This is a genomic window from Amycolatopsis sp. 505, from assembly GCF_031625235.1.
Taxonomy (GTDB): domain Bacteria; phylum Actinomycetota; class Actinomycetes; order Mycobacteriales; family Pseudonocardiaceae; genus Amycolatopsis.
Window position 1 is genome coordinate 285,502 of sequence record NZ_JACKQP010000006.1, and the last position, 57,671, is coordinate 343,172.

General features: G+C 71.5%; 50 protein-coding genes and 1 pseudogene (2 of these 51 only partly in view). 33 read left to right on the forward strand and 18 right to left on the reverse strand.

Annotated elements, in window-relative coordinates:
* On the reverse strand, window positions 1-965 hold the 5' portion of the coding sequence (locus H5965_RS23250) for an ATP-binding protein (RefSeq protein ID WP_310972266.1). Its footprint begins 571 nt before the window's first position; only the first 965 of its 1,536 coding nucleotides appear in the window; its start codon is at window positions 963-965; the stop codon falls past the left edge of the window.
* Between the two features lie 187 nt (window positions 966-1,152).
* Between H5965_RS23250 and H5965_RS23255 the strand changes: the two genes are divergently transcribed.
* Window positions 1,153-1,695 carry a hypothetical protein gene (locus H5965_RS23255; RefSeq protein ID WP_310972268.1) on the forward strand — a complete coding sequence of 181 codons (543 nt, stop codon included), beginning with the start codon at window positions 1,153-1,155 and terminating at the stop codon, window positions 1,693-1,695.
* A gap of 20 nt (window positions 1,696-1,715) precedes the next feature.
* On the opposite strand, the gene H5965_RS23260 is transcribed toward H5965_RS23255, so the two are convergent.
* On the reverse strand, window positions 1,716-3,809 hold the full coding sequence (locus H5965_RS23260) for a fatty acid desaturase (protein ID WP_310972269.1): 2,094 nt from the start codon (window positions 3,807-3,809) through the stop codon (window positions 1,716-1,718).
* Between the two features lie 138 nt (window positions 3,810-3,947).
* On the opposite strand from H5965_RS23260, the gene H5965_RS23265 reads away from it, so the two are divergent.
* From H5965_RS23265 to H5965_RS23295, 7 genes are all read left to right on the forward strand, one after another.
* Window positions 3,948-4,538, forward strand: coding sequence for a TetR family transcriptional regulator (locus tag H5965_RS23265; protein ID WP_310972270.1), 591 nt, complete (start codon window positions 3,948-3,950; stop codon window positions 4,536-4,538).
* Window positions 4,539-4,666: 128 nt separating this feature from the next.
* Entirely contained in the window at window positions 4,667-6,046 is a 1,380-nt protein-coding gene (gene tig, locus H5965_RS23270) for a trigger factor (protein WP_310972272.1), read from the forward strand.
* Window positions 6,047-6,184: 138 nt separating this feature from the next.
* Window positions 6,185-6,790, forward strand: coding sequence for a ClpP family protease (locus H5965_RS23275; protein ID WP_091320319.1), 606 nt, complete (start codon window positions 6,185-6,187; stop codon window positions 6,788-6,790).
* A 25-nt stretch (window positions 6,791-6,815) separates the two neighbouring features.
* Entirely contained in the window at window positions 6,816-7,469 is a 654-nt protein-coding gene (locus tag H5965_RS23280; RefSeq protein ID WP_310972274.1) for an ATP-dependent Clp protease proteolytic subunit, read from the forward strand.
* 229 nt (window positions 7,470-7,698) lie between these two features.
* Entirely contained in the window at window positions 7,699-8,994 is a 1,296-nt protein-coding gene (clpX, locus tag H5965_RS23285; protein ID WP_004562779.1) for an ATP-dependent Clp protease ATP-binding subunit ClpX, read from the forward strand.
* A gap of 52 nt (window positions 8,995-9,046) precedes the next feature.
* Window positions 9,047-9,457, forward strand: a complete 411-nt coding sequence (locus H5965_RS23290) for a hypothetical protein (RefSeq protein WP_310972279.1) — start codon at window positions 9,047-9,049, stop codon at window positions 9,455-9,457.
* 53 nt (window positions 9,458-9,510) lie between these two features.
* Window positions 9,511-10,431: a sensor histidine kinase gene (locus tag H5965_RS23295; RefSeq protein WP_310972280.1), complete on the forward strand. Its 921-nt coding sequence runs from the start codon at window positions 9,511-9,513 to the stop codon at window positions 10,429-10,431.
* 75 nt (window positions 10,432-10,506) lie between these two features.
* Here H5965_RS23295 and H5965_RS23300 read toward each other — a convergent pair whose 3' ends face one another.
* Both H5965_RS23300 and H5965_RS23305 read right to left on the reverse strand, forming a co-directional pair.
* Entirely contained in the window at window positions 10,507-11,460 is a 954-nt protein-coding gene (locus H5965_RS23300) for an alpha/beta hydrolase-fold protein (RefSeq protein ID WP_310972281.1), read from the reverse strand.
* 77 nt (window positions 11,461-11,537) lie between these two features.
* Window positions 11,538-12,245: a TetR/AcrR family transcriptional regulator gene (locus tag H5965_RS23305; protein ID WP_310972282.1), complete on the reverse strand. Its 708-nt coding sequence runs from the start codon at window positions 12,243-12,245 to the stop codon at window positions 11,538-11,540.
* 63 nt (window positions 12,246-12,308) lie between these two features.
* Here H5965_RS23305 and H5965_RS23310 point away from each other — a divergent pair, with 63 nt between their 5' ends.
* Window positions 12,309-13,748, forward strand: coding sequence for a carotenoid oxygenase family protein (locus H5965_RS23310; RefSeq protein WP_310972283.1), 1,440 nt, complete (start codon window positions 12,309-12,311; stop codon window positions 13,746-13,748).
* A 184-nt stretch (window positions 13,749-13,932) separates the two neighbouring features.
* Here the strand turns inward: H5965_RS23310 and fdhD are convergent, their stop codons facing one another.
* Entirely contained in the window at window positions 13,933-14,757 is an 825-nt protein-coding gene (gene fdhD, locus H5965_RS23315) for a formate dehydrogenase accessory sulfurtransferase FdhD (RefSeq protein ID WP_310972285.1), read from the reverse strand.
* Between the two features lie 102 nt (window positions 14,758-14,859).
* On the opposite strand from fdhD, the gene H5965_RS23320 reads away from it, so the two are divergent.
* From H5965_RS23320 to H5965_RS23340, 5 genes are all read left to right on the forward strand, one after another.
* Window positions 14,860-16,209: an OFA family MFS transporter gene (locus H5965_RS23320; protein ID WP_310972287.1), complete on the forward strand. Its 1,350-nt coding sequence runs from the start codon at window positions 14,860-14,862 to the stop codon at window positions 16,207-16,209.
* A complete protein-coding gene (locus H5965_RS23325) occupies window positions 16,209-16,334 on the forward strand; it encodes a hypothetical protein (protein WP_279629564.1) in 126 nt (41 codons plus the stop codon). The genes H5965_RS23320 and H5965_RS23325 overlap by 1 nt, the downstream gene beginning before the upstream one ends.
* The gene (locus H5965_RS23330) at window positions 16,331-17,083 is read left to right on the forward strand and encodes an SDR family oxidoreductase (protein WP_310972288.1); all 753 of its coding nucleotides are present in this window, start codon (window positions 16,331-16,333) and stop codon (window positions 17,081-17,083) included. Before H5965_RS23325 ends, H5965_RS23330 begins: the two co-directional genes overlap by 4 nt.
* A gap of 50 nt (window positions 17,084-17,133) precedes the next feature.
* Window positions 17,134-18,555: an LCP family protein gene (locus H5965_RS23335; protein ID WP_310972290.1), complete on the forward strand. Its 1,422-nt coding sequence runs from the start codon at window positions 17,134-17,136 to the stop codon at window positions 18,553-18,555.
* A 253-nt stretch (window positions 18,556-18,808) separates the two neighbouring features.
* Window positions 18,809-19,423, forward strand: a complete 615-nt coding sequence (locus H5965_RS23340; protein ID WP_310972291.1) for a hypothetical protein — start codon at window positions 18,809-18,811, stop codon at window positions 19,421-19,423.
* On the opposite strand, the gene H5965_RS23345 is transcribed toward H5965_RS23340, so the two are convergent.
* From H5965_RS23345 to H5965_RS23365, 5 genes are all read right to left on the reverse strand, one after another.
* The gene (locus H5965_RS23345) at window positions 19,424-21,730 is read right to left on the reverse strand and encodes an FdhF/YdeP family oxidoreductase (RefSeq protein WP_310972292.1); all 2,307 of its coding nucleotides are present in this window, start codon (window positions 21,728-21,730) and stop codon (window positions 19,424-19,426) included. It lies immediately after the preceding gene.
* A gap of 42 nt (window positions 21,731-21,772) precedes the next feature.
* Complete coding sequence (locus tag H5965_RS23350; RefSeq protein ID WP_310972293.1) at window positions 21,773-23,074, reverse strand: MFS transporter; 1,302 nt, start codon at window positions 23,072-23,074, stop codon at window positions 21,773-21,775.
* 65 nt (window positions 23,075-23,139) lie between these two features.
* Complete coding sequence (locus H5965_RS23355; RefSeq protein WP_310972295.1) at window positions 23,140-23,577, reverse strand: MarR family transcriptional regulator; 438 nt, start codon at window positions 23,575-23,577, stop codon at window positions 23,140-23,142.
* A 46-nt stretch (window positions 23,578-23,623) separates the two neighbouring features.
* Window positions 23,624-24,622, reverse strand: a complete 999-nt coding sequence (locus tag H5965_RS23360) for a hypothetical protein (protein WP_310972296.1) — start codon at window positions 24,620-24,622, stop codon at window positions 23,624-23,626.
* A gap of 50 nt (window positions 24,623-24,672) precedes the next feature.
* Window positions 24,673-24,966 (reverse strand): hypothetical protein, encoded by a 294-nt coding sequence (locus tag H5965_RS23365; RefSeq protein WP_310972297.1) that lies wholly within the window; start codon window positions 24,964-24,966, stop codon window positions 24,673-24,675.
* A gap of 56 nt (window positions 24,967-25,022) precedes the next feature.
* Between H5965_RS23365 and H5965_RS23370 the strand changes: the two genes are divergently transcribed.
* Window positions 25,023-27,644, forward strand: coding sequence for a valine--tRNA ligase (locus H5965_RS23370; RefSeq protein ID WP_310972299.1), 2,622 nt, complete (start codon window positions 25,023-25,025; stop codon window positions 27,642-27,644).
* 267 nt (window positions 27,645-27,911) lie between these two features.
* Window positions 27,912-29,498 (forward strand): annotated as a pseudogene (locus H5965_RS23375) (DUF6119 family protein).
* An 8-nt stretch (window positions 29,499-29,506) separates the two neighbouring features.
* Here the strand turns inward: H5965_RS23375 and H5965_RS23380 are convergent.
* Complete coding sequence (locus tag H5965_RS23380; RefSeq protein WP_396136929.1) at window positions 29,507-30,406, reverse strand: LysR family transcriptional regulator; 900 nt, start codon at window positions 30,404-30,406, stop codon at window positions 29,507-29,509.
* Between the two features lie 70 nt (window positions 30,407-30,476).
* On the opposite strand from H5965_RS23380, the gene H5965_RS23385 reads away from it, so the two are divergent.
* Window positions 30,477-31,238: an alpha/beta hydrolase gene (locus H5965_RS23385; protein WP_310972301.1), complete on the forward strand. Its 762-nt coding sequence runs from the start codon at window positions 30,477-30,479 to the stop codon at window positions 31,236-31,238.
* Between the two features lie 3 nt (window positions 31,239-31,241).
* Window positions 31,242-32,018 (forward strand): alpha/beta hydrolase, encoded by a 777-nt coding sequence (locus H5965_RS23390; protein WP_310972303.1) that lies wholly within the window; start codon window positions 31,242-31,244, stop codon window positions 32,016-32,018.
* Here H5965_RS23390 and H5965_RS23395 read toward each other — a convergent pair.
* Together H5965_RS23395 and H5965_RS23400 are read right to left on the reverse strand one after the other, a co-directional pair.
* Complete coding sequence (locus tag H5965_RS23395) at window positions 32,002-32,874, reverse strand: SGNH/GDSL hydrolase family protein (RefSeq protein WP_310972304.1); 873 nt, start codon at window positions 32,872-32,874, stop codon at window positions 32,002-32,004. The genes H5965_RS23390 and H5965_RS23395 overlap by 17 nt on opposite strands.
* Before the next feature lie 73 nt (window positions 32,875-32,947).
* Window positions 32,948-33,583: a class I SAM-dependent methyltransferase gene (locus H5965_RS23400; RefSeq protein WP_310972306.1), complete on the reverse strand. Its 636-nt coding sequence runs from the start codon at window positions 33,581-33,583 to the stop codon at window positions 32,948-32,950.
* 73 nt (window positions 33,584-33,656) lie between these two features.
* Between H5965_RS23400 and H5965_RS23405 the strand changes: the two genes are divergently transcribed.
* Together H5965_RS23405 and H5965_RS23410 are read left to right on the forward strand one after the other, a co-directional pair.
* Entirely contained in the window at window positions 33,657-35,312 is a 1,656-nt protein-coding gene (locus tag H5965_RS23405) for a folylpolyglutamate synthase/dihydrofolate synthase family protein (protein WP_310972308.1), read from the forward strand.
* A gap of 50 nt (window positions 35,313-35,362) precedes the next feature.
* A complete protein-coding gene (locus tag H5965_RS23410; RefSeq protein WP_310972671.1) occupies window positions 35,363-35,719 on the forward strand; it encodes a DUF4233 domain-containing protein in 357 nt (118 codons plus the stop codon).
* Window positions 35,720-35,722: 3 nt separating this feature from the next.
* On the opposite strand, the gene H5965_RS23415 is transcribed toward H5965_RS23410, so the two are convergent.
* Genes H5965_RS23415 through H5965_RS23425 form a run of 3 tightly spaced genes read right to left on the reverse strand, consistent with a single transcriptional unit; the run spans window position 35,723 to window position 37,767 of the window.
* Window positions 35,723-36,025: a metalloregulator ArsR/SmtB family transcription factor gene (locus H5965_RS23415; protein ID WP_310972310.1), complete on the reverse strand. Its 303-nt coding sequence runs from the start codon at window positions 36,023-36,025 to the stop codon at window positions 35,723-35,725.
* A complete protein-coding gene (locus H5965_RS23420; RefSeq protein ID WP_310972312.1) occupies window positions 36,022-36,843 on the reverse strand; it encodes a hypothetical protein in 822 nt (273 codons plus the stop codon). The genes H5965_RS23415 and H5965_RS23420 overlap by 4 nt, the downstream gene beginning before the upstream one ends.
* 30 nt (window positions 36,844-36,873) lie before the next feature.
* The gene (locus H5965_RS23425) at window positions 36,874-37,767 is read right to left on the reverse strand and encodes an SDR family oxidoreductase (protein WP_310972314.1); all 894 of its coding nucleotides are present in this window, start codon (window positions 37,765-37,767) and stop codon (window positions 36,874-36,876) included.
* Window positions 37,768-37,855: 88 nt separating this feature from the next.
* On the opposite strand from H5965_RS23425, the gene H5965_RS23430 reads away from it, so the two are divergent.
* Window positions 37,856-38,425 (forward strand): TetR family transcriptional regulator, encoded by a 570-nt coding sequence (locus H5965_RS23430; protein ID WP_310972315.1) that lies wholly within the window; start codon window positions 37,856-37,858, stop codon window positions 38,423-38,425.
* A gap of 21 nt (window positions 38,426-38,446) precedes the next feature.
* Here H5965_RS23430 and H5965_RS23435 read toward each other — a convergent pair whose 3' ends face one another.
* Window positions 38,447-40,804 carry a penicillin acylase family protein gene (locus tag H5965_RS23435; protein ID WP_310972316.1) on the reverse strand — a complete coding sequence of 786 codons (2,358 nt, stop codon included), beginning with the start codon at window positions 40,802-40,804 and terminating at the stop codon, window positions 38,447-38,449.
* A 124-nt stretch (window positions 40,805-40,928) separates the two neighbouring features.
* Between H5965_RS23435 and H5965_RS23440 the strand changes: the two genes are divergently transcribed.
* From H5965_RS23440 to H5965_RS23470, 7 genes are all read left to right on the forward strand, one after another.
* Window positions 40,929-42,476, forward strand: a complete 1,548-nt coding sequence (locus tag H5965_RS23440) for an alkaline phosphatase D family protein (RefSeq protein WP_310972318.1) — start codon at window positions 40,929-40,931, stop codon at window positions 42,474-42,476.
* A 58-nt stretch (window positions 42,477-42,534) separates the two neighbouring features.
* A complete protein-coding gene (gene ndk, locus H5965_RS23445; protein ID WP_310972320.1) occupies window positions 42,535-42,945 on the forward strand; it encodes a nucleoside-diphosphate kinase in 411 nt (136 codons plus the stop codon).
* A 56-nt stretch (window positions 42,946-43,001) separates the two neighbouring features.
* On the forward strand, window positions 43,002-43,715 hold the full coding sequence (locus H5965_RS23450; RefSeq protein WP_310972322.1) for a maleylpyruvate isomerase family mycothiol-dependent enzyme: 714 nt from the start codon (window positions 43,002-43,004) through the stop codon (window positions 43,713-43,715).
* Between the two features lie 105 nt (window positions 43,716-43,820).
* Window positions 43,821-47,114, forward strand: a complete 3,294-nt coding sequence (locus H5965_RS23455; RefSeq protein ID WP_396136930.1) for a phosphodiester glycosidase family protein — start codon at window positions 43,821-43,823, stop codon at window positions 47,112-47,114.
* A 30-nt stretch (window positions 47,115-47,144) separates the two neighbouring features.
* Window positions 47,145-48,101 carry an ABC transporter ATP-binding protein gene (locus tag H5965_RS23460; protein WP_310972323.1) on the forward strand — a complete coding sequence of 319 codons (957 nt, stop codon included), beginning with the start codon at window positions 47,145-47,147 and terminating at the stop codon, window positions 48,099-48,101.
* Window positions 48,101-48,904, forward strand: coding sequence for an ABC transporter permease (locus tag H5965_RS23465; RefSeq protein WP_310972325.1), 804 nt, complete (start codon window positions 48,101-48,103; stop codon window positions 48,902-48,904). The genes H5965_RS23460 and H5965_RS23465 overlap by 1 nt, the downstream gene beginning before the upstream one ends.
* The gene (locus tag H5965_RS23470) at window positions 48,905-49,726 is read left to right on the forward strand and encodes an ABC transporter permease (RefSeq protein WP_310972327.1); all 822 of its coding nucleotides are present in this window, start codon (window positions 48,905-48,907) and stop codon (window positions 49,724-49,726) included. It abuts the gene before it with no gap.
* Between the two features lie 32 nt (window positions 49,727-49,758).
* Here the strand turns inward: H5965_RS23470 and H5965_RS23475 are convergent, their stop codons facing one another.
* Window positions 49,759-51,177, reverse strand: a complete 1,419-nt coding sequence (locus H5965_RS23475; RefSeq protein ID WP_310972328.1) for a S8 family serine peptidase — start codon at window positions 51,175-51,177, stop codon at window positions 49,759-49,761.
* A gap of 539 nt (window positions 51,178-51,716) precedes the next feature.
* On the opposite strand from H5965_RS23475, the gene H5965_RS23480 reads away from it, so the two are divergent.
* From H5965_RS23480 to proB, 5 genes are all read left to right on the forward strand, one after another.
* A complete protein-coding gene (locus H5965_RS23480) occupies window positions 51,717-54,632 on the forward strand; it encodes a translation initiation factor IF-2 N-terminal domain-containing protein (protein ID WP_310972330.1) in 2,916 nt (971 codons plus the stop codon).
* Between the two features lie 165 nt (window positions 54,633-54,797).
* On the forward strand, window positions 54,798-55,112 hold the full coding sequence (rplU, locus tag H5965_RS23485; protein ID WP_086678418.1) for a 50S ribosomal protein L21: 315 nt from the start codon (window positions 54,798-54,800) through the stop codon (window positions 55,110-55,112).
* Window positions 55,113-55,150: 38 nt separating this feature from the next.
* Window positions 55,151-55,408 carry a 50S ribosomal protein L27 gene (gene rpmA / locus H5965_RS23490; protein WP_086846674.1) on the forward strand — a complete coding sequence of 86 codons (258 nt, stop codon included), beginning with the start codon at window positions 55,151-55,153 and terminating at the stop codon, window positions 55,406-55,408.
* Window positions 55,409-55,515: 107 nt separating this feature from the next.
* Window positions 55,516-56,973, forward strand: a complete 1,458-nt coding sequence (gene obgE, locus H5965_RS23495; protein ID WP_310972333.1) for a GTPase ObgE — start codon at window positions 55,516-55,518, stop codon at window positions 56,971-56,973.
* Window positions 56,970-57,671 carry the 5' portion of a glutamate 5-kinase gene (gene proB, locus H5965_RS23500; RefSeq protein ID WP_310972334.1) on the forward strand. The gene runs 408 nt beyond the window's last position, so only the first 702 of its 1,110 coding nucleotides appear in the window; it begins with the start codon at window positions 56,970-56,972; its stop codon lies off the right edge, out of view. Before obgE ends, proB begins: the two co-directional genes overlap by 4 nt.

Below are 57,671 nucleotides of genomic sequence, written 5' to 3' on the forward strand. Positions count from 1 at the left end.
GTCATCCGGACGGCCTCGGACTGGATCCGGCCCATCGAGTGCGCGACGTCCGGTGGCACCAGCGCGCTGCCGCGGGCGGCGAGCTCGGCGTACCCGCGGATCGCGGCCAGCGGCGTGCGCAGCTCGTGGCTGGCGTCCGCGACGAACTGCCGGACGCGGATTTCGCTGTCGTGCCGCGCTTCGAGGGCCTGGGCGACGTGGCCGAGCATCAGGTTCAGCGCCGAGCCGACCTGGCCGACCTCGGTGCGCGGGTCGGTGTCGCCCTCCGGGACGCGGATGGACAGCGCCACCTGGCCGCGGTCGAGCGGCAGTTCGGTGACGCGGCCGGCGGTGGCCGCGACGCGGTCGAGCGGGCGCAGCGTGCGGCGGACCGCGAAGGCGCCGAGGAAGGCGGCGCCGAGCACGCCGGCGGCGGCCACGCCGAAGAGGATCAGCCCGACGGTGAGCAGCGTGTCGTTGACCGGCTTCATCGGCAGGCCGGTCACCACCACCTCGGACGTCCCGGGGACGGGCAGCGCCATCAGGCGGTACTCGCCGAGGTCGTCGAAGGACAGCGTGTGCGGCTTGCCGTCGGCGGGCACCGACCGCATGAGGGCCTGCTGGTCCGCGGTCAGCTGCAGCCGTCCGCCGTGTTCGGAGATGCTGTCGTCGTGGACGAGCTCCGGCCCGTCGAAGGTGCCGCTCACCGTGCCGACGTTCTGCCCCAGCGGGTGCTGGCCCAGGTACTGCGGCGGCGGACCGCCGTCCTGGGGCCGGACGTTGCTCGCGAACACCAGCGAGCGGTTCGCCGCGGCCGAGAGCTGCTGGTCGATCTGGCGGGTGAGGAAGAGGTCGAGCGCGAACTCGCTGACCACGCCGACGATCAGGCACACCACGGTGAGCAGCACGACCATCGAGCCGGTCAGTTTCGCGCGCAGCGAAAGCCGCCCCCGGCGGGGAGCTGACGGGACGGTTCGCGCGGCCATGGCTCCAATGTCGGTCCGCGCCGTGTGTGCGGGTTGTGCGCTGCCTGTGAAGCGGCTGTGCGGTGACCGGCCCGTCGCCGGATGTCCGATCGGCCGTCACAGGAACAGCTGACGGCAAGCACAGTCGGTGCACAGCGAGCGGCGCCACCGTGGATCCCACCGAACGACCACGTTGAGGAGCAGCACCATGACCACACCGCAGGCACCGTCCACTCCGGACCAGACGTGGGGCGCGACGCCCGCACCCGCCCCGAAGCAGGCCTGGTCGCCGGGCAAGAAGATCGCGGCGGGCGCCGTCGCGGCGGTGATCGTGGCCGGCGGGGGAGCGGCGGTCTGGGCCGCCTCGTCGTCCGCGGCCACCGACACCCAGGCCGGGCCGGGTGGGATGGCGGGTGGCCCCGGTGGCATGCCGGGCGGCGGACTGGGCGGCGCGTTGCACGGCGAGTACGTGGCCTCCGACGGCAACGGCGGCTACGTCACCAAGATCATGCAGACGGGCGAGGTGACCGAGCTGAGCGCGACCTCCCTGACCGCCAAGAGCGACGACGGCTTCTCGAAGACCTACACGATCACGTCGGCGCAGGCGACCGGCCTGGCGACCGGCGACACGGTCACGGTGGTGGCCACGGAGTCCGGCAGCACGGCGACGGCGACGTCGGTGACGGACGGCGAGTCGGGACCGCAGGGCCCGGGCACCCCGCCTTCGGGCGCCCCGACCCGGACCGGCTGATCCGGAGGCGGTCCCGGAGGTCAGCGGCGGTCGTAGTCGACCGCGACCTCCGGGGTCGTCGCGCGCGAGCGGCAGGTCAGGATCCGGCCGGCCGCCACGTCGTCCTCCGTCAGCGCGTACCGGACGTCCATGTCCACCTGGCCGTGCCGCAGCGTCGCCCGGCAGGTGCCGCACGCCCCGCCCGTGCACGAGTACGGCACCTCGTACCCGGCCCGCAAGGCCGCGTCCAGGACCGTCTCCCCGGCTTCGGCCGTGACGCACGTCGTCGTGCCGCCCAGCGTCACCGCCACCCTGGCCGGCGTGCCCGCGGGGTCGCGCAGGGGTGCCGCGCCGCGGAACAGTTCGAAGTGGACGTTCTCCTCCGGGACGTCCGCGTCGGCCAGGGTGCGGCGGGCGATGTCCAGCAAGCCGCGCGGCCCGCACAGGAACCATTCGTCGACCTTCGCCGGGTGCAGCCGGTTCTGCAGCAGCGCGCGCAGGCGCGTCCCGTCGAGCCGGCCGCGCTGGTAGCGCTCGTGCGAAATGGCGAGGGCCTCGCCGATCGTGTCGAACTGCCGCGGCCGGTGCGCGTGCAGGTCGGGGTCGCGCTCGTCGGTGCGGTAGTGGACGACGTGCAGCCGCCCGCCGAAGCCCTCGGCGAGCGCGCTCAGCTCCGCCGCGAACAACGTCGTCGCGCCCGAGGTGTTGACGTACAGCAGCGTCGCGCGGCTGTGCGGCTCCGCGGCGAGTGTGCTGACCAGGATGGACAGCACCGGCGTGATGCCGCTGCCCGCGGCCAGCGCCACGTAGTGCGCGGTCCGCGCCGGGTCCGGGGTGAGCGTGAACGCGCCCGAAGGCGGCAAGACGTCCAGGAAGTCGCCGGCGGCCAGCGTCGTGGTCGCGAAGCCGGAGAACGCCCCGCCGGGACGTCGTTTCACCGCGATCCGCAGCTCGCCCGAGTCCGCCCGCGCGCAGATCGAGTACGTCCGCCGCACGGGCCGGCCGTCGACCACCGCGCGGACCGCGACGTGCTGGCCCGGCGAGAAGCGGAACTCCGGGGCCAGGTGCGGCGGGACCTCGAAGGTGATCGCGACGGCGTCCGCGGTCAGCGGCCGGACCTCGCGCACCCGCAGCCGGTGGAACCGGCTCGGCCCGAGCGGCGGCGGCTCGGGGCCGGGCTCGTCGTCGCCGAGGTCGTCGGCCAGCCGCCGCCACGCGCGGTACTCCGCCGGGGTCAGCTCGCGGCCCCACGCGGTGATGATCGGGACGTCGCGGGCGAGGTAGGCGTCCCGGTTGTCCCGCCACGCCCGCAGGTAGCGGTAGAACGGCACGGCCGGGTGGAGGTGGTGCACGAGGTGGTAGTTCTGGAACAGCATCATCGGCGTCATCAGCCACTCCAGCCCCACCCGCACCCGCGTGGTGCCGAACTTGTCGCGCGGCTTCGCCTCCGGCAGGCCGTGGTGAGGCAGCCAGTCGAACCACCACGCCAGCACGGCCAGCCCGATCCGCTGCGGCAGCAGGTACCCGAGCAGCAGCTCGCGGCCGTGGCCGCAGGCGATCAGCGTCGCGGCCGCGACGAACGCCAGCGACAGCAGCACGATCGTCTCGGCCCGTTCCGGGGCCGGCCGGGTGCGCACCCGGGCGGTGTAGAAGCGGGCGTACCAGAAGTCGATGGTGAGCCAGCGGAACGGCAGCGACCACCAGGCTCCCTGTGACGTCCACGCGTCGGGATCCGTGTGAGAGTCCGCATTCGTGTTGCGGTGGTGTTCACTGTGGATGAACCGGAGCAGCGGGAACGACGCGTACGCCGCGACGAACGGCATCGCCAGCCGGCCGAGCACCTCGTTGACCCATGTCAGCTTTCCTGCGGCGTGGTGGACGGATTCGTGCACCACCGTGAACATCGTGAAGGTGACGATCGCGTGCAGCGGCACGGTGTACACCGGCGGTGCGATCCCGGCCAGCAGCAACCAGGTCGCGGTGGCCCACAGCGCGGCGCCGCCGGTGAACAACAGGAGCGTGGGCACCGAGAGGCGGGGCAGCGGGATGCGGGGCGAGGGCACCGAACGCGGAGCCGTCTCCGCCGGGGTTCCGGGCGTCCGGGAGCCACGCGGCGGGGTATCGACGACGGGCATCGAGCGGTCTCCTCGGTCGAGAAGCTCCTGGCGAGGCGGGAGTCACCGTAGACAACCCGCCGGGGTTTGTAAACGTTGCACCACGCTTCGAAAAAAGGTCTCGGCCAGCCGAACGCAAGCGCTGGGTAAGCTGCCCTTGTGAAGGCCGTCACCCATCCCGCCCCCGCGCGCACCCGCGACCGGCTGCTGGACGCGGCCGCCGACCTGATCGCCGGCGACGGCTGGGCCGCGGTGACGATGGGCAAGCTGGCCGCGCACGTCGGCGTCAGCAGGCAGACCGTCTACAACGAACTCGGCTCCAAGGCCGAACTGGCGGAGGCGTTGGTGCTCCGGGAAACCGAGCGCTTCGCCGAGCGCGTGACCGAGGTCGTCACCGCCCACCCGGGCGCCCCCGTCGACGGCATCACCGCCGCGTTCCGCCAGACCCTCGAAGCCGCCCGGGTCAACCCGCTCATCGTCATCGCGCTCGGCTGCCCGAAGGGCGGCGGCGACGACTTCCTCCCGCTGCTGACCACCCGGCCCGAAGGCGTGCTCGAGCGCTCGGTCGGCACGATCGCGGCCCTGCTCGCGCGGTGCTACCCGGAGACCGGGTTGACCCTCTCGGAGTGGACGGTCGCGGTCGAGGCGATGGTCCGGCTGCTGCTCTCCCACCTCGTGCAGCCGAGCGGCTCGGTGGCGCAGGCGAGCGGGCGGATGCGCTGGGTGATCGGCCGGATGCTGGGCGCCTGACCTCGCAGGTGGCCCCCGGCCCGGTGGCGAAGGCCACTGGCCTAGACTCGGACGTCCCGGCCTGTACCTGACCGGGGCCATTTCCGCAGGATTGTCCACCACAATCGTTACCGCTCGAGGAGAAGACCTTGAAGAGCACCGTCGAGCAGCTCAGCCCGACGCGAGTCAAGATCAATGTCGAGGTGCCGTTCGACGAGCTCAAGCCGAACTTCGACCGCGCCTACCGCAAGATCGCCCAGCAGGTGCGCATCCCGGGCTTCCGGCCCGGCAAGGCGCCCGCTCGCGTCCTGGAAAGCCGGATCGGGCGCGGCCCGGTGCTCGACGAGGTCGTCAACGAGGCCATCCCGGCCAAGTACATCGAGGCCGTCCGCGCCAACGAGGTCCGCACGCTCGGCAACCCCGAGTTCGACGTGACCAAGCTCGAGGACCGCGACGTGCTCGAGTTCACCGCCGAGGTCGACGTGCGCCCGGAGATCGAGCTGCCCGACCTGGACGGCTTCGCGATCACCGTCGACGACGTCGAGCTGACCGACGCGGAGGTCGACGAGCAGCTCGACGAGCTGCGCGCCCGCTTCGGCACGCTGACCGGCGTCGAGCGCCCGGCCGAGAACGGCGACTTCGTTTCGATCGACCTGTCCGCCACCGTCGACGGCGAGGCCGTCGAGGAGGCCAGCACCAGCGGGCTGTCCTACGAGATCGGCTCCGGCCAGCTCGTCGACGGCATCGACGAGGCGATCGTCGGCGCGAACGCCGGCGAGACCAAGACGTTCACCACCCAGCTCGTCGCCGGGGAGCACGCCGGCAAGGACGCCGAGGTGACCGTGACCGTCCAGTCGGTCAAGACCCGCGAGCTGCCCGAGGCCGACGACGAGTTCGCCCAGATGGCCAGCGAGTTCGACACGATCGAAGAGCTCAAGAACGACCTGCGCGAGCGGCTCGGCCGCGTCAAGAAGATGCAGCAGGGCGTCCAGGCCCGCGACAAGGTGCTCGACGAGCTCCTGGAGCGCACCGAGGTGCCGATCCCGGAGAAGGTCCTCGACGCCGAGATCGAGAACCGCAAGCACGACGCGATCCACCCGTTCGACCACGACGAGGCCCAGTTCGCGAAGGCCCTCGAGGCCGAAGGCCGCACGCTGGAAGAGTTCGACGCGGAGACCCGCACCGAGTCGGAGAAGGCCGTCCGCACGCAGCTGCTGCTGGACACCATCGCCGACAAGGAAGAGGTCTCGGTCAACGACGGCGAGCTCACCGAGCGGATCATCTACCAGGCCCAGCGCTTCGGGATCAGCCCGGACGAGTACGTCCAGCGCGCCCAGCAGTCCGGCCAGCTGACCGCGATCTACGCCGACGTGCGCCGCGGCAAGGCCCTCGCCTCGGTGGTCCGCAAGGCGGCCGTCACCGACGGCTCCGGCGCCGAGGTGGACCTCTCGGAGCTGTTCGGCAGCGACGAGCCGGCAGCCGAGGAGACGCAGGTCACCGACGAAACGGCGAAGACTCCGGCGGAGTGAAGCTGTGAGCGAACTTGGGCGGTGTCAGGCATTCTGCACCGCCCAAGTTCGTTAGGGTCGGATACAAGATCTCAAGCATCTGAAACGACAGCGGTGGCCGTCAGCACCGGGCCACCGCCGGCGAAAAGGCAGGCAGACGTGACGCAGCACACGCCCGAGGCGCGGACCGGCACCGCAGGGCTCAACCTCACCGACTCGGTGTTCGAGCGGTTGCTCCAGGAGCGCATCGTCGTCCTCGGTTCCGAGGTCAACGACGAGGTCGCCAACCGGATCACCGCGCAGCTGTTGCTGCTCGACGCCGACGACGCCGAGTCCGACATCCGCTTCTACATCAACTCGCCGGGTGGCTCGGTCACCGCCGGGTTCGCCATCTACGACACCATGCAGCTGATCCGCCCGGACGTCGCGACCTACGCGATGGGCATGGCGGCCTCGATGGGGCAGTTCCTGCTCTCCTCGGGCACCCCGGGCAAGCGCTACGCGCTCCCGCACGCCCGCATCCTGATGCACCAGCCCTCGGCCGGGGTCGGCGGCACGGCGTCGGACATCGCGATCCAGGCGGACCTGTTCAACAAGTGGAAGCAGGAGCTGGCCCGGATCACCGCGGACCAGACCGGGCAGACGGTCGAGCAGATCATCAAGGACGGCGACCGCGACCGCTGGTTCACCGCCCAGGAGGCGAAGGACTACGGCTTCGTGGACCACGTCCTCACCGCCGACATCGCCCGTCCGGGCTCCCGCTGAGCCCGAAGCACCAAGGAGACTTTCGATGACCAATTTCAGGCTCCCGGGTGACTTCCAGGGCCCGAGCATCCCCCAGTCGCGGTACATCCTGCCGTCGTACGTGGAGCGGACCAGCTACGGCGTCAAGGAGTCGAACCCGTACAACAAGCTGTACGAAGAGCGGGTCATCTTCCTCGGCGTGCAGGTGGACGACGCGTCGGCCAACGACGTGATGGCCCAGCTGCTGCACCTCGAGCACGAGGACCCGGACCGCGACATCCTGGTCTACATCAACTCGCCGGGTGGCTCGTTCACCTCGCTGATGGCGATCTACGACACCATGCAGTTCGTCCGCCCGGACATCCAGACGTACTGTCTCGGCCAGGCCGCCTCGGCCGCCGCCGTGCTGCTGTCGGCCGGCACGCCCGGCAAGCGCTACGCGCTGCCGAACTCCCGCGTGCTGATCCACCAGCCGGCCACCGAGGGCACCTACGGCCAGGTCTCCGACCTGGAGATCCAGGCCAACGAGATCCAGCGGGTGCGGCGCCAGATGGAGGTCATCCTGGCCAAGCACACGAACAAGGACCCGGACCAGATCCGGACCGACATCGAGCGCGACAAGATCCTCACGGCCGAAGAGGCCAAGGCGTACGGCATCATCGACGAGGTGCTGCCGTACCGTAAGGCGTCGGCTCTGTAGATCCGCCAGGCCGGTGTGTGCCGAGAAGACGACACACACCGGCATCCTGGTTTAGGGTCGTCCTCTGACGTGCTCCCGGAGCTCGTGGGTGTTCCCGCTCGCGGCATCGGACGGGTACCGTCAGTGGCAATGTGTGAGGCTCGCACCCGGTCACCGCGCCGGGGGGTCGCACCGTCGCAACACACGTCAGGCGCGGAAACCCGCGCCGGAGGGGACGAGGTCAACGGCCATGGCACGGATCGGTGACGGCGGAGACCTGCTGAAGTGTTCTTTCTGCGGGAAGAGCCAGAAGCAGGTGAAGAAGCTCATTGCCGGCCCCGGGGTCTACATCTGCGATGAGTGCATCGACCTCTGCAATGAGATCATCGAGGAGGAGCTGGCCGAGGCCGGCGACGTCAAGCTCGACGAGCTGCCCAAGCCCGCCGACATCCACGAGTTCCTCGAGCAGTACATCATCGGCCAGGAAGACGCCAAGCGGACGCTCGCGGTGGCGGTCTACAACCACTACAAGCGCATCCAGGCGGATGACAAGGCCGGGCCGAAGGACTCCAAGGAGGAGTCGGTCGAGCTCGCCAAGTCGAACATCCTGATGCTCGGTCCCACCGGGTGTGGCAAGACCTACCTGGCGCAGACGCTCGCGAAGCTGCTGAACGTGCCGTTCGCCATCGCGGACGCCACGGCGCTGACCGAAGCGGGCTACGTCGGCGAAGACGTCGAAAACATCCTGCTCAAGCTCATCCAGGCGGCGGACTACGACGTCAAGCGGGCCGAGACCGGGATCATCTACATCGACGAGGTCGACAAGATCGCCCGCAAGAGCGAGAACCCCTCGATCACCCGGGACGTCTCCGGCGAAGGCGTCCAGCAGGCGCTGCTGAAGATCCTCGAGGGCACCACCGCCTCGGTCCCGCCGCAGGGCGGCCGCAAGCACCCGCACCAGGAGTTCATCCAGATCGACACGACGAACGTGCTGTTCATCGTGGCCGGCGCGTTCGCCGGGCTGGAGAAGATCATCAACGAGCGGGTCGGCAAGCGCGGCCTCGGCTTCGGCGCGGAGATCCGCACGAAGTCCGAGATCGAGGAGAGCGACGTCTTCTCCGACACGATGCCGGAGGACCTGATCAAGTTCGGGCTGATCCCGGAGTTCATCGGCCGCCTCCCGGTCGTGGCGACGGTGAACCACCTGGACAAGGACTCGCTGGTCAACATCCTCACCCAGCCGCGCAACGCCCTGGTGAAGCAGTACAAGAAGCTCTTCGAGATGGACAACGTCGAGCTCGAGTTCACCAAGACCGCGCTCGAGGCCATCGCCGACCAGGCGGTCCTGCGCGGGACCGGTGCCCGCGGGCTGCGTGCGATCATGGAAGAAGTGCTCCAGCCGGTGATGTACGACATCCCGAGCCGCGACGACGTGGCGAAGGTCGTCATCACCGAGCAGACCGTCCGGGAGAACGTGAACCCGACGATCGTCGCCCGGCAGCCGACGCGGCGCGCGCGCAGCGAGCGCGGCGAGAAGTCGGCCTGACAGGCCGGGCGTCTCCGGGCCGCCCGGCCCGGAGACCCGACAGGAAAGCTGAATGACTGCTGACTCCTTCCCGGGTTCCGGGGCCGCGACCGGCGGCGGCGTGCAAGCGCCGGCGCCGCCGGCCCCGGAACCCGCCGGGACCACCCCGGCCGGGCCGGTGCTGGGGTTCCGTGAGCTGAGCGAGCGCGTGATCGCGTCCGTCGCCGACCGGTACCCGTGGCTGCACCGCGTGCTGATGGGCATGCTGGCCGTGTTCACCGGCACGTGCGTCGTCGCCGTCGTGTCCCGGCTGTCGCCGTTGCCGCTGATCCCGGTGCCGTTGTTCGTCGTCGCGGCCTACGGGCTGCGGCAGGCCCGCGGCGTGACGGAGCGGCGTCAGCTGTTCAACTGGGTGCTGCTGTTCGCCCTGGCGACGCTGGTCGGCTTCTGGCTGATCTCGGTCGTCGGCCGTTGGGTGGAGTGAAGTCCCGACATCCGGAGGGTTTGAGGCCCTCGGCGGTGGGGTAGGCCTCTCGGGTGGTAGATGCCCTCAGACCGTTCCGGCATCCGGCACTCTTCTATCGCGGTGACACCGAGTACCTGGATGGTGTCATTCCCTTCCTGCTCGAAGGTCTCGACCGAGGTGAGCCCGCGGCCGTCGCCGTTCCCGGCGGCAACCTGCTGCTGATCGAGAAGGCCCTGGAAGACCGGGCCGGCGAAGTGCGCTTCATCGACATGCACCGCGCGGGCCGCAACCCCGGCGCGATCCTGCCGTCGGTGCTGCACGCCTTCGCGGAGGAGCACGACGGCCCGGTGCGCATCGTGGGCGAGCCGATCTGGGCCGGTCGCACGGACACCGAGTACCCGGCGTGCGTGGTGCACGAAGCCCTGATCAACAACGCCTTCGCGGGCCGTGACCTGGCGGTGCTCTGTCCGTACGACGTCGGGGCGCTGCCCCCGCCGGTCCTGGCCGACGCCGAGCGCACCCACCCGGAGCTGTGGGGCCTGGCCGGCCCGTTCATCAGCCCGCGCTTCGACCCCGACGGCGTCCGCGCGGACTTCACCCGGCCGCTCGAACCGCCGGCGGGTGCGGTCGAGCGCGGGTTCGACCTCGGGCACCTGGCCTCGCTGCGCGGCTTCGCGGAGATCTGGGCCGCCCGCCACGGCCTTCGCAGGCCCCGCCGCGACGACTTCGCCCTGGCGATCGCCGAGCTGACGACGAACAGCGTCCTCTACGGCGGCGGCACCGGAGTGCTGCGGTTGTGGGCGGAGGCGACCCAGGTGGTCGGCGAGGTGAGCGACACCGGCACGATCGCCGAACCCCTGACCGGCCGCATCCCACCCCCGGCGGCGACCCTGGGCGGCCGGGGCCTCCTGCTGGTCAACCGCCTGGCCGACCTGGTCCGCACGTACTGGGTCCCGGGCCGCACGACCACCCGCATCCACTTCACCCGCTGAACGGACAGCCGTGTCGTCCGGCTGAGTACGCGTGTCGTCCGTCGGGGTACGCGTGTCGTCCGGCCGGGTACGGCGTCAGGCGGCGCGGGGGACGTGCTTGCCGAGGAAGCTGATCAAGCTGGGCACCACCGTGCGGTTGAACGGGTCGCCGTGCTTGCCGTGGGCGGTGTGGGCGACCGCCGGGTGGGCGGCCTCGATGTAGCGGCGGACGCCGGTGATGAACGAGTCCTCCGTGCCGCACCAGATGCCGTTGGCCACGCCCTTGGTCTCGTCGATGTGGCGCAGCGGGTCCAGCGCCGTCCAGTCCTGGATGCCGGTGAAGATGTGGCGCTTGGCCATCTCCGGCCACGACGTGATCAGCGCCGGGGCCAGCGTCGCGACGGCGGCGGGCGGCTGGCGCCGCTCGACCCGGCGGCGGGTGTACACCAGCGCGCCGAACCCGCCCATCGACATGCCCGTGCAGGCGAACGGCTGGCCGGTCGGGCCGGCGAAGCCGCGGGCGCGCAGCCACTGCGGAACCTCCTCCAGCAGCATGGCCATCGGGTCGTCGCCCGGGTGCACCTGGTGCCAGTAGTTGTCGCCGCCGTCGACGGCCACGAAGCCGAACGCCGGGACCGCCTTGCGGGCGACGTCGCTGGCGAGCTGCTTGAGCGTGCCGGTGGGCACGGCGCTGCGAGCGTTGCCGTGCAGGCCGTGCAGCGCGAGCGACATCGGCAGCCCCTTCGGCGGGGTCTTCGATGGCAGGATGAACACCAGGTCGACCATCCGGCCGCGTGCGGCGGAGTAGACGCGCTCGACCCGCGTGCTGCCCAGCTGGGTCGTCGGGTTCGACGACGTCACGCCGAGCGTCCGCTGCAGGGCCTGGCTGAACGGCAGCTTGCCGGTCGCGGTGCCGACGGCCAGCCCGGTCACGGCCAGCCCGGACGCGCCCGCGATCAGTACCGACCGGCGGCCCATCCACCGCCGGGCGCCCTGGACCGCCTCGACGACCGCTCCGGCCGGCTCCGCGTCCCCGTTGTGCTCGTTCACCCTGTCTCCGTCCCCCTGGCCCCTCGATAAGGACGCCGCGCACCCGCTCCGCGTTCCCTCGCGCCCCGTTCACCGGGTTATTCGTTATCACCCTGCCCGGCGTTTCCGGTCTTCGCCCGCCAAGCCGCCTTCGCGGCCTCGGCCGAGCGCCCGGCCCGGTCCACAGTGTCCCCGAGACCCACCGCCATGGTGATCCCGAGGGGGATCAAAATGTGGTTTATGCCCTGTTCACCGGGGCCGAAGTGACCCGACGCCTCCAGTGTGACGAATCCGTGCAGCGCGCTCCAGAGCTGGGCGGCGGCCTGGTACTCGTCGACGGGCCGGAACCGGCCGGCCGCGATCGCCCGCGCGGTCGCCCGGACGATGTGGGTGAACGCCTCCAGCCCCTCCTGAGCGGCTTCGCGGCCTTCCTCGGTGGTGAGGTCGGACAGCGTCGCCCGCTTGCCGCCGGGCGCGGACTGGCCGAACGTCACCGCGAACAGCTGCGGCTGCTCGGCGACCGCCTGCCGGTAGGTGCGGGCCATGCTGAAGATGTCCGCCACCGGGTCGTCGGTCTCCTCGACCTGGGCCAGCCATTCCGACAGCCGCAGGAACCCGGCCCGCGCGACCTCGTCGACCAGCGCCGACATCCCGCCGAAGTGGGTGTAGACGGCCATCGTCGAGACGCCGACCTCGGCCGCCAGCTTGCGGGCCTGCAGTGCTTCGGGGCCGTTCTCGTCGAGCAGGCGGATGGCGGCCTCGACGAGGCGGACCTTGACGTCGGTCGCGCGCGATTTGGGGCTCATGCTTGCCAGTATCCCATAACCCTGTTATACCTGAAGCCATAACCAAGTTATGGAGGGGGTCGTATGGGCAACAAGTTCCTCGAGGGCAACTTCGCCCCCGTCAGCCGGGAGCACACGATCACCGACCTCGCCGTCACCGGCCGGATCCCGGAGTTCCTCGACGGCCGCTACCTGCGCAACGGCCCCAACCCGCTGTCCGAAGTGGACCCGGCGGCCTACCACTGGTTCATGGGCGACGGCATGGTCCACGGCGTGCGCCTGCGCGACGGGAAGGCCGAGTGGTACCGCAACCGGTGGGTCCGCAACCCCGCCGTCGCGGCGACGCTGAACGGCGAGGACGCGAGCCGGTTCTGCGGGCTGGACGCGCTCAGCGCGAACACCAACGTCATCGGCCACGCGGGCAAGACCCTCGCCCTGGTCGAGGCGGGCGCGCCGATCTACGAGCTGACCGACGAGCTCGACACCGTCGCCCGCTGCGACTTCGACGGCACGCTCCCGGGCGGCTACACCGCCCACCCCAAGCGCGACCCGCGCACCGGTGAGCTGCACGCCGTCTCGTACTTCTTCGGCATGGGGAACAAGGTTCAGTACTCGGTGATCGACCCGGCCGGGCGCGCCCGCCGCACGGTCGACGTCGAGGTCACCGGCTCGCCGATGATGCACGACTTCTCGCTGACCGAGCACCACGTCGTCTTCTACGACCTGCCGGTGACGTTCGACGCCGAGATGGCGGTGGCCGCCAGCGTGCCGGCGGTGCTGCGCACGCCGGCGAAGCTGGTGGTGTCGGCCATGGTCGGCAAGGTCCGCGTGCCGGACCCGGTGACCGCGATGATGGCGGGCAAGATCGGCGCGAACGGCGGCCTGCCGTACCGCTGGAACCCGAAGTACCCGGCACGGATCGGGATCATGCCGCGGGAGGGCGGCAGCCGGGACGTCCGCTGGTTCGACGTCGAGCCGTGCTACGTCTTCCACCCGCTCAACGCCTACGACGACGGCGACAGCGTCGTGCTGGACGTCGTCCGCCACCCGAAGATGTTCGCCACGCAGCTGCACGGCCCGGACGAGGGCGGCCCGACCCTGGACCGCTGGACGGTCGACCTGGCGGCGGGCAAGGTCCTGGAAGAGCGCCTCGACGACCGGGGCCAGGAGTTCCCGCGCGTCGACGAGCGCCTGGTCGGCCGCCGCCACCGCTACGGCTACGCGATGTCGGCCGACGGCGGCGCCGACCCCGGCGGCTCCCTGTTCAAGCACGACTTCCACACGGGCGCCCGCGACGAGCGCGCGTTCGGAGCGGGCCGCCAGCCGGGCGAGTTCGTGTTCGTCCCTCGCCACGACGACGCACCGGAGGACGACGGCGTCCTGCTGGGCTTCGTCTTCGACCCGGCCACCCAGCGCAGCGACCTGACGATCCTGGACGCCGAGACACTGGAGACAGTGGCAGCGATCCACCTGCCGGACCGAGTGCCCAACGGCTTCCACGGCAACTGGGTGCCCTCGGCCTGAACCGTGTCGACTCTTCAATCACGCGTGTCGACTTCCTGATCACGCGTGTCGACCTTTCGCGCACGACGCTCGGCCCACCGAGCCGCGGAACCCCGTGATCGAAGGGCCGACACACGTGATTGAAGGGTCGACACGCGTGATTGAAGGGTCGACACGCGTGATTGGAGAGACGACACGGCGAGGCTCAGGCCAGGATGCGGTGGTCGCCCGTGTAGAGGTTCATCGAGTCGCCGCGGAGGAAGCCGACCAGGGTCATGCCGTTCTCCTCGGCCAGCTCCACCGCCAGTGACGACGGGGCCGACACCGCGGCCAGCAGGCCGATGCCCGCCATCGCCGCCTTCTGGACCAGCTCGAACGATGCCCGCCCGGACACCAGGAGGCCGTGGTCCGGCGCCGGGATCCGGTCCTCGAGGACCGCCCAGCCCAGCACCTTGTCGACCGCGTTGTGCCGGCCGACGTCTTCGCGGACGACGGCCAGCGAGCCGTCCGGGGTGAACAGCGCCGCCGCGTGGAGGCCGCCCGTGCTGGCGAACACCTTCTGGCGGGCGCGCAGCGAGTCGGGCAGGCCAGCGAGCACCGAGCTCTTCACCGTGAACGCCGCCGACGCGGGGGAGAAGCGCGTGCGGAGCTTGACCGCGTCCAGCGCCGCCTTGCCGCAGACCCCGCAGGACGACGTCGTGTAGAAGTTGCGCTCGACCCCGGTGTCCGGCGGCGGGACGCCGTCGGCCAGCGCGACGTCCAGCACGTTGTAGGTGTTGCGGCCCTGGTCGTCGACGCCGTCGCAGTAGCGGGCGACGGCCACGTCCGAACGCCCGCCGATCACGCCCTCGGACAGCAGGAAGCCGTGGGCCAGCTCGACGTCGTGCCCGGGGGTGCGCATGGTGACGGCCAGCGCCCGGCCGCCGACCCGCAGCTCCAGGGGCTCTTCGGCGGCCAGCGCGTCGGGGCGGCGCCGGTCCCCGGTCGCGGAAATCCGCCGCACCGGCCTGCGCACGGTCACCCTGCCCATCAGCACACCCTTCGCTGCCCGAAAGTTCGACACTCGTATGGTGCAACACCGGTGATTTAGTAATACATTCCCACCATCATCCCCAGAATACGGAGGGAACCGATGGCTCTCGGCTTCCTGGACCGATCCCGGATCGTGGCACCGCCGAGCTGGACGCGCTGGCTGGTGCCGCCGGCGGCCCTGTCGGTACACCTGTCGATCGGGCAGGCCTACGCGTGGAGCGTCTTCAAGACCCCGCTCGAGAAGACGATGCACCTCAACGGCACGCAGAGCTCGCTGCCGTTCCAGCTCGGCATCGTCATGCTCGGCCTGTCCGCCGCGTTCGGCGGCACGCTCGTCGAAAAGAACGGCCCGCGCTGGGCGATGTTCGTGTCGATGTGCTGCTTCGCCAGCGGCTTCCTCATTTCCGCGCTCGGCGTGGCGACCGGGCAGTTCTGGCTGGTGGTCGCCGGCTACGGCGGCGTCGGCGGCATCGGGCTCGGCATCGGCTACATCTCGCCGGTGTCGACGCTGATCAAGTGGTTCCCGGACCGGCCGGGCATGGCCACCGGCATCGCGATCATGGGCTTCGGCGGTGGCGCGCTGATCGCCTCGCCGTGGTCGTCGTCGATGCTCGGCACCGCGCCGACCACGAGCACCATCGCGACGGCGTTCCTGGTCCACGGCGTCGTCTACGCGGTCTTCATGTCAATGGGCTGGCTGCTCGTGCGGGTGCCCGCCGACGACTGGAAGCCCGCGGGCTGGGAGCCGAAGACCGACCACGGCAAGGCGATGATCAGCACGGCGAACGTCTCGGCCGCCAACGCGATCAAGACGCCGCAGTTCTGGTGCCTCTGGGTCGTCCTGTGCTTCAACGTCACCGCGGGCATCGGGATCCTGGAGAAGGCCTCCCCGATGATCGTGGACTTCTTCAAGAGCACCTCCACCCCGGTCGGCACGGCCGCGGCGGCCGGGTTCGTCGCGCTGCTGTCGCTGTGCAACATGCTCGGCCGGTTCGTCTGGTCGTCCACTTCGGACCTGGTCGGGCGCAAGAACATCTACCGCACGTACCTCGGTGTCGGCGCACTGCTGTACCTGGTGATCGCGCTGACGCAGAACTCGTCGAAGCTCGTGTTCATCCTGTGCGCGATGGTGATCCTGTCGTTCTACGGCGGCGGGTTCGCGACGGTCCCGGCGTACCTGAAGGACCTCTTCGGCACCTACCAGGTGGGCGCGATCCACGGCCGGCTGCTCACCGCGTGGTCGGTGGCGGGCGTGCTCGGCCCGCTGATCGTCAACCGCATCGCCGACAGCGAAAAGGCGGCGGGCAAGTCCGGCCCGGACCTCTACACGACGTCGTTCTACATCATGATCGGCCTGCTCGTGGTCGGCTTCGTGGCCAACGAGCTGGTCCGCCCGGTCAAGGAGAAGTTCCACGAGCCGGTCCCCGCGGCCGCGAGGAGTGAGGCGTGATGAGCGAACCGTCGGCGAACCCCAACCGGATGCCGCTGATTGTGCTGGCCTGGGCGTGGGTGGTAATCCCCTTCGGCTACGGCGTCTACCAGCTGTTCCTGAAGCTGGTCCAGCTGTTCGGATGAGCAGGGGAGTTCTCGTCACCGGCGCGTCCCGCGGAATCGGGCGCGCGGTGGCCACGGCGTTCGCGGCGCGCGGTGACCGGGTGGCCGTCCACTACGGACACCGCGCCGCGGATGCCGAGGAGACGCTGAAAGCGCTCCCCGGCGAAGGGCACGTGCTGATCGGCGGTGACCTGGCCGATCCCGAGGCGGTCCGCAAGATCGCCGACGCGGCCGAAGCCGGGCTCGGCGGCGTCGACGTCCTGGTCAACAACGCCGCCGTCGCGACGTCGGCCGAGACCGCGCACCCGGTCGCCGGTGTGTCCTATGCGGACTGGCAGCGGATCTGGCGGCGCACCCTCGACGTCAACCTCGCCGGGGCCGCGAACCTCAGCTACTGCGTCGCCCGGCACCTCATCGGGCGCGGGGCGCCGGGCCGGATCGTCAACATCGGGTCGCGCGGGGCGTTCAAGGGCGAACCCGACCACCCCGCGTACGGGGCGAGCAAGGCCGCGCTGCACGCGCTCGGCCAGTCGCTCGCCGTCTCCCTCGCGCCCCACGGCATCTCCGTGACGTCGGTGGCGCCCGGCTTCACCGCCACCGAGCGGGTCGCCGACCGGATCGACGACACGCTGCGCGCGCAAAGCCCGTTCGGGCGGGTCGGCACGCCCGAGGAGGTCGCCGCGGCCGTCGTCTACCTGGCCTCGGCCGAAGCGACCTGGGCGTCCGGGACGATCCTCGACCTCAACGGAGCCTCACACCTGCGGATGTGACCTGGCTCTCACCCGTGCAGCGGTGTCCGAGGCCCGGGCGTCCAGGGGGCGTGCATGTACTGGGGAAGATCGCCGTCGCCGGGCTGGCCCTCGTCGTGTTCGGCGGCACGGCGTACGGCTACGTGAACCTCCGCGCCCTCGACGAGGTGTCGCGCGACAGCGTCATCGACGCGGACGGCGAGACGAAGCCGGGTGAGCAGCCCGCCGACGGCTCGCTCGACATCCTGCTGGTCGGCCGGGACTCCCGCAGCGACAACCAGGGCAATCCGCTGGCCCCGGAAGTGCTGCGCGAGCTGCGGGCCGGCGCCAACGGCGACGACCTCACCGACACCCTGATCGTGCTGCGGATCCCGAACGGCACGAAAGAGGTGAAAGCGTTCTCCATCCCGCGGGACAGCTACGTCTCGATGCCGGGCGGGAAGGGCAAGATCAACGCCGCGTTCGGGCGGGCGAAGGCCGCCGAAGCGGGGCGGCTGCGCAAGGCGGGGGAGACCGACAAGAAGAAGATCGACCAGGCCGCGCTCACCGCCGCCCGGCGGGCGACCCGCCAGGCGGTCGAGGGCCTCACCGGGGTGAAGATCGACCACTTCGCCGAAGTCAACCTGCTGAGCTTCTACGAGATCAGCAAGGCCATCGGCGGCGTCGACGTCTGCCTCAAGGAAGCCACCAAGGACAAGAACTCGGGCGCGGACTTCCCGGCCGGCCCGCAGCGTGTCGCCGGCGCGGACGCGCTCGCCTTCGTCCGGCAGCGCGACGGCCTCCCGGGCACCGACTTGGCCCGCGTCCGGCGTCAGCAGGTCTTCCTCGCCGGGCTGGCCCGGCAGGTGCTCTCGGCGGGCACGCTGGCCGATCCGGGCAAGCTGTCCGACCTGATCGAGGCCGTGAAGCGCTCGGTGGTGCTGGACGACTCGTGGAACCTGCTCGACTTCGTCGGGCAGATGCGCGGGGTCAGCGGCGGCGGGATCCAGTTCGCGACGATCCCGGTCGTCAACGTCGACTACCGGTACGACTCGGCCAACCCGCGGGCGACGGCGGTCCAGGTCGACCCGGCGGCGGTGAAGGCCTTCGCGGCGAGCCTGATCGGAAGCGCCGCGCCCACCGCCCCGGGGACGTCGGCGCCGGCCGCGGCGGTCACCGTCGACGTCTCCAACGCGAGTTCGAAGGAAGGCCTCGCGGCCCGCGTGGCGGGCGTGCTGCGCGAGAAGGGGTTCACGGCGAGCCCGGCGGGCAACGCCGCCTCCCGGCGGACGTCGCTGGTCCGGTTCGGTCCCGACCTGGCCGGGCGTGGCGCCGAGGTGGCGAAGGCGCTGGGCGGGCTGACGACGCAGCAGGCGGCGTCGGTGCCGGCCGGCCACATCGAGGTGGTCCTCGGGTCGGTCTACTCCGGTCCCGGCGCGGCCGCGGGCGGCGGCGCGCCCGGGGGCGCCTCGGACGAGCCCATCACGTCGAACGGCGTCGTCTGCGTGGATTGAGCCACCGGTGAATTGATCGACGGCGAAGTGTCGTATTTTCCGTCGAATCCCTGAAATACGCGAAGAATTCCCGAGATCACGGTTCGACTGGACCACGGTGGACCACCCGGGTCAGTGGTCTTGACGCTGCCGCGCTGGTGAGGCAGGGTGCGGTGACCGTCGGCGGACAGGACCTCGTGACGGCGGAAAGCTCACCCGATCGGTGGGTGATCTTGGAAAACCGATGTCAGGGAATACGGAAAGTCCGGAATTTATGCGCAGCAGCGTCGCCCGGGGCGGGTGGATCTTGCCCGTCCTCGCTTCAGCCGTTCTTTGTGCCGGGTGCCAGTCGGCGTCCGCTTCGGTGCACTACCCGGGCGCGATCGACGCCTGCCGGCTGCCCGGCCCGAACGCGGAGCAGCAGCTCGCGCCGGGAACCGTCGAGATCCCGGTCGACTCGGTGAAGGCCGCCGAGTCCAAGGTCATCCCCGAAGACCACGCCAGCGAGGACAACGAGGTCACCACCTGCCGCAAGCTGTACGCGCGCGACCTCGGCGGCGGCAAGCCGAACCTGCAGGACTACCGGGTGATCACGATCGCCGTCGTGCGGTTCACGCAGTCCGACGCGGACGAGGCTTCCGCCAAGGCCAGCCAGCTGATGACCGACGCGCTCGGCGACCACTCGGGCGTCCGGCTCGTCACCGGGGTCGGTGACGAGGCCGGCTTCTCCGAGCAGTGGGCCGCCGTGCGGACCGGGAACGTCGTGCTGGGCCTGGCCATCGCCGACGGCGGGACCGAGGCCGCGCTGATCCCGCCCGCGACGCTGGACAGCGTGCAGGCCGTGGTCACGGACATGACCGGCACCCTGGAGAAGGACTTCCAGGGCTGATCAGGGCCGGGGTTCGAGCCGCACCACGATCGCCTTCGACACCGGCGTGTTCGACTTGTCCGCCACCGAGTCCAGCGGCACCAGCGCGTTCGCCTCCGGGAAGTACGCCGCCGCGCAGCCGCGCGCGGTCGGGTACGCGACGACCCGGAACGCCGGCGCCCGGCGGTCACCGTCCCGCCACTCGGAGACCAGGTCGACCTCGGCGCCGTCGGCCAGGCCGAGCGCCGCGAGGTCGTCCGGGTTGACCAGCACCACGCGGCGGGCGTTCTCGATCCCGCGGTAGCGGTCCGAGAGCCCGTAGATCGTGGTGTTGTACTGGTCGTGGCTGCGCATGGTCTGCAGCAGCAGGCGGCCCTCCGGCGCCTGCGGGTACTCCAGCTCCGAGACGGTGAAGTTGCCCTTGCCGTTGGCGGTCCCGGTGAACTCGCGGGAGTCGCGCGGGGCGTGCGGCAGCACGAAGCCGTCCGGCTCGCGGACGCGGCGGTTGTAGTCCTGGCAGCCCGGCACCACCCGCGAGATCCGGTCGCGGATCAGGTCGTAGTCGGTCTCGAACGTCCGCCACGGCACCGCGTGCCCCGCGCCGAACAGCGTCTCGGCCAGCCGGCAGACGATGGCGACCTCCGAGAGCAGGTGCTCGCTCGCCGGCTTGAGCCGCCCGCGCGAGGTGTGCACCTGCGACATCGAGTCCTCGACCGTGACGAACTGCTCGCCGCTCGCCTGGACGTCCCGCTCGGTGCGGCCGAGCGTCGGCAGGATCAGCGCGGTGCGGCCGTGGACGACGTGGGAGCGGTTCAGCTTCGTCGAGACGTGCACGGTCAGCGCGCACGACCGCAGCGCCTTCTCGGTCAGCTCCGAGTCCGGCGTCGCGGAGGCGAAGTTGCCGCCGACGGCGAAGAACACCTTGCCGCGGCCGTCGCGCATCGCCCGGATCGCGTCGACGGTGTCGAAGCCGTGCTCGCGCGGGACCTCGATGCCGAACTCGCCGGCCAGGGCGTCCATGAAGGACTGCGGCATCTTCTCCCAGATGCCCATCGTCCGGTCGCCCTGGACGTTCGAGTGCCCGCGCACCGGGCACAGGCCGGCGCCGGGCTTGCCGATCATGCCGCGCATCAGGGCGAGGTTCGCGATCTCGGAGATCGTCGGCACCGCGTGCTTGTGCTGCGTCAGGCCCATCGCCCAGCAGTAGATGGTGCGCTCGGAAGAGGCGATCATCCGGGCGACGCGCTCGATCTGCGCGCGGGGGAGGCCGGTCGCGCGCTCGATCTCCGGCCAGTCGATCTCCCGCAGGTGCTTCGCGTAGTCGTCGAAGCCCTCGGTGACCCGGTCGACGAACTCGCGGTCGACGATCGCGCCGGGCGCTTCGGCGTCCCAGGCCAGCAGCAGGTGCCCGACGGCCTGGAACAGCGCCAGGTCGCCGCCGAGGCGGACCTGGACGAACTCGTCGGCCAGCGGGGTGCCCTTGCCGACGACGCCGCGGACGTTCTGCGGGTTCTTGAACCGCATCAGCCCGGCTTCGGGCAGCGGGTTCACCGCGATGATCTTCGCGCCGTTGCCCTTGGCCTCTTCGAGGGCCGAGAGCATCCGCGGGTGGTTGGTGCCCGGATTCTGCCCGACGACGACGATCAGGTCGGCCTTGTGGATGTCGGCCAGGCTCACCGAACCCTTGCCGACGCCGGTGGTGGCCGACAGCGCCGCGCCCGAGGACTCGTGGCACATGTTGGAGCAGTCGGGGAGGTTGTTGGTGCCGAAGGAACGCACCAGCAGCTGGTAGAGGAACGCGGCCTCGTTGCTGGTGCGGCCGGAGGTGTAGAAGATCGCCTCGTTCGGGTCGGTCAGCGCCTTGAGCTCGCCCGCGACCAGCTCGAACGCGGCCTCCCAGGAGATCGGCTCGTAGTGCGTGGCGCCCGCGCGCAGCACGAACGGCTCGGTGATCCGGCCCTGCTGGCCCAGCCAGTAGTCGGTCTTGGTCTCCAGCTCGCCGATCGGGTGCCGGGCGAAGAACTCGCGGTCCACCCGCCGTTTCGTGGCTTCCTCCGCGACGGCCTTGGCGCCGTTCTCGCAGAATTCGGCCAGCTTGCGCTTCTCGCCGTCGACCTCGCGCGGTTCCGGCCACGCGCAGCCCGGGCAGTCGAAGCCTTCCCGCTGGTTCAGCAGCCGCAGCGCCTTGATCGTCCGGCCGGTGCCCATCTGCTCGACGCTGCGCGCGAGCGACACGGCGACACCGGGTATCCCGGCCGCCCAGCCCTTCGGCTTGCCCACCTCGAGGCGGGTTTCGTCCACGTCCTGCGCCGGCGCTTCACGGGTCATGCACCCATCGTGCGCCTCGATGATCGCGCGCGCTAACAGGGGTCAGCGTTCGGCCGCACGCAACCCGCGGTCGGCGACGGTGACCACCAGCAGCAGCGCGCTGATGACGACCAGCGCGACGGCCAGCCGGTGCAACCCGGCCGAGTCCGCGTGCGGGCCATAGCAGAGCGCGATGAGCGTCGAGGCCACGATCGCGCCGAGGTACTGGGCCGTGCGGAACAACCCGCTCGCGGTACCCATCTGCTCGGCGGGTGCCTCGCGGTAGAGCGTCGTCTGGTTCGCGACGCTGGTCAGGCCCTGGGCGAGGCCGAACAGCGCGGCCAGGGCGAGCAGCGCGCCGACCCAGGTGCCGTCGTGGACGAGCAACAGCAGCGCCGAGCCGCCGGCCAGGGCCACCGCGACGGTGACCAGCCGCGCCTTGATGCCGGACGCGCGCCCGGAGAACGCCGCGGCGCAGACGGCGGTGCCCGACATCGGCAGCAGCATCAGCCCGGCGGCCTCCTCCGACAGCTGCCGGGCGGTCTCCAGCCACTGGACGTACCCGAACATGATCGCGTAGATGGCCATGAAGCTCAGCGCCTGCCGCAGGTACGTCCGCAGGATCGCGCTGTTGGCGGCGAGCATCCGCAGGTCGAGGAACGGCGTGTCGCGCCGGAGCTCGACCAGCGTGAAGGCGGTCCCGAAGGCGGCCACCACGGCGAGCAGCCAGACCTCGGCGCCCGGGTCCATCAGGAAGAACAGGAGCGCGAGCAGGGTCGCGGAGAACAGCACGATGCCGAGCACGTCGATCCGGGTGGCCGTGCGCTCGCCGCGGTCGTCCTTCGGCACCCACAGCAGCGCCAGGACCAGCGACAACCCGGCCAGCGGGATGTTCACGGCGAAGATCGCCGGCCAGCCGAAGAGCCCGATCAGCACGCCGCCCAGCGTCGGGCCGATCACCATCACCGTCTGCGCGGACATCGAAAGCAGCGACAGCACCCGCGCCGGAACGCCTTGGCCGCTCGCTTCGGCGTGGTGGCGCAGCACGGCCATCGCGGCCGGGAACCCGGCACACGTGCCCAGGCCGAGGACCACGCGCACGCCGGTCAGCCAGCCGACGGAGAGCGGGATCAGGCCCGCGATCCCGGCGATGATCACCAGGGTCGCGCCGCCGAGCAGGACGCGGCGGGCGCCGTGCCGGTCGACCAGCAGGCCGACCACCGGCTGGCCGACCGCGGTGGCCAGGTAGAGCGCGGAGATCAGCCAGGCGGTCTGCCCGGGGCCGGCGCCGAAGCTCTGGCCGATCGGCACGAGCGCGACGGCGATGAGCGTGGAGTTGATCGGGTTGAGCACCGCGCCGGCCACCAGCGGGGTGACCAGGCGGGCGCCGAACTTGGCGGGGGCGGTGACGGTGCTCGTGAGGAACTCCTTCAGTGTTCGGCGACGCGCTGCAGCAGCGGCAGGGCGCGCGTGACGGCGTCGAGCTCGGCGGGGGACAGCTCGTCCAGCAGGGCCTGGGCCAGCCACTCGTCGCGGTGCTGCTGGATGCCGCGCACGGTGTCGCGCCCGGTGTCGGACAGGCTGATCACCACCCGCCGCCGGTCGGCCGGATCGGGTGCGCGGGTGAGGTAGCCGAGCTCGTCGAGGACGCCGAGGGTGGCGGCCATCGACTGCTGCCGCACGTGCTCGGCGGCGGCGAGCTCGCCCTGCGTGGCCGGCCCTTCGCGGAGGAGCCGGTGGAGCACGGCGGACTGCGACGGTGTCAGGACCCCGGCGTTGTCGACGTGGCGGAGCCGCCGGTGCAGCTGCCCGACGACCCCGCGGATCCAGCCGGCGCTCTCGGCGACGTGCGGAGGTACTTCGCCCATGTACACAGTTTAACTGTGCAGTCCGGACTGTGCATCTTGGCTCGGCTCAGTCGGGGCAGCCGTCGATGGTCGGGACCGGGTACTTCGGGTCGTAGTAGCCGGGCGCGTCCTGGTGGCCGGACGCGGGAACGGGCGACGGCGGGTTCGCGTAGCCGGGCGCCAGGTAGCCCTCCTTGGCGGCGGCGCAGCCCACCGACGAGTACGCGATGGAGCCGCTGTCGAGCCACAGCCCCTGACTGCCCTGCTCGAACGACGAACCGCTCCGGACGACGTACGTCTCGTCACGGCGTTCGAACGTCACGATCTCGGCGGGGCTCATGAGCTCCTTGGGGTGGGCGTGGTCGAAGGCGTAGGCGACCGTGTACTTCGCCTCGACGACCAGCTCACCGGGCTTGGCACCGGCGCGCGCGGCGAGCGTGCCGAAGGTGCGGGGGCCCGCGTCGAGCAGGTGGTACCCGTCGGCGATCTCGGTGAGGTACGCCGCGAAGCCGCCCTTGTCCTTGTCCGGCTTCTTGGCCAGCTCCGGGAGGATCTGGTCGCGGTCGTCGGGCGCGAACAAGGCCGCATACGCCTTGCCGTCGTGCCCGGTCAGGACCGCCGGGTCGAGGTGCGCGGCGGTGATGGCCTGCTTGACCTTGGCGTACGCGGCGCCGACCGCGTCGGCCTTGAAGGCACCGACGGCGGCCGCGGCGGGGGACGTGATGCCGTCCACACCCTTGGGCCAGACGTCGGCGGGGGTGTGCGCGTACGGCCGGGCCAGGTCGACCGGGGCGACGTCCGGCACCGACGTCGGGTCCGGCGGCCCGGCGTCGTGGGCGGGCCGGCGGCCGAGCAGCACGATGGCCGTGGTGGTCACGGCGAGGATGAGCAGGAACACGGCGAAGACCCACCAGCGGCGGCGTGGGCCGCGCGAGGCGCGTTTCTGCTGCTTGCGGAACTGCTTGCGGTCTTTTTTGGCGCCCAGCCACGCGTCGGTCCGCGCGTGCTTGCGCCAGTCCGGGTCCATCAGGTCCGGGTGCGATTCGAGCAGGTTGTCCTCGTCCACGTGCGTCCCCCCAAGGTCGACGTCTGATCATCGACGCCGGGGGACGGGTGTTACCCGAAATACGCGAATTCGTTGACGCCGACGCCCTGCAGCTGGTGCACGATGATCGCCGCGGCGACCAGCCCGACCACGATGAGCAGGGCGAGCACGCCCGGCCAGCGGCTCTGCCCCGGCTGCTGGTACCCGCCCGCCCGGCGCTCGCGCTTGCGGCGCTTCTTGAGGTCCTTCTTCGCGCCCAGCCAGGCGTCCCGGGCGGCGTACTTCTGCCAGTCCGGGTTCATCAGGTCCGGGTGCGTCTCGAGGCGCCGGTCGTCCGGATCCTGCGGCTGCTGAGGCTCTGCCATCCCGAGTGCCTTCCCCCTGGGTGACCCGCCGTGACGGGTTCGTAGACTTGTCCATTGTGACCGAGAACGCTCCGCAGCAGACCACCGACCTTCCGGGTGCCTGGGACCCGGCCGCCGAGGAAGCACCGATGTACGACCGCTGGGTAGCGGCCGGGTACTTCACGGCCGACGCCTCGTCGGGGAAGCCGCCGTTCTCGATCGTACTGCCGCCGCCGAACGTAACCGGTTCGCTGCACATGGGCCATGCCCTCAACCACACGTTGATGGACGCGATGAGCCGCCGCCGCCGGATGCAGGGCTACGAGGTGCTGTGGCTGCCGGGCATGGACCACGCCGGCATCGCGACGCAGAACGTCGTCGAGCGCCAGCTGGCCGGCGAGGGCCTTTCCCGCCACGACCTGGGCCGCGAGAAGTTCGTCGAGCGCGTCTGGGAGTGGAAGGCCGAGTACGGCGGCAAGATCCTCGGCCAGATGAAGCGCCTCGGCGACGGCGTCGACTGGTCGCGCGAGCGGTTCACCATGGACGAGAACCTGTCGAAGGCCGTCCAGACGGTGTTCAAGAACTTCTACGACGAGGGCCTGATCTACCGGGCCGAGCGGATCATCAACTGGTGCCCGCGCTGCCAGACGGCGCTGTCGGACATCGAGGTCGACCACAACGACGACGACGGCGAACTCGTGTCCATCCGCTACGGCGACGGCGACAGCGCGATCGTGGTCGCGACCACCCGCGCGGAGACGATGCTGGGCGACACCGCGGTCGCCGTCCACCCGGACGACGAGCGGTACGCGCACCTGGTCGGCACCGAGGTCGAGCTGCCGCTGACCGGCCGCCGCATCCCGATCGTGGCCGACAAGCACGTCGACCCGGAGTTCGGCACGGGTGCGGTGAAGGTCACCCCGGCGCACGACCCGAACGACTTCGAGATCGGCCGCCGGCACGACCTGCCGATGCTGACGATCATGAACGAGCGCGCGGAGATCACCGCGCCGGGGCCGTTCGAGGGCCTCGACCGGTTCGAGGCGCGTCCGGCGATCGTCGCGGCGCTGCGCGAGCTGGGCCGGATCGTCGCGGAGAAGCGGCCGTACGTGCACGCGGTCGGGCACTGCTCCCGCTGTGACACGGTGGTCGAGCCGCGGCTGTCGCTCCAGTGGTGGGTCAAGGTCGAGGAGCTGGCCAAGCTGGCGGGCGACGCGGTCCGCGACGGCCGCACCAAGATCCACCCGCCGGAGCTGGGCAAGCGTTACTTCGACTGGGTCGACAACATGCACGACTGGACGATCTCGCGCCAGCTGTGGTGGGGCCACCGCATCCCGGTGTACTACGGGCCGGACGGCGAGGTCGTGTGCGTGGGCCCGGACGAGCAGCCGCCGGCCGGTGAGGGCTGGACGCAGGACCCGGACGTGCTGGACACGTGGTTCTCGTCGGGCCTGTGGCCGATGTCGACGCTGGGCTGGCCGTCTTCTTCGGAAGACCTGGCCAAGTTCTACCCGACGAGCGTGCTGTCGACGGGCTACGACATCCTGTTCTTCTGGGTGGTCCGGATGATGATGTTCGGCGTGCACCAGATGCAAGGTGCGCAGCCGTTCGACCACGTGTACCTGCACGGCCTGATCCGCGACGCGCAGGGCAAGAAGATGTCGAAGTCGCGCGGGAACGTGATCGACCCGCTGGAGTGGATGGACGCGTACGGCGCGGACGCCACCAGGTTCACCCTGGCCCGCGGCGCGAACCCGGGCGCGGACATGGCCCTGGCCGACGAGTGGGCGGCGGGCTCCCGCAACTTCTGCACGAAGCTGTGGAACGCGACGAAGTTCGCGATGATGAACGGCGCTTCGGTCGCTTCGCCGCTGCCTGCCGCTGCCGACCTGACGGAGGCGGACCGCTGGATCCTGGGCCGCCTGGCCGCGCTGGTGTCCGAAGTGGACGGCCTGTTCGAGGACTTCCAGTTCGCGAAGGTGGCGGGCGCGCTCTACCAGTTCACCTGGAACGAGCTGTGCGACTGGTACCTGGAGCTGGCGAAGGTCCAGCTGTACCAAGGAGACCCCTCCCGGGTTTCCGCAACACGCGCTGTCCTCGGGCATGTGCTGGACACGGTGCTCAGGCTGCTGCACCCGTTCATCCCGTTCATCACCGAGAAACTCTGGACGGCACTGACCGGTGGCGAGTCGCTGGTGGTCGCTTCGTGGCCTTCTGCTTCGCGGGGTTACGCCGACGCGGTGGCCGACGCGCGGATCGCCGACGTCCAGAAGCTGGTGACGGAGATCCGCCGCTTCCGGGCGGACCAGGGCCTGAAGCCGGGCCAGAAGGTGGCGGCCCGCTTGGCGGGTTACGAGGGCGGCCACGAACCGGCGATCCGTTCGCTGGTCCGCTTGACCGAGCCGTCGCCCGAGTTCGCGGCGAGCGCCTCGCTGGAGGTGGCCCTGGCGGCCGGGATCGTGACGGTGGAGCTGGACCTGTCGGGAACGGTCGACGTGGCGGCCGAGCGCAAGCGTCTCCAGAAGGACCTCGCGGCAGCGGAGAAGGAGCTGTCGCAGACGGAGGCGAAGCTCGGCAACGAGGCATTCATCGCCAAGGCCCCGGAGCAGGTGGTGGCCAAGATCAAAACCCGCAAGGAGACAGCGGCGGCGGACATCGACCGCATCACGGCGCGGCTGGCGGCTCTTCCGGCTTCCTGAGGTCGTGGACAAAGCCCGGTGCTCGGTTTGCGGAGCGCCGGGCTTTGTCGTACCCGGTTGAAGGAGCTCGATCAGGCTGAGTCGTCGTCGACGACCGTCCTGTTACGACTTGTACGTCCTCCGAGTGAAACTGAGCGGCAGAGTGCAACACGGTGCTGCACACGAGCGAACCAGGCTGCACCACGTCAAGGCATCAAGGCCGACGTGCGCGGTCTCGACTGTCGAATCCCGGGCTCGCCGGCGTGGTCGGTCAAGGAGGTGAACGCCGTGCAGATCACGCTGAACCTGCTGCGGCCGGAGATGGAGCTCGATCGCGGGCTGCTGCGGGAGCACATCCGATTCAGGGAAATCGACGTCCACCCACCGGACGCTGACGGCGTGACCTGGCGGCTCTTCGTTCGATCGAAGCCTGCGCGACAGGCCTCGTGGACGCACAACGTGACTCCGATTGTGGTCGACCCGTCGGGGTTGACCCGCTTGAAGAGTCAGTCCAGTGCAGGGGTGCTACTCGTCGGCTTGCAGGACCGGGTTTTTGCAGTCACTTTCGGTATGGGACACCACGCCCTGGAGCCCGCGACTGTCGAGCCGGGTTTCGGTCTGAAGGTCACTGCCAATGTTGTCGCCCAGGACCGGGTGACCAGTGCGAACACCAAAGGATTCAATCGGACGGGGCGAAGCCAGAAGACGGTTCTGCCTGCTGCGAGCGCGTTCGTCGACCTCGGTGTCGAACCGGCGGAGGAGTGGATCCGCCGACTCGGTGGCCGAGTCGGTGATCCGGATTTTGCGGCGAGTGCCGAGGGTGCTGACTCCTTGAAGTTGAACATCAAGGAGTTCTCCTTGTGTAAGCTGCCCGAGAAGCTGCAGCAGATTTTCGCTCACTATCAGAGCGTGGCTTATCGGGAGACCTTCCCATTCCTGGACAACTTCGTCAGGGTGAGTAAAGGAGAACCGCTGGTCAAGAAGCTGGATGCTGCTGTCGCCGAGCTGGTGCGCCAACGAGATTCGTCGCTCGCCTTCGCGGCACCTGACCCGTTCGATCAGGTGGCGATCCACCACTAGCGCCTGGGCTTTCGCCGGTACGTCGACCTCGATGAGCTGACCACGGAAGCTGTGTACGGAGCACTTGATCGGCTCGGGCGGTGGGACGACGTGCTGCAGAAGGTCAAGGTTTGTGCGCTCGACGAGGATGGACAAGATGTCGACCGGAGATACAGTCTTTACGACTACGTGCAGGTCGAGGTGGATCACACGGATGGTGGGCGCTATGCGCTGACGTCAGGAGCATGGTTCCGGATTGATCGCGACTACCTCGCGGAGGTGGACCAATATGTCGAAGAGATGGCGGATCTGACTGTGAGCCTGGGGTTGGCGGAATGGGAACCGAAGGCGTTGCAACCTCGTAAAAAGGGTGATACCGCCGAAGGGTTGTACAATGAAAGGCTGGCCCGCCGTCGCAAGTGGCAGTTGCTCGACAAGAGGAACCTGGTGTACAGCCGTTACGAGCGGATCGAAGTCTGCGATGTTCTCACGCCGGCTCGAGAGCTCCTGTGTGTCAAGAACGCGACGAAGTCGAGCACGTTGTCGCACCTTTTCGCGCAGGGAAGCGTGTCCGCATCGTTGATGCACCAGAAGAAGTATCAAGCTCACCTGATGAAGTTCATGCGTCGGCTGGACGGCGTCGCGAAGTATGGACGCCGTGAGGACTGGACGTTCGTCTACGCGATCGCGACGCCGAAACCCGGCCCGCTGGGAAAGTCGCTGTTCTTCTTCAGCAAGGTCAACCTGGTGGCGCATGCCCGACAGATCGAAGCGGCTGGTTATCGAGTCGCGCTAGCCAAGATTCAGATCGTGTGAGGGCCTGCTCAGCCGGCTTCGGTCGACCGTGCGGCTTCGATCAGCGCCACCACCTCGGGTGTCACCCGCCGGTCGGACGGCGTGGCCAGGTACGTCTGCATCCGCGGGGTCGGGTTCCGAAGCGGCCGGAACGCCACGCCCGGCACCGGCAGCAGGTTCGCGTGCGCCCGGTAGAAGACCGTCCAGTGTGGACGACCGAACCCCAACGTCCCCAAAGTGTCCTGCGCCGTCGTGAAATGCGGACCCGGCAAAGGCTCGAAGCCCGCCTCCCGGCAACACGAAACGACCAAGTCGTACAACGGCTGATTCCGCGAAGGCGGGCTCAACCGCGCCGGAAGCGAAGCCAGCGAAGCGAAGTCGACGACGGGCAACGAAGCCAGCGGGTGCGAGGCCGGCAGGGCCACCAGGACCTCGTCCATCCACAAAGGAGTGAAGTCCAGCCCCGAAGAAGGCCACGAACCCCGCACGATGGTCGCATCCAGCGACCCGTCCCGAACGCGCTCCAGCCGCTGAAGAGTCGGCGCGTGCACCAGTTCCAGAGAAGCCGACGGCGCGAGCCGGGCGAACGCGCCCAAGAGGCCGTCCAGCCGGTCGCCCAAGCCCTCGCTCGTGCCGAGCCGCAGCAGCCGGACGTCCCGGAACGACGCGACCGCGTCCTCCGCACGCCGGGCCGCCGCCAGCACCGCTCGCGCCTCCGGCAAGAACCGCTGCCCCGCCTCCGTCAGCGCCACCGAACGCGTCGTCCGCGACAGCAACGACACGCCCAGTGCTCGCTCCAGCCGCCGGATCTGCTGGCTCACCGCCGGCTGGACGATGTGCAGGCGCTCCGCCGCGCGGCCGAAGTGCAGCTCCTCCGCCACCGTCACGAAGTACCTCAGCTGCCGCAGCTCCACCGGGACCCCATTCATCAGCTTCCGTGATCAGTGTACGAGTGACTTGACCATCGCAACGCCCGCGCCCGCGGGGCAGGCTCGGCGCATGCCCGAACTGGAAGTCAACGGAACCCGTCTCCACCTCGAAGACGCCGGCGCCGGCCCCGCGCTGCTGCTCCTGCACGGCTGGGGCACCAGCGGCCGCGTCTGGTCCTCGTGCCTGCCCGATCTCGTGCGCGATCACCGCGTCGTCACGCCCGACTGGCGAGGGTGCGGCCGCTCGGACCACCCCGCCGACGGCAACACCATCGGCACCGTCGTCGCCGACCTCGCCCAGCTCGTCGAGACGCTGAAGATCAAGCCCACCGTCGTCGGGTCGAGCATCGGCGGCGTCTTCGCCACCGAGCTGGCGCTCGCCCGGCCGGACCTCGTCGAGCGCGTCGTCGCCGTCGACAGTCCCGGGTACTGGCCGAGCACTGGCATGCTCGACCAGGTCCGCGACCTGCGCGAACAGCTCGTCGACGACCGGGCCGGCACCCTCGAAGGCTGGGTGCCGGGCTGGTTCGCCCCGGGTGCTGCGCGCGGGCTCGTCGACTGGACCGTCCGCCAGCTGCTCGACTCCGGCCCCTACATCGACGAACTGTTCACCGAGTGCACCACCTACGACCCGCGGCCGCGGCTGAAGGACCTGAAGACCCCGATCTCCTACCTGCACGGCGAGCTCGACGCCCAGATCCCGCTCGAAGTGCCGCGCAGCTGCGCCGCGGAGACGCCCGGCGCCCGCGTGCACGTGCTCACCGGCTGCGGGCACGTGCCGCACCAGGAAGACCCGCGCGCGTTCACCGCCGCCCTCCGAGAGATCGCCTGAACGATGCCGGAAGTGACCCTCGGAGACGCCGTCGTCCACTACGACCGGACCGGTGACGGCCCCGCTCTGCTCCTGCTGCACGGCACCGCCGCGTCCCGCGAACAATGGGGACCGCTGACCGGGCAAGCCGGCGGCTTCACCGTCCTCGCGCCCGACTTCCCCGGCTCCGGCCTGACCACCGACAGCGGCGGCCCGATCACCGTCGAAGCCCTCGCCGCCCAGGCCGCCGCCGTCCTGGACGACGCCGGCTTCGAGACCGCCCACGTCGTCGGGCACTCGCTCGGCGCGGTCGTGGCCGCACACCTGGCCGGCACCCGCCCGGACCGCGTCCGGACCGCCGTCCTGCACGCCGCCTGGCCCGCCACCGACGTCCGGCAGGACGCCGAGTTCCGCTACTGGCTGGACCTGCTCGGCACCGGGACCTTCGCCCGGATGCTCCCGCTGATGGCCTTCGGGCCGCGCTACTGGGAACAGGCCACCGCGGAGAGCAACGACCAGCTCGTCAAGACCCTGGAAACGGTGATCCAGCCGGGTGCGGACCGCCAGATCGAGGCCGACCGCGCCGTCGACCTGCGGCCGGTGCTCGGCCGGATCACCGCGCCGGTGCTGGTGCTCGGCAGCGCGCACGACCGGATCGTCACGGCGGACCAGCAGCGCGAGCTGGTCGCCGCGATCCCGGACGCGCGCGCCGCCGAGATCGACGCGGGGCACGGTGCCCCGGCCGAGCTGCCGAACGAGTTCGCCCGGCTCGTGCTGGACTTCGTCAGGTCAGCGCCTTGAGCACCACCGCGGCCACGCCGGCCATCCCGGCCTGGAACGGGTGGTAGGCGGCCGCCGCGAAGATGTTCTGGTCCTTGCCGTTGATCCACGCCGCGCCGCCGCGGGCGCAGGCGTCGTGGCCGGTCGACGGGCCGAAGGTGTCGACGTACTCCGCGGCGGTGTTCGCCGCCGCGGCCGAGAGGGCCGCGTTGAGGTCGCTCTCGACGCGGTTGAGCCAGGCGTAGTCGCCGTCGGCGAACGGGAGGACGTCCGGGCACGAGCCGCTGTCCGGGGCGATCCGCGGGTAGCCCACGACGATCACCCGTGCTCCGGGCGAGCGCTGGTGGATCGCGGCCAGAACGGCCTCGATCCGCGGCTGGATGGCGGTGATGGCCATCTCCACCGTCTCGACGCCGTTGACCGTGAAGTGCTGCTCGCAGGGGTTTCCGGCCGGGGCGCCCGCGCGCAGTCCCGGGCAGGTCGCGAGCAGCCGGCCGAAGAGGTCGAAGTCGTTGCCACCGATGCCGAGGGTGACCAGGTCCGTGTCGAGGCGCAGGGCGTTCAGCTGCGGGGGGTTCGTGGCGTTGAACGCCACCGGCTGCGGCGCGGTCATCGAGCCCGTGGTCGCGCCGGCGCAGCTGACGTCGGTGAACACACCGGGTTTCAGCGCCGCCGCGAGGGCCGACGGGTAGTTCGCCGTCGACCGCCCGCACCCGAGCGGGTCGGACCGCTGCAGCGGGATGAACGGCCCGGAGGTGTAGGAATCGCCGAGGGCGACGTAGTGGTGGATGGTCTCGGCCGCCGACGCGGCGGCCGCGGTGGCGGTGAGCAGGACGGCTGCCGAAAGGACAGCGACGAGCAGCCGGGTGATGCGCATGAAGACCCCGTTCTCGCTGGTGGAACTGCTGCCACCACATCTAGCGAGTACCGGCGGCCGACGGGGAAGAACTTCACCCGCCAGTCAGGTCACCGTCGCCGTGCTCACGGTAAGTGATCAAGGTGCGCCAGAAGAGCAACGGCCGGACCGTGCTCCCGGGCAGCAACCGCGCCGATTCGCGGCGCAGCTCGGCCAGCGTCGGGTAGTCGTCGACGACGGGAGCCGTCGGGCCCGCTTCGGGGCCGCCGTTCAGCCGTTCGCCGGCGTAGACGACCAGGCGCGCGAGCGCGTTGACCGGGACCGCCGCGATCGCCTTCGCCCAGTCCGCGGGCGTGCTCGGTTTCGCCAGGCCGAGCACCACGAGCACGCCGCCCGGCACCAGCGCGCGGCGCAGCTTGGCGACCGTCTCGAACGGCATGTGGTGCAGCGACGCCAGGCACGAGATGTAGTCGTAGTGCGCCTCGGGCAGCGGGTCGGTGGTGACGTCGGCCTGCCGGTAGACGATCTGGCCGGGCCCCGGCGACCCCAGCCCGGCCGCCGCCTCGACCATCGCCGCCGAGACGTCGACGGCCTCCACCGCCATGCCGGTCGCGGCCAGCCGCCGGGCGAACCGGCCGGTGCCGCACCCGACGTCCAGCGCGATCCCCGGACCCGGCGGCAGCAGGTCCAGCAGCAGCGGGTGGTAGTGGTCGTTGTGGTTGAACGGCATGCGTCGAGAGTGCCACCCGTCACGCACGTAGACTCGCAAGGCAAGTGCGAAACCCCAGGCCGGAGGAGATTCAGTGCCGCAGGATGAGACAGGTCGCAAGCCGGACCTGTCGGATCTGGACAGCTTCGCGGGCGTCGACGAACTGGGGACGTCGGGGTACGAGGAGTCCGACGACCACGACCCGGAACTGGACGTCCGCGACACCGCGTTCGAAGCCGGCGGCGGCTCGCGCGGCGGGATCGGCGGGGTCGGCCAGCTGGGGGACAACCTCGCCACCGGCCCGGTGCCCGACCTGAGCGTGCCCGAGGACGCCGAGCTGCACGAGCTCGACGACCAGGGCGAACAGGTCGAGTACGGCGACCCGAACGGCCCCGAGGCGCGGCGTGAGCTGATGGCCGTCGAGGCCGAGCTGAACCAGCGCTGGCCGGAGACGAAGATCGAGCCGTCGCTGACCCGCATTTCGGCGCTGACGCAGCTGCTGGGCGAGCCGAACCGCGGCTACCCAGTGCTGCACGTGGCCGGCACGAACGGCAAGGGCTCCACGGCCCGGATGATCGACGCGCTGCTGACCCGGATGGGCCTGCGCGTCGGCCGCTACACGAGCCCGCACCTGCAGCTGGTGACCGAGCGGATCGCGCTCGACGGCCGGCCGATCTCCGCGGCGCGCTACGCCGAGCTGTGGAACGACATCGCGCCGTACGTGTCCATGGTGGACGGTGCCTCCGCGGACGGCGTCGAGATGAGCAAGTTCGAGATCCTCACCGGGATGGCGTTCGCCGCGTTCGCCGACGCGCCGGTGGAGGCCGCGGTCCTCGAAGCGGGCCTGGGCGGGGCCTGGGACGCCACGAACGTCGCGGACGCCGACGTCGCCGTGATCACCCCGATCGGCCTCGACCACGTCGAATACCTGGGGCCCGACGCGGTGAGCGCGGCGCGGGAGAAGGCGGGCATCATCAAACCCGGCTCGGTCGCGGTGATCGCCGAGCAGGACCCCGAGGTGCTGAAGGTGCTGCTGGAGCGCGCGGTCGAGGTCGACGCCGCGGTCGCGCGCGCGGGCAGCGAGTTCGGCGTGCTCGAGAAGGAGGTCGCCGTCGGCGGCCAGCTGCTGAAGCTCCAGGGCCTCGGCGGGGTGTACGACCAGATCTTCCTGCCGCTGCACGGCGCCCACCAGGCCGCGAACGCCGCGCTGGCGCTGGCCGCGGTCGAGGCGTTCTTCGGTGCGGGCAAGGACAAGCAGCTGGTCGTCGAGGCGGTGCGCGAGGCGTTCGCCGAGGTCGAGACCCCGGGCCGGCTCGAGCGCGTCCGCTCGGCCCCGACGGTGCTGCTCGACGCGGCGCACAACCCGCACGGAGCCCGCGCGCTGGCCACGACGGTGTCCGAGGAGTTCGCCTTCCGCCGCCTGGTCGCGGTGGTCGGCGTGATGGCCGAGAAGGACGCCCACGGCATCCTCGACGCGCTGGAGCCGGTGGTGTCGGACATCGTGGTGACGCGCAATTCGTCGCCCCGCTCGATGCCGCTGGAGGAGCTGAACGAGCTGGCGATCTCGGTGTTCGGCGAAGACCGCGTCGTCGCCGAAACCGACCTGGAGACGGCGATCGAGACGGCGATCGCGCTGGTGGAGACCAACGACGACCCCGAGGAACCCCTGGCGGGCGGCGGCGTGCTGGTGACGGGCTCGGTGGTCACCGCGGGCGAGGCGCGCACGCTGTTCGGGAAGGAGCCGGCGTGACCACGTCGTCGCAGCCGCCGTCGCAGGAGGCGCCGAAGCCGAAGGACCCGATGAAGGGCTTCCGCGGCGTGATGTCGGGAACGCTGATCATGGAGGCGATCACGGTCGCCCTCGCGCTCCCGGTGGTGAACAAGCTGGGCGGCGGGATCTCCACGGGCACCGGCTGGACGGTCATCGCGGTCGCGGTGCTGCTGATCGTGACGTGCGGCTTCGTCAAGCGCGCGTGGGCGGTGCCGCTGATCCTGGTGTTGCAGGTGGTGCTGATCGCGCTGGTGTTCTGGCTGCCGGCGATCGCGGTGCTGGGCGTGATCTTCCTGGCGGTCTGGCTGTGGCTCCTGTGGCTGCGCCGCGACGTCGCGCGGCGGATGGCGGCCGGGACGCTGGCCAGCCAGCAGCCCCAGCCGTGATCCTCACGGGTGCTGGCAGGCCCGCACCTCGGTGGTGAGCGCGTCGAGCGCGTCCAACGCATCGGCCGGCACGTCGAGGCGGTAGATCCGGTGCGGGCCCGACCTGGTCACCGCCAGCAGGCGGGCGTCGAGCAGGATCCGCAGGTGCCGTGACACCGTGGACTGCGGCAGCTCCAGCGCCGCTTGCACCTCGCCGACCGTGGCGGATCCGCCGCGATCGAGGAACACCCCGATGATCTGCACCCGGGTCGCTTCGCCGAGTGCCCGCAGCACGGGCAGCGCGGTGCTCAGCGCGTCCTGGATCATGCGGGCACCCGCTCCAGCAGCTCTTCGAGCGCACTCGTCGGACGGCCGTGCCGCCGGCCCAGGTCCACCCAGTCCCGCAGCATCCGGACCGTCTGCGGCCCGTGCCCGCCGAAGTGGTCGCGCAGGTACTGCGGCACGTCGAACGGCGCCAGCCGTGGTAGCATCGTCAGCGCCGCACGCACGGCGGGTGCGCTCACCGGGCGCGGGCGCGGCACGTCGTATCCGGCCGCGACCGCGGTGCGCGCCTGCGTCGCCGCCGCCGCGAGCTGCCGCGCGGACCGGCGGGCGGCCGCGAGGTCGAAGCCCACGGCGTGCAGCCCCGCCACCACGGGCATCGTCGTCGCCGCGGACACCAGGGGAGCGGCGAGCGGGGCGGTCGGCTGCCGGCGGGCGAACAACGGCCGGAGCAGGTCGGTGGCCGGACCGGCGATCGTGAACCGTGCCCGCGGCCAGAACCACGTCGGATCGGCGCCGCCGGCGAAGAACCCGGGTACCACCAGGCCCCACGGCCGGTCGCCGGCCAGCTCGCGAAGCAGCTCCACCTCCGACGGCACCTGCGTGACCGCCGTGACAACCGTTGCCCCCGCGAGCAGCTCGGCGACGCCCGGCGAGGCGGGCGAGGCCGTGCTGATCACCACGTCCCAGCCCGACGGCCGCTCGCCGGGTGTCACCAGGTCGACGGTGCGCCGCCGGCGGGTTTCGATGACCCGGGAGTCCGTGGTCCGAGCGCGCACCACCAGCCCGGCCGGGTGCTCCTCGGCCAGCGACGTCGCCAGCACCCGGGCCACCGGCCCCTGTCCCACCACGAGAACACGCATGTCAGCACTATATCCGGATATCCGGATATCTCACAGGTAGTCCCCGCGCTCGATGTCGTCGAGCAGCGACGGGTGGCGGGGTGACCAGCCGAGCAGTTCCCGCGTCAACGCGCTGGAGACGGGCGCGTCGAAGCCGTAGACCGTGGCCATGAACGGGCTCGCGTAGTGCCCGGCGGCCTCGTCCGGGGTGAGCGAGACGACGGGCAGGTCCAGGCCGCGCCCGATCGTCTCGGCGATGCTCCGGAACGGGACGTTCTCCGTGGCCCCGTGCAGCACGCTGCCGGCCGGCGCGGCCTCCAGGGCCAGCCGGAAGAGCACGGCCGCGTCGAGCCGGTGCACCGCGGGCCAGCGGTTGCCGCCGTCGCCGACGTAGGCGGACTTGCCGGTCTTGCGGGCGGTGTCGACGAGCATGCCGATGAAGCCGTAGTCGCCGGGACCGTGCACGGTCGGGGCGAGCCGGACCACGCTCGCGCGCACGCCCCGGCCCGCGAAGCCGAGGCAGGCCCGCTCGCCCGCGATCCGGAACGCGGCGAGCCCGGCCGCGTCGGGTTCGTCCCGCTCGCTGCTTTCCCGGCCGGCGGGCATGACCAGGGTGCCGGACGTGCTCACGAACGGCTTGCCCGTGTGCTCCAGCGCGCCGCCGAGGGCCTCGATCGCGGCCCGGTCGCGCCGCATCATGTCGTCCGGATCGGCGAAATCGCCCCCGAAGGCCATGTGCAGCACGCCGTCGGCGGCTGCGGCGCCCGCGCGGAGGCTGTCGAGATCGTCCAATGAGCCGGGGTGCGGGGTGCCGCCGAGCGAGGTCAGCCGGGCGGCGGCCGCGTCCGAGCGCGCCAGGCCGGTGACGGTGTGGCCGGCCGCGATCAGCTCGGCGACGACGGCGGGCCCGGTCAGGCCGGAACCGCCGGTGACGAAGACGTGCATGGGACCCTCTTCCAGGTTGTGACAGTGACTGACGCTACCGACCCTACCGCGTAGTGTCAGTCGCTGTCGCTACCGGTAAGCTGACGCGGTGCCCCGCAGCGGAGAAGAAGCGCGCCGCCGCCTCCAGCAGGCGGCCCTGGAGCTGTACGCGGAACGCGGCTTCGACCGGACCACCACGGCCGAGATCGCGGCGAGGGCGGGGGTCACCGAGCGCACGTTCTTCCGGCACTTCCCGGACAAGCGCGAAGTGCTGTTCGACGGAGAAGAAGCCCTGCGCGCGCAGCTGATCCAGTCGGTGGCCGACGCGCCCGAAGGGCTGCCGCCGCTCGAAGTCCTCCGCCGCGCCTTCCACAAGGCCGGCCGGATCCTGGCGGCGAACCGCCCCTTCGCCGAACCCCGGCTGGCGGTCATCGCCGCGACCCCGGCGCTGCGGGAGCGCGACCTGGCCAAGGCCGCGGCGATGGCCGACGCCCTCGCCGAGGCGCTGCGCGACCGGGGTGTCGGCGACCGGCGGGCCGCACTGGCCGCCCAGGTCGGCTGGGGCGCGTTCCACTTCGCGGCGGGTGCCTGGATCCGGGAGTCCGCCCGCAGCCTGGACGAACACCTCGACGAGGCATACGCGGACTTGCGGACACTGGCGGCGGAGACGGACGGCTGAACGCCCGCCTCCGCCGCGGACTCAGTGCAGCACCACCACCCGCAGTGCCGGGGAGCGCAGGATGTCGGCCTCGCAGAACCGGCCCTTCACCCACTCGCCACGGCTGTACAACTTCGTCTGGTCACTGAAGTAGGGCGAGTTCGGGTTGGCCGACTGCGAGTACGTCAGCAACGTCGAGGAGTCCGGGCACCCGCGCCCGCTGAACCCGACCACCTGGATGTAGCTGGACCCGTGCGCGACCTCGGTATTGCCGCGGGCCGGGTCCCACACCGTCGTCATCACGTTCAGCACGCCCAGGAAGCCCTGCGCGCCGTGGATCGGGATGCGGTCGCCGTTGCGGGTGACGGCTTGGCCGTCGCGCAGCCGGACGTCCGGGGCCAAGCCCGCCGCGCGCAGCTCCACGAGGGCGTCACCGAACGCCTTCCGGACGTCCGCGTTGCCGACGTTGAGCGTGTGCGGCGTGGTCAGCGGTGCCTTCGGATCGAACGGCACGGAGAACCGGTCGACGTTGGCGAGCCGGGTGGCGAACCGTTGGAACAGCAGGGAACCGCGGCTGTCCAACGAGTACGTGTGGTCCCAGTTCGCCAGTGCCGTGCACGCCGGCCCGACCGGGACCGGGCCGGACGACGACGGCGCCAGTCCACCCGGGAACGACGCGCACAGCTTCGCCAGGTCCGCCGCCGCCAGGTCGGCGAACTGGCTGTGGTCGGCGAAGAGCATCTTCTTCATCGAGTCCGTGGTGAACTTGCTTGCCTCGGCCGTCAGCAGCGCTTCCCGGGTGCGCGGGGACCGCTCGGTGTCCTGGTCGCTGACGATCCGCGGGAACCCGGTGAGCGGCGCCCGGGCGTTCGCGAGCCACGCGCTGTCGTTGGCGTTCAGCTCGTAGTCCCGGCGCTGCTGCTGCGGCAACCGCGAAGGCGCGAAGATCCCCGGCTCCAGCGCGCCCGGGTCCGAACCCCACTGACAAGCCGACCGCGAACCGTCCAAAATGGCCAGTCCGTCGCCGGCCAGCGTTTGCCGGCCGGTCGGCGTGCTGCACTTCGCGGCCAGCTCGTCGGTGACGTGCGGGACGACCTGGATGTCGGCGTAGAGCGCGGTGCCCGCCCGGTCGGTGGCGATCGTGTTCACCCACGGCACACCCTGCGTGCTGCTCAGCGCCCGGACGACATCGGCCGTGCTGCGGGCCTGGTCGAGCTCGAACCACGTGTTCAGCCCGCGCATGTTGGTCGCGTTGGCGTCCCGCAGCGCGAACGCCGACTTCGCCGTCCACGGCATCGGGATCCCGCCGACGTCGTTCAGCACCGGGCCGTACCGCGTCGACCAGAACGTCTGCCGGACCGGCTTCACTGAGCCGTCGGCCTGGCGCACCTGGACCGCGACCTCGCGGGAGGTCATCTTCTCGGGCTTGCCGTCGACCACGTACGTCGTCGGGTCACCGGCCGCCAGCGGGACTTCGAACAGCCCGAACGTGACCGGAGTGGACACCGTGTGCGTCCAGGCCGCGTCCGCGGTGTGCCCGATCATGACGAACGGAATGCCGAGCAGGCTCGCCCCGGCCACGTCGACCCGGCCGGGGATGGTCAGCTGGCTCTGCCAGAACCGCCGTCCGTCGTGCCACGGGTAGTGCGGGTTGCCCAACAGTACGCTGCCCTTGCCCGCCGCCGTCCCGTCGGCGCCGATGGCGATGCCGTTGCTGCCCAGGCCACCCTTGCCGAGCCCCTCCCGCAGGCTCGCCGACAGTTGCGCAGGCGTGCCCGCGGCCGGCGACGGCGCACCGGACGGCGGCGCCGCGAACAGCCCTTCGGTGACGAAGCCCAGGCCACCGGTGACGGCGATGGAGTAGAAGTGCCGGTAGAAGTCCTGCTCGGTGATCGGCCGCACCCACTCCGCGCCGCGGCAGGCCGGATCGGTGATCCCGGACCGGCCGGTGCGCGCCAGGTAGGCGTTGTACCCCTTGACGTAGCCCGAAACGATCTGCCGGACCTCGGGCCGCGGCCCCTGCGGCGCGGGCCGGGCGACCAGCCCGTCGACCACGCCGGAGTCGTTGAGCTGCTGGAAGAACAGGTCGCTGTGCAGGTTGTTCTTCGCCTCGGACAGCGATGGGTAGCCTTCGCCGTCCGGGCCGAAGTACCGCGACCGCTGCGCGCTCACCGTGACGTAGATCTTCGCGAGCTCGCAGACGTTGTCGGTCGCCGCCGCGTAGCCGTACCCGTAGCCGAGGCCCGCGAAGTCCTTGGCGACGATGTGCGGAATGCCGTGTTCGGTGTAGCGCAGCACGGCTTTCGCGCTGTTCTCACCCGCGTTCGCGACCCCCGCGCCGAGTGTGGTGACCGAAAGCACCGCCGCGAAACCGGCGAGCGCCTTCCTGAAGAGTGCCATTCGTACCCCCTTGTCGTGATCACCAAGCTACCGACGGCGACGACGACCGGGTATGGGGGAAAACCCCAATGTTCGTTCATCCGCGCGCAAGCCGGCGTTGGCCGCGGCGGGATAGAAACCGCGCATGACCGAACACTCCCGCCGCACCCTCATCAAGGCCGGCCTGACCGGCGCCTCCGCGGTCGCCGCCGGCCTCGTCGTGCCGTCCACGGCCTTCGCCGCGACCCCGCTCGTCCGCCGCGACCGGCCGGTGCTCACCCACGGCGTCCAGTCCGGCGACGTCACGCCGGGCTCGGCCATCGTCTGGTCCCGCGCGGACCGGCCGTCGCGCCTGGTCGTCGAGATCGCGCGGGACCCGTCGTTCCGGCACGCCCGCCGCGTGCCCGGTCCGCTGGTGGGCCCGGACAGCGGCGGCACCGGCCGCGTGCGCGTCCCGGCGCTGGCGCCCGGCACCGAGTACCACTACCGCGTCACCGCCGAAGCCCTCGACGGGCGCGCCACGAGCGAGCCGCTGACCGGCCGGTTCGCCACCGCGCCGGTGGGCCGCCGCGACGCGCGCATCCTGTGGTCGGGCGACGTCGTCGGCCAGAACTGGGGCATCAACCCGGGCCTCGGCGGGATGACGATCTTCTCCGCGATGGCCGCCCGCTGCCCGGACCTGTTCCTGCACAGCGGCGACACGGTGTACTCCGACGGCCCGCTGACCGAGACCGTCACCCTCCCCGGCGGCCGGACCTGGCGCAACGTCGTCACGCCCGAGAAGTCGAAGGTCGCCGAGACCCTCGACGAGTTCCGCGGCCAGCACGCCTACAACCGCCTCGACGACAACTTCAAGCGCTTCGCCGCGCAGGTGCCCGCGTACGTCCAGTGGGACGACCACGAGGTCCTGAACAACTGGTACCCGGGCAAGATCATCGACAACCCGGCCTACACCGAGAAGCGCGTCGACGTCCTCGCGCCGCGGGCGTACCAGGCGTTCCACGAGTGGCACCCGATCGACTCGCGCCGCGCCGTCGACGGCCGGGTCTACCGCAGCTTCACCTACGGCTCCCGCGTCGAGATCTTCGTGCTCGACATGCGGACCTACCGCAACGCCAACACCGCGGACCAGACGAAGCCGGGCTACATCCTCGGTGACGCCCAGGCCCGCTGGCTCGCCGACGCGCTCGGCCGCAGCACGGCGACCTGGAAGATCGTCCAGGCCGACATGCCGCTGGGCCTGGTCGTCCCGGACGGCGCCGACATCGAAGCCGTCGCGAACAACCTGCCGGGCGCGCCCGGCGGCCGCGAGACCGAGCTGGCCTGGGTGCTGCGGGAGATCCAGCGCCGCCGCGTCCGCAACGTCGTCTGGCTGACCGCCGACGTCCACTACACCGCGGCCCACCACTATTCACCCGACCGGGCGGCCTTCCAGGACTTCGACCCGTTCTGGGAGTTCGTGTCCGGCCCGCTGAACGCGGGGGCGTTCGGCCCGAACACCCTGGACCCGACGTTCGGCCCGCAGGCGGTCTTCGTGCACGCCCCGCCGACGGCGAACACGGCCCCGATCGACGGCTTCCAGCACTTCGGCGAGCTGAACGTCGACGGCGCCAGCGGCGACCTCACGGTCGACCTCCGGGACGCCACCGGGGCGTCGCTGTGGTCGAAGACACTGCACCCGCAAGGCCGTTGAGCAGGGTCGGCTAGGCTCGCCCGCACCGAAACACACCGCACCAAGGAGAAACACCGTCGTGACTGAACGCACGCTGGTCCTGGTCAAGCCCGATGGCGTCGCGCGCGGCCTCGTCGGCGAAGTCATCTCGCGGATCGAGCGCAAGGGCCTCAAGCTCGCCGCGCTCGAGCTGCGGACCGTTCCGCAGGCGCTGGCCGAGGAGCACTACGCCGAGCACAAGGAGCGTTCGTTCTTCGGCGACCTGCTGGAGTTCATCACCTCGGGCCCGCTGGTCGCGCTCGCCGTCGAGGGCCCCCGCGCCATCGCCGCGTTCCGCCAGCTGGCCGGCGGCACCGACCCGGTCGAGAAGGCCACCCCGGGCACCATCCGCGGCGACTTCGCGCTGGAGACCCAGTACAACCTGGTCCACGGCTCGGACTCGCCGGAGTCGGCCGAGCGCGAGCTGAAGCTCTGGTTCCCCGACCTGTGATCGCCTGAACCGGGGCCACGTCCGCGTGGCCCCGGTTTCCGCTTCGGAGCCCCCCCATGACGACGATGCCCTTCCGGCCGCGCGACTACGTCCCGGTGCTGGCCGGGCTGACCGGCGCGTTCGCCGAGGCGCTGCGCACGGCCGACCCGGCCGCCGCGGTGTCCGACTGCGCCGGCTGGACCGTCGCCGACCTCGCGACGCACCTGGGCAACGTGCACCGCTGGGCCGCCACCGTCGTCCGCACCGGCGAGGTGCACCCGCAGGACTTCACCGCCGGCCCGGAAACCGACCTCGTGCCCTGGTACGCCGAAAGCGCGCGGCTCCTGCTCGGCGAGCTCGAGGCCGCCGACCCCGCGGATCCGTGCTGGCACTTCGGCGGCACCGGCAAGACGAAGGCGTTCTGGTTCCGCCGCCAGGTGCACGAAACCGCCGTCCACCTCGCCGATCTCGGCGGCGATCCCGCGCTCGACCCGGCCGTGGCCGCGGACGGCGTCGACGAGGTCTTCACGGCGATGCTGCCCCGCGTGACGCGCTGGCACGCCGTGCCCCGGCTGCCCGGGCCGGTCACCGTGCGCGCCACCGACACCGGTGACGTCTGGACCGTGCACCCCGGCGAGCCGCCCGCGCTGGGAGCGGCCGTTGCGGGCGGCGCGACCGTCGAGGCGCCCGCGCGTGCTCTGCTGCTGCGCCTGTGGAAACGCACCGGGCCGGACCCGCGCGCCACCGGCGCTGCCGCGGAGGCGCTCCTCGCCGCACCGCTGACCCCGTGATGGTGTTCTAGACCATTCAGGCGGCGTTCACCGGGAAGTCTTCCGCCGGCCGTGCCGCTGCGCTGTGCTGGTCCGGATCGCTCTCACTCGATACTGGGGTACCCGGTGAAGAAGTCACGCATCCTGTTGCCGCTCGCTGCCCTGTTCGCGACGGCTTTCGCCGTCCCCGCGGACCGGCTCGAAGCGCCGCTCGGCACGCCGCCGGTCGAGGCCGCGCCCGCCGGGTCGTCGGCCCACGAAGGTCCGAGCGCCTTCGCCGCCGCGGACCCCGACGACGGCCTGGTCACCGGCAGCGCGACCACCGAAGTCGCGCCCGGCCTGAACCTCACCCAGTTCGACCGGTTCGACCCGGCCGGCTGGATCCGCGGCGACACCCTCGCCGTCGACCTGGGCAGCAAGGTGCTCCGGCCGACGTACCTGAGCCCCGGGACGGTCTCCGCGCGTACGCCGCTGTCGCAGCAGGTCGCGCGGGCGGGCGCGGTGGCCGGCGTCAACGGCGACTTCTTCGACATCAGCGCCACCGGCGCGCCGATCGGCGTCGGCATCGACCGCGGGCAGCTGCAGACCGCACCCGCCGCCGGGCACAACCTCACCGCGTCGATCACCGACGAGGGCAAAGCCCAGCTCGCGTCGGTCTTCCTCGAAGCCACCGTGACGCTGCCCGGCGGCGCGGTGAAGGCGACCAACTTCAACAGCCCGGTCCTCGGCACCGACGCGATCGGCGTCTACACGCCGTTGTGGGGTGCTTCCGGGCGCGCGACCTCGGTGGCGGGGGCGTCCCGGGTGCGGGAGGCCGAGCTTCGCGACGGCGTGGTCACCGCCGTGCGCGAGCAGCCGGCGCCCGGCCCGATCGCGGCGGGGACGACGGTGCTGCTGGCCCGCGAAGCGGGGGCCGACGCGCTCGCCGCGCTGCAGCCGGGGGACGCGGTCGGCGTCACCTACGCCCCGCGCTCGGACGCCGGGAAGATCGCGGTCGCCGTGGGCGGCAACGAAGTCCTCCTCCGCGACGGCGTCGTCCAGCCGGTCGACGACGTCGCCATGCACCCGCGGACCGCGGTCGGCTTCTCCGCCGACGGCCGGAAGCTGTGGCTGGCCACCGTGGACGGACGGCAGGCCGACAGCCGCGGGATGACCGAGCTCGAACTCGCGCGGCACATGAAGAGCCTCGGTGCCGACGACGCGATCAACCTCGACGGCGGCGGGTCGTCGACGCTCCTCGCGCGCAACGAGGGCGAAGCGGCGCCGAGCGTCCGGAATTCGCCGTCCGACGGCGGGGAACGCCTGGTGCCCAACGGGATCGGCTTCGCGACCGTGCCGGGCAGCGGCCGGCTCACCGGCTTCGCCCCGGCGCCCGCCGTGCCGGCGGACGGCGCGAACCGCGTGCTGGCGGGCCTGAGCAGGCACCTGGTCGCCGACGGCCACGACGAAACGGGCGCCGCGGTGGCCGCCGAGCCGCGCTGGAACACGTCGGATCCCCGGCGGGCGACCGTGACGCGCGGGGTCGTCACCGGGCACGACGCGGGGGCTGTCGACGTTGTCGCGCGGTCCGGGCGCGCGTCCGGGAAGACCGCGCTTGCGGTGCTGGGCCGGCCGGTCCGGCTCGGCACGAGCACCGAGCAGGTCGCGCTGTCGGGCGCGGGCGCGCGGAGCACGTTCAAGGTCTACGGCTACGACGCCGACGGCTACGGCACCTGGCTGGAGCCCGACGACGTCAAGCTCGACTACGACCACTCGGTGGTGCGGGTCGAGCCCTCTGGGGACGGCTACGCGGTGACCGCGCTGACGTCCTCCGGCGCTTCGGCGATCACGGCGTCCGCGGCCGGCCTGACCACGCACCTGGCCGCGTCGGTCGGCACCGTGGCCCAGGTGGCGTCGCCGCTGGACGGCCCGGCGGGCTGGGTGGCCACGGTGTTCCCGGCGGTCGTCGGCGCGGCGCTGTCCGCGGCACCCGGCCGCGACGGCGGCGCCGGTCTCGCGCTGGACTATCGGCTGACCGGAACGACCGCGACGCGCGCGGCCTACGTGACGCCGTCGTCGCCGCCGGCGGTGCCACCGGGCACGCAGAAGATCGGGCTGTGGGTCGACGGCGACGGCAAGGGTGCGTGGCTGCGGGCCGAACTGCGCGACGCCGCGAACGTGGCGTCCATTGTGGACCTTTCGCTGAGCGTCGACTGGACGGGCTGGAAGTACGTCACCGCCACGATCCCGGCCGGGCTCCCCGCGGGCCAGCGCCTGGCGCGCTTCTACGCCGTCGAGAACGTGCCGGACCAGCAGTACGAAGGCCGGCTGGTGTTCGACGACCTGACCTTCGAGGTGGCGCCGACGACGGCCGTGCCCGCCGATCCCGCCCCGCACGACCCCGCGCTGGTCACCGACGGCGTCCTGACCGGCGGCCTGCGGGTCGCGGTGGTCAGCGACGCCCAGTTCACCGCGGACGACCCGGCGGGGCCGCTGGTCGCCCAGGCCCGCCGGGCGCTGCGCGAAGCCGTCGCGGCGAAACCGGACCTGGTGCTGCTCAACGGAGACTTCGTCGACCGCGGCACGGCACCGGACTTCGTGCTGGCCCGGCAGGTGATCGCCGAGGAGCTCGGCGAGCTGGTGCCCTGGTACTACGTGCCGGGCAACCACGAGGCCGAAGGCGGCAACGGCCTCGCGAACTTCCAGGCGGCCTTCGGCGTGACGCACCAGGTCGTCGATGTCCGCGGCATCCGGCTGGTGCTGCTCGATTCTTCGCGCGGCTCGCTGCGGGCCGGCGGGTTCGACCAGGTCCGGATGCTGCGGTCGGCGCTCGACTCCGCGGCGCGCGACCGGTCGGTCCGCGGGGTCGTCGTCGCCATGCACCACCCGGTGAAGGACCCGAGCCCGACCGGGAACTCGCAGCTCGGCGACCGGAAGGAGGCCACCCTGCTGACCCAGTGGCTGACCGGGTTCGAGCAGGCTTCCGGCAAGCCGGCCGCCGCGGTGGCCTCGCACGCCGGCGTGTTCTCGCTGTCGCGGGTCGACGGGGTGCCGTACCTGATCAACGGCAACTCGGGCAAGGCGCCCGCGGCTGCGCCGGGCGACGGCGGGTTCGTCGGCTGGACGCTGCTGCGCGTGGACCCGGCCGACCGCGCCGAGCCGGTGCGGTTCGAGACGCGCCCGAACGTCGACGCCCTTTCGCTGACCGGGCCGTCGTCGATGGCCCGCGGCGAACGCGCGGTCGTCCGGGCTTCGGTGCGGCAGGGGACGCGGGACGTGCCGGTGTCCTACCCGGTGAGCGCGGACTGGCAGGTCGGCCGGGGCGTCGTCGCGTTCGACCCGGCTTCGGGCGTCCTGACCGCGTTGCGGCCGGGTGTCGCACGGCTGTCCGTGCAGGTCAACGGCGTCTCGCAGACGCTGGTGGTGACCGTCCGGGGCTAATCCGTTCGGTTTTTGTCGGTGGTCGGTCCTATGGTGCGAAGCGTGGACGATGCGGAGGACCGGGAACCGGCACTGGTGCAGGCCAAAGCACTGGTGAAGCGCTTCGGCGAGTTCGAAGCCGTGCGCGGGATCGACGTCGAGGTGCGGCGCGGGGAGGCGTTCGGCTTCCTCGGCCCGAACGGCGCGGGCAAGTCGTCGACCATGCGGATGATCGCCTGCGTGTCACCCCGCACGGACGGCGAGCTCCGCGTGCTCGGCCTCGACCCGGAGGTGGCCGGGCCGCGGATCCGCGCGCGCCTCGGCGTGGTGCCGCAGCAGGACAACCTGGACGTCGAGCTGACGGTCCGGGAGAACCTGCTGGTCTACGGCCGCTACTTCGGCCTGTCGCGCGCGGCGGCGCGGGAAAAGGCCGCGGAACTGCTGGAGTTCGCGCAGCTCACGGACCGCGCCGGCGACAAGGTCGACCCGCTGTCGGGCGGCATGAAGCGGCGGTTGACGATCGCCCGCTCGCTGGTCAACGACCCGGAGCTGCTGCTGCTCGACGAGCCGACGACGGGCCTCGACCCGCAGGCCCGCCACCTGCTGTGGGATCGGCTGTTCCGGCTCAAGGCCCAGGGCACGACGCTGATCGTGACGACGCACTACATGGACGAAGCCGAGCAGCTGTGCGACAGGCTGGTGGTGATGGACCACGGCCGCATCGCCGCGGAGGGCTCGCCGGCCGACCTGATCCGGCGGTATTCGACGCGTGAGGTCGTCGAGCTGCGGTTCGCGTCGGGGGAGCAGGTGTCGGCGGCCCAGCAGGTGGAGGGCCTCGCGGAGCGCGTGGAGGTGCTGCCGGACCGAGTCCTGCTGTACAGCGACGACGGCGAGGACGCGTTGGAGCGAGCGCATTCCCGTGGCGTGCGGCCGCTGTCGAGCCTGGTGCGCCGCAGCTCGCTGGAGGACGTCTTCCTCCGGCTCACCGGCCGGACCCTGGTGGACTGATGGCGACGATCTCGACCGGCCGGGTGGTCGGCAAGTGGCATGGCGCCTGGCTGCAGGTCGAGGGGCGCTGGACGTGGTACCGCCGGCACTGGCTGTCCACTTTGTACTCCACCGGCCTGCAGCCGGTGCTCTTCCTAGCCGCCATGGGGCTCGGCTTCGGCTCGCAGGTGCGGCCGGGCGAGGTCACCGGCGGCCTGTCGTACCTGCAGTACATCGCCCCGGCGCTGCTGGCCGCCGGGGCCGCGCAGCAGGCGTTCGGCGAGTCGAGCTACCCGGTGCTGTCCGGGTTCAAGTGGCAGAAGGAATACCTGGCCGTCACGGCCACCCCGGTGTCACCGGGCCAGGTGTTCGGCGGGCACCTGATCTGGTCGGCCCTGCGCCTGACGCTGGCGGGCGCGATCTACGCGTTCGTCGCGCTGTTCTTCGGCGCCTGGACCGGGCCGGGGGTGCTGCTGGTGGTCCTGGCCGGCACGGTCACCGGGCTCGCCTGCACCGCGCCGATGGCCGCGCTCGCCGCGCGGACCTACGACGAGGGCCAGCGCTTCGGGCTGATCTTCCGGTTCGTCGTGATGCCGATGACGTTGTTCTCCGGCACGTTCTTCCCGATCTCCCAGCTGCCGGGCGCGATCCGCTGGGTGGCCTGGCTCTCCCCGCTGTGGCACGGCACGCAGCTGGCCCGCGGCGTCGGCATCGGCGGCGTCGGCGGCTGGGCGATGCTCGGTCACCTCGCCGTGCTGGCGGCGTTGTTCGCGGCCGGGTGGGTGCTCGCGCACCGGGCCTTCTACCGGAGGCTGGTGGTCTGAATGACGGCCGTCGAAACCCGCGCCGGGTTGCTGCTGCGCATCCTGCCGCCGGGGCTGTACGCGGGCCGCGCCCGCATGCTCGTCGAACGCTCGGTGATGGTCTACCGCGGCAACTGGCTGATCTTTCTGTCCGGCGCGGTCGAGCCGTTCCTCTACCTGCTGGCGTTCCAGCTGGGGTTCGGCAAGCTGGTCACCGAGGTGACGGGCCCCGGCGGGCACCCGATGAGCTACGTCGCGTTCGTGGCGCCGGCGCTGCTGGCGACGTCGGCGATGAACGGCGCCGTCTTCGAATCGACGTACAACCTGTTCTTCAAGCTGCGCTACGCCAAGCTGTACGACGCGATGCTGGCGACCCCGATCGGCCCGCTGGACGTGGCACTGGGCGAGATCGGCTGGGCGATCACGCGCGGCGGCATCTACGCGGTGGCCTTCCTCGCCATCGCGGCGGCGATGGGCCTGCTGGCCTCGTGGTGGGCCCTGCTGATGGTCCCGGCCGCGCTCCTGGTGGGCCTGGCGTTCTCGGCGATCGGCATGGCGCTGGTGACGTTCCTGCGCTCGACGGCCCAGTTCGACTACATCCAGCTCGGCCTGACCCCGATGTTCCTCTTCGCGACGACGTTCTACCCCCTGTCGGTGTACTCCGAGCCGCTGCAGTGGGTGATCCGCTGCCTCCCGCTCTACCACGCGATCGAGCTGATGCGCGGCCTGGCGACGGGCCTGTTGTCCGGCAGCATGCTGATCAACCTGGCCTACTTGCTGGCCCTGGGCGCGATCGGCCTCTGGGCCTCGACCCGCCGCATCGCCAAACTCCTCCTGACCTGAGGTGCTGCCCGCCCGATCACAGCCGGGCAGCGTCACCGAGCCTGGTCAGGCTGCCCACCCGGGGTGGCAGCGGGAGCCGGAACACGCACCATGCCGTGCCCGTAGAACCCGTTGTACCCCTCGTACCCGGCGCAGTACGCGTCCTGAAGCCCGTCCCCGGTCAGGTCGTAGTCGGCCGGGCACGGCATCGGCATCGCCTGCGCCTCCATCGTCCGCCGCAGCTGGCGGGGGCCGGCCTCCTCCGATGCGGACGCCAGCAGCGCCAGCACCCCGGTCACGTGCGGTGCCGCCATCGACGTCCCGCACAGCGGCGCGTACCCGCCCGGCACCGTCGACAGCACGCACTCGCCCGTCTCGCCGCCCGGCGCGGTGACGTCGATCACGCCCAGCCCGTACGAGCTGTACCCCGCCTTCACCCGGTCCGCGCCGACGGCCGACACCGCGACGACGTCCCGCAGCCCGGCCGGCAGGGCTTCGCACCCGCTGCTCGCGCCCCGCGCCCCCGACCGCGCCGACGGCGTCAGGTCGACGGCCTCGTTCGTCGCCGCCGCCACGTTCAACGTCCCCGCCGACGTGCTGTACTCCACCGCCCGGGCCAGCACCTCGTGCACGACTCCACGGTCGTTGCCGCGGATGCACGACAGCGACCACGGGTTGACGAAGAAGCTGCTGTTCGTCACCCGCATGTGCCGCGCGGCCGCCCACATCAGCCCGCACACCGCGGCCTCCGGGGCGGCGTACCCGCGGTCGTCGATCACCTTCACCGACGCCACTCGCACCCCGGGCGCCACACCCGTCACGCCGCGCCCGTCGTCGGCCGCCGCGATGATCCCCGCCACGTGCGTCCCGTGCACCGACGTCGTCGGCTCCCACGCCGACGGCGACCGGTCGGGCGCGCCCGTCAGGCAGCCGGCGGAGTCGTCGCGGTCGATGGCGTCGCCCAGGTCCGGGTGGTCCGGGTCGATCCCGGAGTCGAGCACCCCGACGACGACGTCCCGGCGGCCCGCGAAGTCGGCCGGCGCGCCGATCATCCGCATGTCCCACTGCTGCCCGCTCAGGTCGGCGCCGGGGACGCGCGCCGGGTCGGTGGCCGGCAGCGCGGCCCGCGCGGGCTGCGGCTTGACTTCGGCGGCGCGCTGCGCGGCCAGCCGCTCGGCCTGCGCGCTGAACGCCCGGTCGAGCCCGATCCGCCCGCCGAAACCCGGGTCGCCGGAGGTGGCGACGGCGACCGCGATCTGCGGGTAGTACACGGTGGTGGCTCCGCAGGCGCGGTCGATTTCCGACCGGGCCGCGGCCTCGGAGGTGCCGCGGTCGAAGGCGACGACGTAGCGGAGGGCCCGGCCGTGGGCGCAGCCGGACTCGGCGGCCGCCGCCGGACCGGCGGTGACGCATCCTGAAAGCACCATGACGGTGCACACGGCCGCTCGCAGCGGCCGCGCCAGCAGGGACACCGGACCTCCCACCGGATGCAGGAACCGCGGGTGCCGGCGCGCGAGATCCCGGTCACCCCGAGCCGCACCGTAGCCACACGGCGCCCGGCGGACAAGCGCTCGGGCGAAGTTCCCCCGGCCGTGGGCCGGTACGGCACGCCCGGGTGCCTGCGGGAGGTACCGAGTACACCGGAGTGGTCACCCGGTGTGGGATACTCGGGGTGGCCGCTGGGCCGCGGGGCGCACGTGAGAGGTGCTGCCTGCGGCGTTGTGGCCCGGTGATGTGCATGAACAGCGTGACGCGCGTCGCCGCCCGCGAACCGGGCGGCTGGACGACGTGGCAGGCGGCCCGGGGGCCGCGCAAGCCTGGCCAAGCACGCCGCCGAGCAGACCTTTGGCCGGGTTGCGCCCCACCGGAAGCGGTGGTGCGGCGCCCGGTTGTCGGGCAAGGATTCCCGCCGCTGGTGACCACCACGGCGGAACGAACAGAAAGGGGCCCCTGCGCGGCCGCGTCCCTGCCGGTGCGAACCGGCAGACGCGCCCGGGGGCGGAGGAGACACATGTCGAACGCGGAAACACCCGCCGAGCACACCGGCGGGAATCCCGCCACACCCGCGGGCGGCCCGCTGGCCGACCTGCCCGCCCGGATCCGGGTGCACGCGCTGGCCAAGCTGCTCGAGTCGCACAGCCGGGACGTCCTCGCGAAGCTCGCCGAGCTGGGCGAAAGCGTGCGCAGCGCGCAGTCGAGCGTGACCAGGGAAGTGGCGCTCAAGGTGGCCGAGGCCTTCGCGCCCGGTGAGACCGGCGAGACCGGTGAGGCGGAAGACACGGCGGCCGAGCCCGTCGCGCCGGCCCAGCCCGCCGAGACCCGCCCGCCGGTGCCCGAGGTGCCGGTCGCCGAGGCCGAGAAGCCGCGGCCGCGCCAGAAGACCCGCGCGCACCTGCCGGTGTTCGCCGCGCCGTCGCCGGTCTTCCTGCCGCCGGAGCCGGCCGAGCCCGCCGCCAAGCCGGCCCGCAAGCCGGCCGACCCCTTCGCGGAGCCGCCGTCGCGCCCCGAGCCCGAGGTGGCCGAGGAAGAGACCGAAGACACCACGCCGGGCACCGACACCGGTGCCGATGAGGACGGCGAGGACGCCGGCAGCCGCCGTCGCCGCCGCCGGGGTCGTCGCGGCCGTGGCCGTGGCAAGGGCGCCGAGGGCGGCGACGAGACCGCCGAAACCGAGGACGACCAGGCCGAGGAGCAGCCGCGCCGCAAGGCTCGCAACGGCGACGAAAAGCCCGAAGCGGACACCGAAGAGGCCGAGGACGCCGCGGAGTCGTCTGCGGACGCCGAGAGCGACGCGGACGAGGGTGAAGGCGGCAGCCGCCGTCGGCGCCGTCGCCGTCGCCGCAAGGGCTCGGACGGCGAAGACGCCGCCGAGAGCACCGACGACCCGCCCAACACCGTCACGCACGTCCGGCAGGCGAAGGCCGAGCAGCCCGAGCGCCCGGCGCGCGACGAGGTGCGGAGCGTCCGCGGGTCGACCCGGCTGGAAGCCAAGCGCCAGCGCCGCCGCGACGGCCGCGAGGCGGGCCGCCGCCGCGCCCCGATCCTGTCCGAGGCCGAGTTCCTGGCCCGCCGGGAGTCGGTCGAGCGCACGATGGTCGTCGCCGAGCACGGCGACTCCACCCAGATCGCGGTTCTCGAGGACGGCGTCCTCGTCGAGCACTTCGTGACGCAGTCGGGCTCCGGCTCGATCGTCGGCAACGTCTACCTCGGCCGCGTCCAGAACGTGCTGCCGAGCATGGAAGCCGCGTTCATCGACATCGGCCGCGGCCGCAACGCCGTGCTCTACGCCGGCGAGGTCGACTGGGACGCCGCCGGCCTGGAGGGCAAGGCCCGCAAAATCGAGCAGGCGCTCTCCACCGGCGACTCCGTGCTGGTCCAGGTGACCAAGGACCCGGTCGGGCACAAGGGCGCCCGGCTGACCACGCAGATCTCGCTGCCCGGCCGCTTCCTCGTGTACGTCCCCGCGGGCGGCGCCACCGGCATCTCCCGCAAGCTGCCGGAGAACGAGCGCCGCCGGCTCAAGGACATCCTCAAGCGGATCGTCCCGGAGGACGCGGGCGTCATCATCCGCACCGCCTCCGAGGGCATCGGCGAGGAGGAGCTGGGCCGCGACGTCGACCGCCTGAAGGCGCAGTGGGACGTCATCAAGGAGAAGGCCGCCGCCGGTTCCGGCAAGAAGGGCGGCGCGCCGACCATGCTCTACGAAGAGCCGGACCTGCTGGTCAAGGTCGTGCGTGACCTCTTCACCGAGGACTTCACCAAGCTGGAGATCCAGGGCAACCGGTCCTGGGAGACGATCAACGGCTACGTCAGCCACGTCGCCCCGGAGCTCACCGAGCGCCTCAAGCGCTACACCGGCACCGGCAGCGCGTTCGCCGACCACCGGATCGACGAGCAGATCACCAAGGCGCTCGACCGCAAGGTCTGGCTGCCGAGCGGCGGTTACCTGGTCATCGACCGCACCGAGGCGATGACCGTGATCGACGTCAACACCGGCAAGTTCACCGGTTCGGGTGGCAACCTCGAGGAGACGGTGACCCGCAACAACCTGGAGTCGGCGGAGGAGATCGTCCGCCAGCTCCGGCTGCGGGACATCGGCGGCATCATCGTCATCGACTTCATCGACATGGTGCTCGAGTCCAACCGCGAGCTGGTGCTGCGCCGCCTCACCGAGTGCCTCGGCCGCGACCGCACGCGTCACCAGGTCGCCGAGGTCACGTCGCTCGGCCTGGTGCAGATGACGCGCAAGAAGATCGGCACCGGCCTGCTGGAGGCGTTCTCGACGCCGTGCGAGCACTGCAAGGGCCGGGGCGTGCTCGTCTCGACCGAGGTGCAGCGCACGAGCGGCGGTTCTGCGCAGTCCCACGGCGGCGGGAACGGCAACGGTGGCGGCAACGGCGGCGGCGGGGAGAAGAGCTCCCGCCGGTCGCGGGGCCGCGGCAAGGGCGAGGAGGCCGCCAAGGAGCAGGCCGAAGCCGCGAAGGCCGAGGTCCACGCCGTCCCGACGCCGGAGCAGCGGGAGTCGATCGCGTCCGCGGTGGCGGCGATGGCGAACGCGTCGAAGGCCGCCAAGGAGCACGACCACGGCGCGCTGAATGGCAACGGGCCCGTCCCGGAGCCGGCCAGGGAGGTCGCGGACGTCCCGGCGACCACGGAGGCCGACGAGACGCCGGTGGCGGCCGAGCCGCCCGCCGAGCCCGCCCAGGAGGTCGCCGGCACCCCGGTGACCACCGAGGCCGACGAGGTCCCGGTGCCGCAGGAGCAGGAACCCGAGGTCGAGCGGTCTTCGGCGCCGGAACCGGCCGAAGAGCCGGTCACCGACGTCAGCGTGCCCGAACCGGCCGTGCGCTCCACCCGGCGCCGTCCGCGCCGGGCGGCGTCGCGGCCGGCGGGCCCGCCGGTGCACGCCTCCGACCAGAGCAAGTGAACAACTAGGGGGACCCCGGTGGTAACGCACCGGGGCACCCCACGTAACCTGTAGTACGGCCTGCCACCAGAGCAGGTCGCCTGCGCGAGTCCAGGACCGCCGTTCCATCAGGTGGGCCGATCGCGCGGAGCCCCCACCCATTGTCGAGTAATGCAGGAGACTTCCGTGTCGGCGTACGCGATCGTCAAGACCGGCGGCAAGCAGTACAAGGTGGCCGTCGGCGACGTCGTCGAGGTCGAGAAGCTCGAGGGCGAGCCGGGCACCGAGCACATCCTCCCCGCCGTTTTGTACGTCGACGGTGGCGAGGTCACCACGGACGCCGACGCGCTGGCGAAGGTCTCGGTCACCGGCAAGGTCGTCGAGCAGACCAAGGGTCCGAAGATCCGGATCCACAAGTTCAAGAACAAGACGGGCTACCACAAGCGCCAGGGTCACCGGCAGAAGCTGACCCGCGTCGAGGTCACCGCCATCTCCCTGTAAGGGTTTCTCCGGATCTTCGTAAGAAAGAGGACTGAGCTATGGCTCACAAGAAGGGTGCATCCAGCTCCCGCAACGGTCGTGACTCGAACGCGCAGCGCCTCGGCGTCAAGCGCTTCGGCGGCCAGGAGGTCAACGCGGGCGAGATCCTCATCCGCCAGCGCGGCACCAAGTTCCACCCCGGCGTGAACGTCGGCCGTGGCGGCGACGACACGCTGTTCGCCCTGGCCGCCGGCGCGGTCCAGTTCGGCGAGAAGCGTGGCCGCAAGACGGTCAACATCGTGCCGTCGGAAGCCTGATTCGGCTTCTGTCTAGACCTCTGACGAGGGGTGGGGCCGGAATATCCGGTGCCACCCCTCGTTTGTTTTGTTCGTACCCCGTTCGTTGAGTGAAGTGAGGCAGAGTCATGGCGTCCCGGTTCGTGGACCGCGCGGTCATCCACCTGACCGCCGGTGACGGGGGCAACGGCTGTGCCTCGGTGCACCGCGAGAAGTTCAAGCCCCTCGGCGGCCCCGACGGCGGCAACGGCGGCAACGGCGGCGACGTCCTGCTGGTCGTCGACCCCAACGTGCACACCCTGCTCGACTTCCACTTCCGCCCGCACGCCAAGGCCGGCAACGGCAAGATGGGCCAGGGCAGCAACCGCGCCGGCGCGGCGGGGGAGACGCTGGTGATGAAGGTGCCCTCCGGCACCGTCGTGTTCACCGAGGACGGCGAGATGGTCGCCGACCTGATCGGCCCGGGCACCACGTTCGTCGCCGCCCAGGGCGGGCGCGGCGGGCTCGGCAACGCGGCCCTCGCGTCGAAGGCCCGCAAGGCCCCCGGGTTCGCCCTGCTGGGCGAGCCGGGCGAGGCCCGCAGCCTGACGCTGGAGCTGCGCTCGGTCGCCGACGTCGGCCTCCTCGGGTTCCCGTCCGCCGGCAAGTCGTCGCTGATCTCGGTGCTGTCCGCGGCCAAGCCGAAGATCGCCGACTACCCGTTCACCACGCTGGTGCCGAACCTCGGCGTCATCACCGGCGGCGACACGGTGTTCACGATGGCCGACGTGCCCGGCCTCATCCCCGGCGCGTCCGAGGGCAAGGGCCTGGGCCTGGACTTCCTCCGCCACATCGAGCGGTGCGCGGTGCTGGTGCACGTCGTCGACTGCGCGACCCTCGAGCCGGGCCGCGACCCGCTGTCCGATGTGGACGCGCTGGAGGCGGAGCTGGCCAAGTACACGCCGAGCCTCGGCGGGAAGCTCGAAGAACGTCCGCGCGTGGTCGTCCTGAACAAGATCGACGTCCCGGAGGCGGCCGAGCTCGCCGAGTTCGTGCGCCCGGACTTCGAAGCCCGCGGTCTCCAGGTGTTCGAGGTCTCGACGGCCTCGCGCAAGGGCTTGCGCGAGCTGACGTTCGCGTTGGCCGCCATCGTCGAGAAGTACCGCGAGGCGCAGCCGGTGCTGGAGCCGGAGAAGATCGTCCTGCGGCCGCTCGCCGTCGACGACTCCGGCTTCACCGTCGAGGTCGACCCGGAGGAAGAGGGCGCGTTCATCATCCGTGGCGCCCGTCCGGAGCGGTGGATCCGCCAGACCGACTTCGGCAACGACGAGGCGGTCGGCTACCTCGCCGACCGGCTCAACCGCCTCGGCGTCGAGGACGAGCTGGCCAAGCTCGGCGCGCGGCCGGGGAGCCCGGTCACGATCGGCGACGTCCAGTTCGAGTGGGAGCCGTCGACGCCTTCGGTGGCGGTCCACCTGTCCGGGCGCGGCACCGACGTCCGGCTGGAGCGCACCGACCGCGTCGGCGCGGCCGAGCGCAAGGAAGCCCGCCGGGTGCGGCGGGCCGGCTCGGACTCGGAGGACGACGAGCTGGACCTCGACGCGTGAGCGGCACTCGCGAGGCCATCGCTGCGGCGCGGCGCCTGGTCGTCAAGGTCGGCTCGTCGGCGCTGACGACGGCCGGCAGCGGGCTCGACGTGGCCCGGCTGGACGCGCTGGTCGACGCGATCGCCGAGCGCGTCGCCCGGGAAGCCCAGATCGTCCTGGTGTCCTCGGGCGCGATCGGCGCCGGCCTCGCCCCGCTTTCCCTGGGCAAGCGGCCCCGCGACTTGGCGACCCAGCAGGCGGCGGCGAGCGTGGGGCAGCTGCAGCTGGCGCACGCATACGCCGAGTCGTTCGGCCGGTACTCGCTGACGGTCGGCCAGGTGCTGCTGACGTCCGATGACGTCGTCCGCCGTTCCCACTACCGCAACGCACAGCGCACGTTCTCGCGGCTGCTGGCGTTGGGCGCGGTCCCGGTGGTCAACGAGAACGACACGGTGGCGACCGAGGAAATCCGCTTCGGCGACAACGACCGCCTGGCGGCCCTGGTGGCCCACCTGATCGGCGCCGACGCGCTGATCTTGCTGTCCGATGTGGACGGCCTGTACGACGGAGATCCCCGCGGCGGCGCGACCCGCAAGCTGACCGAGGTGCTCTCGGAGTCCGATGTGGACGGGATCTCGGTCGGCATGTCCAGCTCGGGCCTGGGAACGGGCGGTATGGTGTCCAAACTCGCGGCGGCCCGGACGGCGGCGGGGGCGGGC

Bases quoted from the DNA above. Each gene is read 5' to 3' on its own strand.
- H5965_RS23255 (WP_310972268.1), top strand. From the start codon at position 1,153: ATGACCACACCGCAGGCACCGTCCACTCCGGACCAGACGTGGGGCGCG.
- H5965_RS23260 (WP_310972269.1), bottom strand. From the start codon at position 3,809: ATGCCCGTCGTCGATACCCCGCCGCGTGGCTCCCGGACGCCCGGAACC.
- H5965_RS23280 (WP_310972274.1), top strand. From the start codon at position 6,816: ATGACCAATTTCAGGCTCCCGGGTGACTTCCAGGGCCCGAGCATCCCC.
- clpX (WP_004562779.1), top strand. From the start codon at position 7,699: ATGGCACGGATCGGTGACGGCGGAGACCTGCTGAAGTGTTCTTTCTGC.
- H5965_RS23290 (WP_310972279.1), top strand. From the start codon at position 9,047: ATGACTGCTGACTCCTTCCCGGGTTCCGGGGCCGCGACCGGCGGCGGC.
- H5965_RS23305 (WP_310972282.1), bottom strand. From the start codon at position 12,245: ATGAGCCCCAAATCGCGCGCGACCGACGTCAAGGTCCGCCTCGTCGAG.
- H5965_RS23310 (WP_310972283.1), top strand. From the start codon at position 12,309: ATGGGCAACAAGTTCCTCGAGGGCAACTTCGCCCCCGTCAGCCGGGAG.
- fdhD (WP_310972285.1), bottom strand. From the start codon at position 14,757: ATGGGCAGGGTGACCGTGCGCAGGCCGGTGCGGCGGATTTCCGCGACC.
- H5965_RS23320 (WP_310972287.1), top strand. From the start codon at position 14,860: ATGGCTCTCGGCTTCCTGGACCGATCCCGGATCGTGGCACCGCCGAGC.
- H5965_RS23325 (WP_279629564.1), top strand. From the start codon at position 16,209: ATGAGCGAACCGTCGGCGAACCCCAACCGGATGCCGCTGATTGTGCTG.
- H5965_RS23330 (WP_310972288.1), top strand. From the start codon at position 16,331: ATGAGCAGGGGAGTTCTCGTCACCGGCGCGTCCCGCGGAATCGGGCGC.
- H5965_RS23340 (WP_310972291.1), top strand. From the start codon at position 18,809: ATGCGCAGCAGCGTCGCCCGGGGCGGGTGGATCTTGCCCGTCCTCGCT.
- H5965_RS23345 (WP_310972292.1), bottom strand. From the start codon at position 21,730: ATGACCCGTGAAGCGCCGGCGCAGGACGTGGACGAAACCCGCCTCGAG.
- H5965_RS23355 (WP_310972295.1), bottom strand. From the start codon at position 23,577: ATGGGCGAAGTACCTCCGCACGTCGCCGAGAGCGCCGGCTGGATCCGC.
- H5965_RS23365 (WP_310972297.1), bottom strand. From the start codon at position 24,966: ATGGCAGAGCCTCAGCAGCCGCAGGATCCGGACGACCGGCGCCTCGAG.
- H5965_RS23380 (WP_396136929.1), bottom strand. From the start codon at position 30,406: ATGAATGGGGTCCCGGTGGAGCTGCGGCAGCTGAGGTACTTCGTGACG.
- H5965_RS23385 (WP_310972301.1), top strand. From the start codon at position 30,477: ATGCCCGAACTGGAAGTCAACGGAACCCGTCTCCACCTCGAAGACGCC.
- H5965_RS23390 (WP_310972303.1), top strand. From the start codon at position 31,242: ATGCCGGAAGTGACCCTCGGAGACGCCGTCGTCCACTACGACCGGACC.
- H5965_RS23395 (WP_310972304.1), bottom strand. From the start codon at position 32,874: ATGCGCATCACCCGGCTGCTCGTCGCTGTCCTTTCGGCAGCCGTCCTG.
- H5965_RS23400 (WP_310972306.1), bottom strand. From the start codon at position 33,583: ATGCCGTTCAACCACAACGACCACTACCACCCGCTGCTGCTGGACCTG.
- H5965_RS23410 (WP_310972671.1), top strand. From the start codon at position 35,363: ATGAAGGGCTTCCGCGGCGTGATGTCGGGAACGCTGATCATGGAGGCG.
- H5965_RS23415 (WP_310972310.1), bottom strand. From the start codon at position 36,025: ATGATCCAGGACGCGCTGAGCACCGCGCTGCCCGTGCTGCGGGCACTC.
- H5965_RS23420 (WP_310972312.1), bottom strand. From the start codon at position 36,843: ATGCGTGTTCTCGTGGTGGGACAGGGGCCGGTGGCCCGGGTGCTGGCG.
- H5965_RS23425 (WP_310972314.1), bottom strand. From the start codon at position 37,767: ATGCACGTCTTCGTCACCGGCGGTTCCGGCCTGACCGGGCCCGCCGTC.
- H5965_RS23435 (WP_310972316.1), bottom strand. From the start codon at position 40,804: ATGGCACTCTTCAGGAAGGCGCTCGCCGGTTTCGCGGCGGTGCTTTCG.
- H5965_RS23440 (WP_310972318.1), top strand. From the start codon at position 40,929: ATGACCGAACACTCCCGCCGCACCCTCATCAAGGCCGGCCTGACCGGC.
- H5965_RS23450 (WP_310972322.1), top strand. From the start codon at position 43,002: ATGACGACGATGCCCTTCCGGCCGCGCGACTACGTCCCGGTGCTGGCC.
- H5965_RS23460 (WP_310972323.1), top strand. From the start codon at position 47,145: ATGGTGCGAAGCGTGGACGATGCGGAGGACCGGGAACCGGCACTGGTG.
- H5965_RS23465 (WP_310972325.1), top strand. From the start codon at position 48,101: ATGGCGACGATCTCGACCGGCCGGGTGGTCGGCAAGTGGCATGGCGCC.
- H5965_RS23470 (WP_310972327.1), top strand. From the start codon at position 48,905: ATGACGGCCGTCGAAACCCGCGCCGGGTTGCTGCTGCGCATCCTGCCG.
- H5965_RS23480 (WP_310972330.1), top strand. From the start codon at position 51,717: ATGTCGAACGCGGAAACACCCGCCGAGCACACCGGCGGGAATCCCGCC.
- rpmA (WP_086846674.1), top strand. From the start codon at position 55,151: ATGGCTCACAAGAAGGGTGCATCCAGCTCCCGCAACGGTCGTGACTCG.
- obgE (WP_310972333.1), top strand. From the start codon at position 55,516: ATGGCGTCCCGGTTCGTGGACCGCGCGGTCATCCACCTGACCGCCGGT.